Genomic DNA, 55,125 nt, shown 5'->3' on the forward strand with positions numbered 1-55,125 from the left:
GTATTGAACGAATCAATACATAATTCCCTTGTACTACTCTTTATTGTTTATTGTTATCATTTAGTCAAAGATCGCTTCTTTTTTTATCAACTTCATGCGCTGCGTTCAGCGGTGAAGCGGGTGCAAAGATAAGTATTAATTATACGGAACTCCAAACATTTCAAGAAGTTTTTTTCAAATAAAAACAAAATAATTACAAGTCTCCTAGTTTTAAGCAACTTACAAAAGCTCTTTTTTTCCTATTTTCAAGAAATATTTGCAGCACATAGTTAAACCGCATTCTTCACATTTTGGTTTACGAGCCAAACAAATATATCTTCCATGCAAAATAAGCCAATGATGTGCTTTTGGCAATAGCCGTTTTGGGATGTATTTCACTAATTCTTTTTCGGTCTCTAGTGGTGTTTTAGAGTTATCGGTAAGTCCAATTCTATTAGATACTCTAAACACATGTGTATCGACTGGCATTGCCGGCTTCCCAAAAGCTACTATAAGCATTACATTCGCAGTTTTACGACCAACCCCAGGTAATGACTCCAACTCTTCAAGATTCTGTGGCACCTCGCCCCCAAAATCGGCCATCAATTTACGAGCCATACCGATTAAGTTCTTAGCCTTATTATTGGGATAAGAAATACTTTTGATATACTCATAAACAACTTCAGGCGAAGATACAGCCATTACTTCTGGCGTAGGGTATGCCTCAAACAATGCCGGTGTAACCATATTTACTCGTTTGTCGGTACATTGAGCCGACAAAATCACAGCTATCAGTAAATGGAATGGCGAATTATAATGCAGCTCTGTTTCGGCCACTGCCATATTTTGCTCAAACCAATTAAGGACTTTTGTATAGCGCTCTTTCTTTGTCATTACAAATATTAAAAACACAAAATCCCTTATAGACAAACTACAAGGGATTTTATGGGTTATTATAATAATTCCAGTATTACCAGAATTTAACTCTGTTATCTTTCACGTCCATTTTACCTTGAAGTGCTTGCAATGCTCCAGACATTAGCTGATAATAGCTATTTTGACGTAGAAATTGTTTAATCTGAGTAGAATTATACTCTGTTGGACTTTCAGTTTTTTCCACAACATTGATTGCATAAACACCTGCACGCCCTTTAACCGGACCTTCTAATTTACCTGTTTGCCCTATTTTTGAATATATATTCAAAACAGGTTCGTAACCCGGTCCTGCAATATCTCCGGTTTGGAAAGTAACAAACTTAACAGTATCGACCTTGCCTGCAACAGCATCTGCATAGGCGTCTAAAGACGTTAGATTTTTAGCCTTCAAATCTGCAATTATTTTTTCAGCTTTCTTATCTCTGATAAGTTCTGCTTCCAATCCTTTTCTCAATTCAGACAGAGGTAAATAATCGTCATTTATCTCTCCTGCAATTATTGCAATTATTCGCTTGTCAGACATATCGAATTTCTTCACTGTTCCTACTTTTTCATTGAAAGCCCAGTGAATAACCTGACGTGTACCTGCTGTTTGATTCAAAGCTATCTCTGATGGAGAAATTAGAGCATCTGGTACAATACTGTATCCTTTTGCTTGAGCTGCTTTGTTGAAATTCTCCAAGTTTCCATTTTCACTAATAAATTGATTCAATTCATTATCAATAGCACTTTGTGTTTTATCACTAACAACTACCGGTAATTGAACCACAGCCAATTTCACTTTCGGAACGGGATTAGATTTACCTGCAACGCGTACCAATTGAGTCTCTCCATTTATAGCGATCTTCAACACCTCACCTTTTGCTGCTTCAAAGCATTCTTTAGGAACACCAGCTCTGGCTAAGCTCATCTCGTCTATCATAGGCAATTCTCCGCCATTTGAACCCGGCATAATCTCATTTGCCACAACGGCAAATTCTTTTCCACCTTTTATTACATTCAAAAGGCTATCTGCAATTGCATTAGCTGCATTAAACTCCAGTCCTTGAGGCAATGGTATTATTTGCAATTTTATAGAATCCGGAGCAATTGTTTTATCAACTAATTTATACATTATAAATGATTGATTATCACGAACCGGTCCATAAATCTGACCAATAGATGCTGATTCTACAAAAGCTTTTGCCTCCGCAGGAAGAGCTGAAACTGCTATATATGTATCGATATATTGATTACCCGAAAAGCCTGCAACAACTAATGCCGGATTATCTGTAGTAGCCAATTTTTCTGCACCTTCATCCATTTCAGCTTTTACAGCAGCATAATCATCTTCACTTGGGATCATATCTTTTATAAAGTATGATATCTTACGAAGTTCGCTATCTATTTTAAAGCTATTCTTACGTAAATCGTAAAGAGCTTTTAATTCTGCATCAGATACGGTTACCGAAGAATCTGAAAGAGATGTATATTTTTCAACAACATAAGCGATACTCGCTACATTTTTAGAATCTGTATATGCAGCTTTCGCTTCTGCATCATTTACGAGAACTGTTCCTGCAACAAGCGATGCGTATTTTTCTTCAAGGCGTTGATATTTCAACATGCCTTCTATAGTCGCCCATAATTTTTTGCGGGTTAACAGGTCTTGTTGTTGCTGCGGTGATAAAGCCGACGGATCTTTATTTATATCTGTTAAAAACTCAACTAAATAAGCTTTTTCAAATCTTCCGGTTTGAGGGTCAACAAATATAGGTAATCTCGCAAGCATCGGAGAAACATTTTCTCCATAAACCATGTCCGACAATTCTTCGGGAGTTACAGCTAAGCCCAAAGCTTCCGATTGCTCATCAAGCATCATCTCTTTAACCATTTGCTGATAAACCACTTCTCTTATCTGAGACATAGTAGCTTCGTCTAAATTACTTTTATTAGACATTACTTTTTCGAAGAATTCTCTTTCTTCAACTCTATCGGTATATTTACCAGTAGATACAACATCTCCGTTTACTGCAAATGCATTGTCCTTAAATTTATTAAAAAAAGCATTTCCTGAAGTGAAGAAATCTGACAAAATAAATGCCAGTAATGCCACTCCTAAAACACCGATAAGCAAGCCAGCCCTGCCTCTAATTACCTGTAATGCAGCCATCTAAATTTTTATTATTGTTATTTTATTACTATTCTATTTTACGAATAATTTACATTCAGCACGCGAAGATAATAAATTGAGATTAAATTCCACTCAAAATTAGCAGACTATTCTATTTTTTCTTCGTCCGCCTCATTATCTTCATTTACATATATCTCCGAATTTCGGACTTTTGCGAATTTATATTCTGTCATTTGCTGATTCGCCTCAAAACCGCCACTTCCTCTCAAAATACCTTTTTCGGGTCTGTTGATTTCTACAAATTGGTTTGAATATATTTTTTGGTCGCGTTGGTCCCAAAACAATTCTTCACTGGCAAAGGTTTCCCCAACACTATTTCGAATAAATACATTACCTCGTAACTGCCATAACTTACGTTTTTCGAAATTCCAAACGGAATCGGCTTTCACTGTTAATATTATATTGAATAAAGAGTCAAATTGCTCTCCATAAAAGCCATCTGGAAATAACCAATAAGGATCTTTAGCTTCGCTAAATACCAACCAAGTCTTCGCTAACATTTTATAGCGAATAAGACCAGAGTCCGATATAAGCATCGTTACGCTGTCGGTATTCAACATAGGTATAGAGTCTGGATTATAAACCAAATCGACAGGCTCATCCGTTTCCTTCTTTTCTCCGAACATAGAATAGGCTACAAGTACTATTATTGCTAATATCACTACTATACTAATCACCTTCTTCGATTTGAACTTTGACATCACCCTATAAACTATAATTCGTAGAAAAGAACGAGCCCCAATAATTTATTGAGGCTACCATCTATCTATTATTTATTTAATATACTTTCTTTTTGAAGAACCACAGCTCATTCATATTTACATTGACTGATATTCCAAAATATTGCTCGTCAATCATACTGCTTACTTCCGGTTTTATTTTCTTATACTCCAAATTTATATTCAAATAAGAAGTTCTGCTACCAAACGACTCTCTGTCTCGTAGTGGTATCCCAAATCCGATAGTAGCACCATACTCATTAAAACCATTTATTTCACCTGCCGAGTTCATAACATTCAGATACGAATTACTATAATTAGCCCCTGCTCTAAATTTAACTCTTTGAATAAAACTTCTTGATAGCGGATCCGGCGTAAATTCTCCTCCGACACTATATTTCCATCTATCATTGAAACGATCTGACGCTTTAAGTCCATCGCCCATCAGCGATGAATATTTAACTTTAGTCCAACTCTGGTACAGAACATCAGCTCCTACTACTAATTTATTTTTATGAACGAGAGTAAAACCGAGCCCCACAGTAGAAGGCATACCTGCATTTACACCATTTACGGCTAAAGTATCGATAGATATTGTAGATCCAGCCGCTGTAAACTCACGATGTAAGTTCTGAAAATTGGCTGTAGTATTCATAGAAGGAGAAAATACAGCTCCAAGAATCAACTTATTATTTTTGTTTAATTGTGTTTCATATTGCGCTCCAATATCAAATTTAAACGTTTTCATGGTCAACTCACTAATTTCAGTGGATAGGTTACCATAAGTACTCAAATAAGAAAGGCTACGTGTATGACTTAGTGTACCAAATAAGAACGACGCATTTGCTCCAACCGATAATCCTTTCACAAAAGGTGTTTTATATCCCACTCCAGCATATATTTGGCTAAAACCACCTGATCCATTAAAAGTACGAATATAGTTCACCGAACCTTCTGTGCCCGAAGCTCCAAAGTCGTACCCAACACTACTGAATGGTAATATACCTGCACTGACACCGATTCCCTTGCCTACCGGCATTAATATTGTAATATAATCGAGTCCACCGTTATAGTCGGAACGCGATCCCGAATTATCACTCAATTTTGCTTTATTTGCAAAAACACCCACATCAAAAAGGAATGTAAGCGAGTCAACTCCCGAATACGAAGCCGGATTCGATGGGTTAGCACTTAAACTATTGCGAAGTCCATAACCAATTCCACCCATACCTTTGGATGGTCCTACGACCTGATCCCTTAAGACTCCATAACCATATCTACTATAAGGAGAATTTGTCTGTGCTCCTACAGAGCAAAAGAAACAAGCCATAATGGCTATGAGCAAAAGTTTTTTATTCTTTAACATTATAATTCAATATTCTGTTTAATCCTTTCAATACTAAGTCTATATCAACAAATACAGGCTCTTTCAATTGCGATTCTATATATTTTGTATGCCCTCCGGTAAGAACAACTTCTATATCCGGATATTTTGTAGAAAAACGTTCTATGTAAGAGCGAATCTCATAAATTACACCATTTATCACTCCTGCTCTGATCGCCGTTTCAGTATCATATCCCATATTTGTGAGTTCTCCATAGCGGTCTATCAAAGGAAGCTTCCCTGTATATTTATCTAAAGCTTTAAATCTCATACTTATACCGGGCGATATATTTCCTCCATAATAATTAGACAGGCTATCAATAAATTCGTAAGTAATAGCAGTCCCTATATCTACAACCAATATATTCTTTCCCGGAAAAATTTCATTTGCTCCTACAACTGCAGCTAAACGATCTTTTCCTAATGTTTTAGGTGTTTTATACCTATTGTTTATCGGCAAAAGCGTATTCTCATCTATAAACATAAAATTAGGCAAATTATTATTCAAATATGCCAAAATTTCGGGTGAAGCGTGTATCACACTACAGAATATACATCTTTCGACAGTATAATGGGCTAATAATGAAGAACAAACATTTACGTCAAAAATATCGTAAAGAAATGTCTCGATAAGTACACCAGCTTCGAAAAAAGCGACTTTGGTTACAGTATTACCCTGATCTATTACTAAGTTCACCTAAAAACAGTATGAAATTTGTGCAAAGTAAATTAAAAAAACTTAGTTAACAGACTTTTTAGATAAAATGTCATATTTTTTTTATCTTAAAAATATTAATTATACTTATTCTTAATATCTTCGCATAGCAATCAAACTACGCGATGGATATAACAGCAAAGTTAAGTTCGAACAAATATTTCAAAATAATAGAGCCATTTAAGGATATTATATGGTTTCTCTTCTTATTTATTTTATTCGACCTGATCTGGAAGCTATGTGTCCACCAAGGTGTAGACGAAAGAGTATTACTTGTTTTGGGTAACGATCTTACATCTTATACTGACGGGATATGCCTCTGGACTGCTAAAGCTGTGTATTGGACTGTGCATACTTTATTCGGATACTCTGATTTCAAAATAGAAGGCAGTACCATTTTCTTCGACGGTTCATTACGCGTTGACATCATTTGGGGTTGTACAGGGCTGAAACAATTATTTATGTTTCTGTTTATCATGGTGTTTTATTTTGGCCCGATAAAAAAGAAACTATGGTTTATACCGCTATCACTTTTTATCCTTCTTATAATAAATATACTTCGCTTAGCGATTATATGTATAATCATAAAAGATCCTTACCCTCTGTGGTTCATTCCTGTTAACGAGTGGTACAATGGTCGCACCTGGGAAAATACAAGAGCAAGCTATTGGGTATTTTACGTGGATTGGTTCAATGTTTTTCACCGTGATGTATTCACTTGGCTATATTACGATGGTGTAATGTTTGTATTATGGCTGATATGGGAAGAAAAGATCAACAAACCATTCCAAAGACTAAAGGCTAAAAGTGCAATAAACACTCAAGAAGTAGCTGAATAAATATCAGCGTTTAAATCTGCGCTGACGACTCCTGTATTTCAGATTATAGATGGGTTGAAATACATCTGCTACCAACAAAGAAAAGTGGAATTTACCTGAACAAAAATAACTGGCTGACTTATTGAGTACAACCAATTGTAATATCAGCCGCAGTAAAAAGATAAAAAGAACTATCCCTAATAACGCCCAGTTTTGAAATACAGCAGAATAAGCAACTAATCCAACCAAAGCAAGATAAAAAACATAGCGCGAAAAATATTCTAAAGCAAATATTTTCACTGCCTTACCTTTAAAATGAGGTTTCGCCGACGAATAAGATTTCTTTATTTGTTTCCACAGAGACGAATTATCCATGTTAGTTTCTATAAAGCTGTCTTGCGACGCTACTACCACGGTATTTTCTCTTGTCAAAATCTGATTAAGAAAGACCACTTCTCCACTTTCCAGTCCAAGAAACGATGCAAAACCCTTATTATCGAAAAACAAGCTTTTACGAAAGGCAACATTTCTGTATACACCTATAAATGGTTTATTTCTGATAGCCATAGATAAATATTGCATACTGAATAAATGATTATCGAAGCGAGCTATGCGATTAAAGAAACTCTTCGATTTTCTATAATATGAATAACCTAAGGCAACTTCTTTATCATCTTTTAGATTCTTCACCATCAACGATATCCACTGATCAGAAACAGGTTGCGAATAAGGTTCGGTAAACAATAATACATCTCCTTTTGCAGCTTTTATACCCAATGTGAGTGCTAATTTTCGACGACCGAAAGATCTATCGCTAGAGTTAGGCACATAAGTATGATACAAGTTCGGATATTTAAGTCGGAGCGATTGTAGTAGATCGTAACTCTCATCGGTAGATCCGTTATTTACTACTATAACTTCAAAATCGGGGTAATCCTGCTCTAAAATCAAGGGCAAACTTTTCTCCAAGCGGTAAGCTTCATTCTCCGATTCTATTATAACAGAAACCTTAGGCTTATTTTCTAAAAATCGTCCTTCTCTATTAGCTTCTTCCTGCTTACGCGCATATATTAAAGGCTTTCTATAATATATTACGTAATAAAAGATTTGTAATAAGAAAAACAGGAAGAAAAACGATAACCCGATAATTTCTATCTTGTCAAATATAAAGTAGGATAAGATTTGCTCCATTTTAGTTTACTTGTTCAAAAAAAAACGTGTTTCGCAAAAAAGCGCAAGAGCCATATCTTTTCATACGACCCTTGCACATTATTAAATATGTCTTTAATTATATTTTGTCCGAAAAATATGCTTTAGGAATCTCTCTGCAATTATATTGCGAAGCCATTATCTCTCCATAAGCACCCGCTGAACGAAGTGCAATGAGATCTCCCCTTTTTGTTTCGTTCAATTCGTAATCTTTAGCAAAGGTATCCGACGATTCGCAAATAGGCCCTACTACATCATATTTCTGTACTGGCAGATCCGATGATATATTTTCTATTTTATGATATGCCTGATACAACGCTGGACGAATAAGATCGGTCATACCGGCGTCTAAGATAGCAAATTTTTTATTCTCGCCTTCTTTCACATAAGTAACTTTTGTCATTAATGCACCACATTGAGCAACAATACAACGACCTAGTTCGAAATGAGCAGTTTGTCCTTCACGCAATTGCAAGTTCTTATGAAATAACTCGAAGTACGCTACGAAATCAGAAATCGGATTAGCTGTTGGATCTTCATAATCGATACCCAAACCACCACCAAGGTTAATATGTGGCAATTGAATACCTCTTTCTTCGAAGAACTTTTGCAATTCATTTACACGTGCGCAAAGCGGTGCAAATGTAGTTACATCTTCTATTTGAGAGCCAATATGAAAATGGATTCCTATCAGACTTATATTCTTTAATGTTCCAATTTTCTCAATAACCTTATCCAAGTGATTCATATTGAATCCAAATTTATTCTCACTCAGTCCGGTAGTGATATATTCATGCGTATGTGCATCCACATTCGGATTGATACGCAGTGCGACTTGCGCTAATTTACCTTTTTTAGCAGCCAGTTCATTTATAACTTCCAATTCGGGTAACGACTCAACATTGAAACAAAAGATATTATAATCTAATGCTACATTAATTTCCTTATCAGTTTTACCAACACCTGCAAAAACTATTTTAGAAGCAGGAAAACCTGCAGCCATAGCTGCTTTTACTTCGTTTCCGCTAACACAGTCCGCACCAAAACCTTCGGTTGCTATTACTTCCAGGATGCGACGGTTTGCATTTGCTTTTACTGCATAATGCTGAATAAAACCATATTTTTTAGTCTCTTCTTTTACAATCTTAAGCGTTTTTTTCAAAAGCTCCATATCGTAATAATAGAAAGGCGTCTCTATACCTTTAAGTTTGTCAATAGGAAATGTTCCTTTTGTCATTATTGTTATAATTAAGAATTAAAATTTAATTAAATAGCTTGTCATTCAATATTTGTAATGTTTTCTCTTTATCCTTTCGTTGTATAAGGAAAGAGAAATTGTATTTACTTCCGCCATACGAAACCATACGAACAGAAATATCCTTAACAGCATCGAGTATTTTTGCTGCAAGCTGAGCATCTTCGAAATTCAGATCACCGACAACCGATATAATCACCATATTGCTATCGGTAGACACTGTTCCATACTTCTTGAGATCATCTAAAATATGTTGAAGATTTCTATCATTATCAATAGTCAGCGACACACCTATCTCAGATGTTGTCAACATGTCGATAGAGGTCTGATAGTTCTCAAAAACTTCAAATACACGACGAAGGAAACCATGAGCAAGAAGCATTCTCCCCGATTTTATTTTTATTGCTGTAATATTTTCTTTTGCAGCTATTGCCTTTATTGTATGAGGCTCTATTGCATTCGATATAACAGTTCCCGGAGCTTCCGGTTTCTGCATGTTCTTTAAACGTACAGGTATATTAGAAAGTTTAGCCGGAGATATACATGTAGGATGAAGTATCTTAGCCCCAAAGTATGCTAATTCGGCAGCCTCATCGAAGTTTAGCTGACGAACGGGAGTAGTATCCTTTACATAACGGGGATCGTTATTTTGCATAACATCTACATCAGCCCATATCTGTATTTCTTCTGCGCTGACAGCCGCACCAATCAATGATGCTGTATAATCGCTACCTCCTCGGTGAAGATCATCGATCTCACCGTATGCATTACGGCAAATATATCCTTGCGTAATGTAAATATCCGCACCTTCGGATGCATTGAGCAAAGCGCTTAGTTTGTCTTTTATATAAACAGGGTCGGGAGTAGAGTTTTTGTCTGTACGCATAAAATCGAGTGCAGGCAGCAAAACTACATTTAATCCTTTTTGTTTTAGATATATATAAAATAACTCCGAGCTGATAAGTTCGCCCTGAGCCATCACAACCCGTTCTTCGAACAGTGTGAAAAGATCTTTTGTGAAAGATCGGATATGATTGAATTTGTCTTCAATAAATTGATCGGCCTGACTTTTCGCATCTTGATTTACGAAAAGTTCAGAAACTAAATTCTGAAAATGAGATTGAAGCCTATTAATGATTTCAATAGCACCTTCTTGATTCTTTTTATATAAATAATCCGATATTTCGGCCAAAGCTTCTGCTGTACCACGCATCGAAGATAGAACAATTATATTACCTCGCTCTTGCGTTGCTATTGTGGCAACATGCCCTATTTTTTCTGCTGTAGCTATAGATGCACTACCAAACTTTAGAACCTTCATCTTTAATTCATTTAGATATTTTCGTCATGCAAAAATACAAAAATTTCGAGCATTTATTTCACAATAAACACTATATTTGATAAGATTAATCAAATTAAACACATTTTTCTAACATTCTGAGCCATGTACAAATACTTTACATCTATCATTTTTACTATTTTAATCATATCATGTGTTCAGGACAAAGATTTCAGACTAGCAGACTACAATGTCGTTCCTTTACCACAAGAAATAAAATTAACAGAAGGCGATCCATTCATATTGAATAAATCGACCAAAATTGTTTATCAAAAAGAGAATAATAGTCACCGAATACTAGCCGAATTTCTTGCCAAAGACCTATCTGACATAACCGGTTATACAATAAATATTGGAGAAAGCGCAAGCACATTAACCAACAATATATTCCTCAAAAACACTCTCGAAAACGAAAATAAGGAAAGCTACACTCTCTCAATAAATAAAGACAATATGACAATCGATGGTAGTAGCGAGGCTGGCATTTTCTATGCCATACAAACACTACGCAAATCGATACCAACAAGTGCCAAAGACTATATTGAATTCCCTGCCGGAGAAATAAAAGACTTTCCATACTATAAACATCGTGGTGCTTCGCTCGATGTATCACGACACTTTTTTTCAGCGGATTTTGTCAAAAAGTATATCGATGTATTAGCATTGTGCAATATGAATGTTTTTCATTGGCATTTAACCGATGATCAAGGATGGCGCATCGAAATAAAGAAATACCCTAAATTAACTGAAATAGGCTCGCAACGAGATTCAACAATTATAGGCAGGCATACAGCCACATTCGACCACACTCCTCATGGCGGATATTATACTCAAGACGAAATAAAAGATATAGTTGCCTATGCTGCTCAACGACATATAACTGTTATTCCGGAAATCGATCTTCCCGGACACATGTTGGCTGCACTAGCTTCCTATCCCGAATTGGGCTGTACAGGAGGACCATACACTGTAGGTTCTGAGTGGGGAATATATGAAGACGCACTATGTGCAGGAAACGAAGATGTATTCTCTTTCCTCGATAATGTATTCAGCGAAGTGGCAGAGCTATTCCCATCTCAATATATACACATAGGCGGCGATGAATGCCTGAAAAACAGGTGGATGGAATGTCCTAAATGTAAGAGCAGAATGAAAGAACTGAGATTGCATGAAACAAAAGAACATTCTTTAGGTGAGCAACTCCAAAGTTATTTTATTGCTCGTATAGAAAAGATGATAAACACAAAGGGAAAACAAATAATCGGTTGGGATGAGATACTTGAAGGTGGGATTGCACCCAATGCAACGATAATGTCGTGGCGAGGAACAGAAGGCGGAATTTATGCTGCCAATAAAGGGCATGATGTAATAATGACTCCCGAAGCATACCTCTATCTCGATTATTACCAATCGCCTGATGTCGATAAAGAGCCGTTTACGTTTGGCTGGCTGACCGATCTAAAGAAAGTGTATTCATACAACCCTATGCCAGCAGGATTAAATATTAATAGCAAAAAACACATACAGGGTGCACAAGTAAATATATGGTCAGAATACATGCCTACAAGTAAAAATGTAGAATATATGTTACTACCCCGCATGGCTGCATTAGCTGAAACACTTTGGACAAATCCGGAGAAGAAAGATTATAACAATTTCGTTTCACGCCTTTACAATCTATCGGAACACTTCGATAGATTAGGTTATGAAAATTGCAAACAAGCCTATGGAGTCCAAGATTCTATTGTTATAGATACAACCATGAACGAGATAAGGATATATTTGTCAACATTTGACAACAGCCCCATTTATTATACTACAAACGGAGAAGAACCGACGAATAAATCGACACTATACAACACCCCTATTACTATAAATAATGATATGACCATAAAAGCTATATCAGGAAAGAACAAAGGGAATCCATATACGAAAAAATTTGTATCGCATAAAGCAATAGCAAAACCCATACAACTTAAACATGAGCCAGCCAGCCGTTATTCATTCAATGGAGCAACAACTCTTGTTGACGGACAGCTAGGCGCGATAACCAGTTACCGAACAGGCACACGGATAGGATTCTTAGGCACAGACATGGAAGCTATTATAGACATGAAAAACGAAACTGAAATATCTTCAGTCGTTATAAATTGCTTTGTAAACACAAGAGGCGACCTGTTCAAGATGAAAAGACTTACAATATTAACTTCGGATAATGGTAAAGATTATAAACAAATATATAATGATACTTACCCTATTCCCGGTAAAGATGTTTCTCCTATGATCGTAAGTATAGATGCGAAATTCACTCCAATAAAGACAAGATATGTAAAAGTTATAGCCGAATCGATCAAGACCTTACCCGACTGGCATAAGAAAAAAGGCCAGAAGGCATATCTTATGATCGACGAGATAAAAGTTTACTAAAAATACAAAGTCCAATATTCGATTTAGAATATTGGGCTTTGTATTTTTATAGTAGTTTTTTCTTAACCGAAAAAACCACCTATTGTATCTAAAAGACCACCTTTCTTATTTGCCTTTTCGCCTATAAATGCACCAATAACAGACTCTACACAGAAATCTTTCTCATTCGGATCATTCACTTTATTCGAAATAGCTTTTATAATAGGAGGAACAACTGAAGTCGAGATACTATTGGCTATTTCGGTACTTAATCCCACTTTTTCAGTAAGAGTATCACTAACGGCCTTCTTTAGACTGTCTACAATAGAATGGCCTTTCCCTGAAAAAAGATCGGTAAGTCCTGAAATATTATCTGACGTAAAATGTTCCCTGAATCCATTAATTACAGCAGCAGTTGTAGCCTCACTGGCCAGGTCTTTTTTATCACTTGGCACTGCGGAGTTTTCGTCCACAGCATTTGCCACGAACTCTTTTACATAACCGATTATACTATATAACATTTTTTCTTTTTTTACGAGATTAATAGGATATTCCCTGAATACTAAAACAATGGAAAACAAAATTAGTTTTCAGAAAATATAGATTAAAACTGATGTATATATATTTTTATATATTAATAAGATTTTGTTAGAAAAAGCAACTAAAAAAGGTCATAACCTGCATATACAGAACATTGCCAATATTACTCTATTGCCTACTTTATCGGGGAAGAGGCACAACAACCAAATTATTTTTCAAATATTACGATTAAGGGTTGGTTTAATTTGTTTTTTATTTTTACCTTTGTGCTTTAGATATTCATGTACATAATTATACCCTTGGATATTTGAAAAAATGATAAAGAAGAAAATACATTCAATTATAATAAAGACTAAAGGAACAGATATGTTAGATATCTCGTTCCTTTTTTTTTAACTTTGTAAATAGCTTATTACTCACAATTTATATTTGTAACAAAAAATGCAGTCAGACAAACCAATTCAATTAATTCTTGACGACGGAACAGTCTTCGAAGGAAGATCTTTTGGATCAGAGAAAGCCAGTGCCGGCGAAGTGGTATTCAGCACAGCCATGGTGGGCTACCCTGAAAGCCTTACAGACCCCTCTTATCTGGGACAAATTCTTGTTGTCACTTTTCCTCTTGTAGGTAACTATGGTGTTCCGGACAATACATTTACAAATGGAATCTCAGATTTTTTCGAATCTGAAAAAATACAGGTAAGTGGATTAATTGTTTCTAACTATTCTCCCGAATATTCACACTGGAATGCAAAGAAAAGCCTTGGCGATTGGTTGAAAGAACATGATGTACCCGGTATATATGATATCGATACACGTGAGCTGACAAAGATCATCCGCGAAAAAGGTGCGATGAAAGGCAAAATTGTTTTCAAAGATGCAAACGAGATAGACTTTATCGACCCGAATATCGAAAACCAAGTAGCGAAAGCAAGCTGCAAAGAGGTTATTGAATATGGTAGCGGAGCTAAGACAATAGTACTTGTAGATTGCGGGGTAAAACATAATATCATCCGCTGCTTACTAAAGAAGAACATTAAAATAGTACGTGTGCCTTGGGATTACGACTTCAACCAATTGGAGTGGGACGGTCTGTTTATTTCAAATGGTCCCGGAAATCCTGACTTCTGCGAAGCAACAGTACAAAATATCCGCAAAGCAATGGAAGGTACAAAACCTATTTGTGGAATCTGCATGGGTAACCAACTGCTATCGAAAGCAGGTGGTGCAACCATCTATAAACTGAAATACGGACATCGTAGCCACAATCAACCAGTAAGAATGGTTAACACGACACGATGCTTCATCACTTCTCAAAATCACGGATTCGCTGTATCAAACACCTCGTTGGGTAGCGAATGGGAACCATTCTTTATCAACCTGAATGACGGAACAAACGAAGGTATCAAACATAAAACGAAACCTTTCTTCTCGGCTCAATTTCATCCTGAAGCTGCGAGTGGTCCTACTGATACAGACTTCTTATTCGATATGTTTATAGATAAATTATAATCCACAAAAAATAAAGATAATATAAAATGGATATAGATGTAAAAAAAGTATTAGTCCTCGGTTCGGGAGCTTTAAAGATCGGAGAAGCCGGAGAGTTCGACTATTCTGGTTCGCAAGCGCTGAAAGCTCTTAAGGAAGAAGGAATAGAGACAGTACTTATCAACCCCAATATTGCAACTGTACAAACATCGGAAGGCAGTGCCGACAAGATATATTTCTTACCAATCACTCCCTACTTTGTTGAAAAGGTCATCAAAAGAGAAAAACCAGACGGAATATTACTTGCATTTGGCGGACAAACAGCATTAAACTGCGGTGTACAACTTTTCGAAGCAGGTACGCTGGAAAAATATAATGTACGTGTTCTCGGAACACCTGTACAAGCGATCATGGACACCGAAGATCGTGAGCTTTTCGTGAAGAAACTCGATCAGATCGATGTAAAAACGATCAAGAGCATGGCAGTCGGAACTATAGAAGATGCGGTAAAAGCTGCTGCCGACTTAGGTTATCCGATTATTGTACGTGCTGCTTATGCACTTGGAGGGCTAGGCTCGGGATTCTGTGACAACGAACAAGAACTACGTGCACTCGCAGAAAAAGCTCTCGCCTACTCTACTCAACTTTTGGTGGAAAAATCGCTAAAAGGCTGGAAAGAAATTGAGTACGAAGTAGTACGTGACAAGTATGGTAACTGTATGACAGTGTGCAATATGGAAAACTTCGACCCTCTTGGTATCCACACCGGAGAGAGTATCGTTGTTGCACCATCGCAAACACTGACCAACTCAGAATTTCACAAATTACGCGAACTGGCTATCCGTATCGTAAAACATATCGGAATAGTTGGAGAATGTAACGTACAATATGCATTCGACCCCGAATCGGAAGACTACCGTGTGATAGAGGTTAACGCCCGCCTAAGCCGCTCGTCTGCGCTGGCATCGAAAGCAACAGGATATCCACTTGCTTTTGTAGCTGCAAAACTAGGACTAGGTTATGGATTGTTCGAACTGAAAAATTCGGTAACAAAATCGACCTGCGCATTCTTCGAACCTGCACTCGACTATGTAGTAGTTAAGATTCCTCGTTGGGATTTAGGTAAATTCCACGGAGTATCTAAAGAAATCGGTTCGAGTATGAAGTCGGTAGGTGAAATTATGGCTATTGGTCGTACCTTCGAAGAAGCCATCCAAAAAGGACTTCGTATGATCAATATCGGCATGCACGGATTTGCTGCTAACAAACCACTCGAAATAGACGATTTGGATGAAAGTCTGAAGAATCCGACAGATAAACGTATCTTCTGCATAGAACAAGCATTTATTAAAGGATATACAGTAGATCAAATACATGACCTGACTAAGATAGATCGCTGGTTCTTACAAAAACTGCAATATATCTATAGTTGCTCTAAAGAGATAGAGAAGTTTGACGATATCCAATCGTTACCTCTTAATCTGCTACTTGCTTCTAAGAAAATGGGATTCTCTGACTTCCAGATAGCAAAATTAGTATGCAAAGAACCGACCTTGATTGAAGCTATAACACACGAAGTACGCCGCATACGTAAGGAAAACGGTATCGTACCATGTGTAAAACAAATAGATACACTGGCAGCAGAATATCCTGCTCAAACCAACTACCTCTACATCACCTATAATGGTAAAGAAAACGATGTGAAGTATCTGGGAGACAAAAAATCGGTAATTGTATTGGGATCGGGAGCATACCGCATCGGATCATCGGTAGAATTTGACTGGTGTTCGGTTAACGCATTGCAAAGTATCCGCAAAGAAGGCTACCGATCGGTAATGATAAATTACAATCCTGAGACAGTTTCGACTGACTACGATATGTGTGACCGCCTATACTTCGACGAGTTGACTTACGAGCGTGTAATGGATATCATCGAACTGGAAAATCCTCACGGAGTAATCCTTTCGGTAGGTGGACAGATACCAAACAACTTAGCTATCCGTCTGGATGAAGCAAAAGTAAATATACTTGGAACTACTGCTAAAAGTATCGACAATGCAGAAGACCGTCACAAATTCTCGAGCATGCTCGACAGAATAGGTGTAGATCAACCACGCTGGAAAGAATTATCATCGCTTGACGACATCAAAGTATTTGTGGAAGAAGTAGGTTATCCGGTACTGATTCGTCCATCTTATGTACTCTCGGGTGCTGCGATGAACGTATGTTCTAACGATCAGGAACTAGAAAACTTCTTAGGACTAGCTGCCGAGGTTTCTAAAAAACATCCGGTAGTAGTTAGTGAGTTCCTGGAAAATGCGAAAGAGGTTGAATTTGATGCTGTGGCAAACAAAGGAGATGTGGTAATGTATGCCATATCGGAACACGTAGAGTTTGCAGGAGTACACTCGGGTGATGCTACAATACAATTCCCTGCACAACGCTTATATGTGGAAACAATACGCCGAGTGAAGAAGGTTGCAAAACAAATAGCACACGAACTGCAAATAACAGGACCTTTCAATATTCAATTCTTAGCGAAAGACAACGATATAAAAGTAATCGAGTGTAACTTACGCGCATCACGATCATTCCCATTCGTATCGAAAGTGTTGAAGATAAACTTCATCGACCTTGCTACTCAGGTAATGCTTGGCAAAGAGGTTGAAAAGCCGAATAAGAATGCATTCGATCTTGACTATGTAGGTATCAAAGCATCGCAATTCTCATTCTCACGCTTGCAGAAAGCCGACCCTGTACTGGGTGTAGATATGGCTTCGACAGGAGAAGTAGGCTGTATTGGCCATAACTTCTACGACGCAATGCTAAAATCGATGCTATCGGTAGGTCACCGTATTCCTAAGAAGTCTGTATTATTCTCAACCGGTCCGGCTAAATCGAAAGTAGATATGCTGGAAGCTGCTAGATTGCTACATCTGAAAGGATATGATCTATATGCAACAGGTGGTTCTCAAAAATTCCTTGAGGATAACGGAGTACCTTCGACACAAGTATACTGGCCTAGCGAAGATCAAAAACCAAGTGCATTGGAAATGATACAAAACAAAGAGATAGACATGGTGGTGAATATTCCGAAGAACTTCTCATCTAGTGAGCTGAACAACGGATATAAAATACGACGCGCATCTATCGACTACAATGTGCCATTATTAACCAACTCACGCTTAGCATCCGCATATATCCAAGCATTCTGTAAAATGGATGTAGACGATATCGAGATCAAGCATTGGGATGAATACGAATAAATAACTTCCTGATAATAAAAATAAGAATCATCCTTCCCGGATGGTTCTTATTTTTTCACTATTTTTAGCACAAAGAAGCTTCAAATCATTACATTTTTTTATTCTTTAAATAATAAAAACTTAAATACGCTGTTATCTGTTATTATAAGTAATTATTTATACAAAATCATATTACTCTTATTACACCTATATGAAGAAATTATTAATCATTGTTGCCATCCTTTTAACTACATGCAGTTTAAATGCCCAGGTTAAAAAGCTAGTACATAGAATCAATTCTACTGTGGAAAGCGAAACAATCGAGTTCAGGTATAACGCTAAAAATCAGCTGGTCTTTTTTTCAGAGATGGGTATAGCATTTTATCGTGAATACTCTTTGAAATACGATAAAAGTGACCGACTGATAGAACGCAATATGAACCGCGACAGAGGGGATATAATTACGAATATCAGATATACGTACACAAGCCCCGATTATGTAACAGAAAATGTATCTATGAGAGGGAAATTGCAAGGTAGAGCAACCGAGAGCAACCGCATACATATCGATAGCTTAGGGCGTTTAACTAAAACAACTTTTGCAGACGAAGTTCTTTGGGAAGAGTTCAATTATGATAACAATAATAACCTTACCAGATATATTTTTCACTTCGTAGCTGATGGTGGTCAACGCGATATCGATTATACATACGGAAATGACATTTCGCCTTTTGCCAACATTCAAAATTTGCCCGAATGGTTTTGGGCTTATCACATGAATAATTTGAAGTGGTGTGCCGAATTTATGGGTAAAAACAGTGCTACATCGTTCGATATAGATGATACCAGAGTAAACGATTCTGAAGCTGTCATTACTTATGAATACGATCAGGACGGATATCCTGTTAAACAATTTTATAACGGAGAAATAGCTCGCGAATTTGTATATAGAAAAGCTCAATAATTTAAATTATCAATTAACGAAAAAGGACTGCTTATTATTTAAGCAGTCCTTTTTCTATCTGTACTATTACTAAAATGTTAATCTTTCAGCAATTGTGCGTCAAACATACACATATCTCATTTTTTATCTTTTTATTTCCTATATAAACTTATCTTTGCACCTCCAAATTTTAATAAACTTACAAATGAAACTTAGATTAATTGTACTCGCTTTGATAAGCCTTGTCGCAACAAGCACATTTGCTCAAAAAAAACCTACAAAAGCTGAATTAGATGCGTCTAATATCATACGCTTCAGTAACACTGTAATTGCTCTTGGAAATTCGTATAACGAAACACTAAAGAATTACAAAAGCTCATTCGATAATGCTGAAAATAATTTGAATAGAATAAAAAGGAATCCCAATATGCAGCCTTTTGCTATAAGATGCGATGTGGTTTCTGTTCAGCCACGCCAGCAACAAGAATACACGACTGCCCTAACAGGTGTTCAAAGTTTCCCGGAAAAAGATGCTATCAAAAAAGCAGTTACTGAAGGTGAAAACAATATGAAATCCATTAGTCAATGGTGTGGTAATCTTAGCGCTTATTTTTCAAACAAGGAGTATATAGCAGATACGGAATATACCAAATATGCATCAATAAAAGACAGTCTAGCCCTATATGTAAATAAGGCGAAACAATCATGGGCTGAAGCATCTAAGGAAGCATCCGTTGCAGGAAGCAAGGCTGAACTTATATTATTGGAAAGTAGTCCAATTGCTAGTTTTGTTATTCCAATGAAAAAAGATCTTATTGATCTGGACGGAATTCTCAACAATCTTAACAGAGAAGATGTCGATATCACTTCTATAAAAAGTGAATTAAGCACATTATCTGCTACATTAGAAAAAAATAAAGATATCTCCACTAAAGATGTCTCGAAATTAAGTGATGTGTACTATAAAGAGGTTTATCAAAACTATTACCGTCATTTTATCTCTTGTGTGTCTTACTTAACTAAACTTGCTGATAAAATAGAAAGTCAAACAGGTACTAGTGATGAGATGAACCAATTATACAATTATTCGATGTCTGATTACAACAAAATAATCGAAACTTATAACACATTCATCAAACAGTAAATTATTCTGACAAAGAATATAATTATAAAGAAAGGCGATCCGTTATGGACCGCCTTTCTTATTTTCAAAATACTATGTCAATAATAATGAATGATGCTCAAGACATCAGACCGAGACATTGCTCCGGGATTGATACCCATTTCGCCTTCGGGAACAGGTACATCTAACCGATCAAAATAATCGATCCATTCTTTTGTAAACTCTCCTGTTTCTGATGATTTGAAAGTCATGACATTCAAAGGAAATACAGGCAGACCATTGTTTGCCTTCAGCAGAATATCATAAACCAATTCGGAACAATAATACTGATCATTATTTAATATATAGCCATAATCATAATCTTTCCCTATCAAATTCATCCCCTCTTTTAATGCTTTAGGAATGCAATATTGATATTCATTTTTGAGACGACCAACAACCGATTTAGGATAATAATCTTTATACTCTTGAGGATATAGATACTCGTTCAGCGGCGTTAATGTTACCTTCGGATGAGTGGCTTCCAACACAAAAACATTCTCATTTTCATCGATGTAAACAATACCGACATGTGTAAATTGATTGCCATCTGAACTTTTAGTTACGTCTTTTATAGCTGTAGCTACATCGCCCGAACACGCCTCCTGAAATATCAGATCGCCATTCTGCAATTTGAAATCATCTGCATTCGGCTGCAATAAAGCGAACAGTGATATTAATAATAGTTTCATATTGTGCTATTATTTAAATGTATAACTAATTCCACCCATCAGCCAGAATCCGGGTTGGGGAATATTACCCCGGTCAAAATAATCAGTGTTATAAAGATTATTCAGATTCAGATTAAAGTTCAGATTATCATACGTATAATTCAATTTAAGATCTAGTGTCGAAAAAGCAGGGTATCGTTCATTACCTACTTTCACCTGATTCTCATATTTTTCGTAAGAGCCCATACGCTTTTGATAGCGAAAGAACCATCCGGCTGATAATCCGTCATATATTTCGTGACTGAACTGTGTTGTAAATTTATCTCTCAAATAGTTAAGCGAGAATATAGATTGAAGACCATCTGTATTGCAATCCTGATGCAATCTTGCATAATCGAATGCCAGATAAGATTTTCGTCCTAATGCCGGTAAATAGCTACCCAATTGAAATTTAACACCGGCTTCTATACCTTGTGTATTTAATTCAGTGTGATTCCATGATGCCCATTTTTTATCTTCGGGATTGATTTTCACCCAATCGATTATATCACGTCCCCACATCAGGAAACCTGTAAGATAGGCACTCACAAATGAATCATTGTATTTAAACCCAAGATCTAACGATTCCGATTTCTCGGGCTTTAAACCATCGTTGCCATTATGTGTCTCGGTTGTATAATATAGGTCTGTAAATGTAGGCATACGTGTAGATTTACTCCACGACGTATATATCTTGAACTCATCTATAGGCCGATAACCGATATCAACAGAAGGGAAAAACTTATACTCCCCATCCAATAACGTATTATGATTTACCAATACTCCTGCCGATACTATAAATTTATTCAGATTCAAGGTATGCTCCAATACCACACTGGCATTGGTACGGTCGTCATACATCTTATATTTACGGTGTGGCTCTACCATTGGCTTACCTAAATTGCTACTCATGATATCCTCTCTACGCAATTCCCCTCCTAGACTTGTACTTCCTAGCTTAGAACGGTACATGAAGATTAGGTTAGCGCCATAAGTATCGTTCCGATGATAATTACGACCGTAATCAGTATCTTTTACCAAATCGAATTGGTCGTGATGCCTGTCCCAATAGAGGATAGGGATTATTTTGAGAGCAGAGCCAAACTCACCTTTCAGCGAACCCATATAGGTGCTGGTTCGCTCGTACTGATTAGAAAATGCAGGAGAATAAAAAGTATTAGCTCCATACTTTTTATCGTTATAACCCAATTGTAGATCTAATTTAGATTCTCCTTTAAATTTTAATCGTGTTTGCCATAGCATATTGTAGATGTCGTAGTCGCTGTTGGCAATATAACCCTCGGACGAATTATAACCGACTGATAAACTATTGCTCGTAGCACCGATCTGAGTAGCACCCCTCACTTCTATTCCCCGAAGTTTGTGCATACCCGATTCTACATTTGCAAACGCTTTAGAATCTAGTGCTTTCTTAGTAATGATATTGACACCACCCGAAAATGCACTTGATCCATAAACCAAGGCTGATGGTCCATGAAGAATTTCGATACGTTCGATGTCTGAAAGATTAATGGGAATGTCGAAGCTATAATGTCCCGTGTGTGAATTGGATAGGTTAACTCCGTTTAATAGTATTGCATTTTGGTCGAATGATCCTCCACGGATCGAAATATCGGCTTGTACACCATGTCCTCCACGCTGGATGACATCAATGTTAGCCACATACACTAACAGGTCTTGAATACTCTGGACGGGCGCCTGCGCAATCTGCTCTTTAGAGATTACTGTTACGAGTTTGGCTGTTTGATTTATCGGCATCTCTATACGCGAGGCCGTGACCATCACCTCATCCAACTCTTTCTCCATCACTTTTTGTTGTTCTTCTCCTCCTGCGGACTGGGCAGAAGTTGTTGCCGAAGGTACAATCGTCAGTACGCAACCTACTACAACACCAATGTTAACTAGCCTATGCATGCTGTTGAAAGCACCATAACCTTTCCTGACAAACCGCTTGAAACGATATGCCCGCTGATCACTAAAACTTTTCTGTTTTTGTTTCATTTCATTAATAAAATTAAAATTATCGGCACAAAGGTAAAAACATTCTTAAGAACAGCTTTAAGCTTTAACAAATAAAAAAAGCGTATATCCGGTGAGATATACGCTTCGATTATAAATTATATTTATTACTGGAGACGGCTTTTCAGTATAGTTTCTCTTTTTAACAATCTGATAGTACGTATCAAAGAATCTCGGTTTCCCGCCTTATCAACACAGCACACTTTCAAGGAGTAATCTCCTTCTCTTACGGGATAATCTTTGGCGACTGTATCGCCAGCCTTCATTTCTTCAATGGTCTCGGTGGTTATTATATTGTTTTGCTTCACAATAGTAGTATCCTTTTTTACAGATTCCAACCCTTGTCCAAACAATGTCCACCCTCTACTTACATAAAAGATTGCATCCTCTCCTTCATTTCCTTCATTTGCAGGATCGACATCTATGACAACCTTGTAAGATGATAAGGCTTCATTATCTGTAAATCTAGCAGAAAAAAGAATACGATGTCCTAATACAATTGTATCTATTCTTGCAATATTCAGTGAGTCTGTGTTTAAAAACAGAGAATCGCCAAGGTCTGTTACTACAGCATCTTTTATATTTGTTTTCACATCCATAATCTTAGGCGGTTCCGTGTCACTTGACTCGGTGCTCTTTTCGCAAGAAAAAAAGATAATAATAGTACACAAGACAGATATAACTATCAGCAGAAAACGTTTATTCATATATTTTATATGTTAATACATAATGCAAGCGCAAATATAACAAAAAGAGGCTGTAAAGCTAAAGCTTACAACCTCTTTTATATATTTCACAGATTTATTAGTGGCTATGCCCAAGATCGTCGTCGTGCTCTCCTCCGGGTTCTGTATATGACAATATAACATTACGGGATAAAACAGATTCATTTCCTACCTCGTCTAAACAGTAAATTACAAAATGATATTTACCTTCGCGAACTGGTCTTAACTTACCGTCGCTTGCCATCATTTCTTTTGGTATCTCTATCTGGTGATGATGAACATGTGCGTTTTTTTGTCCATGAATATCCGTCCATGTCTTAACAAACGAAAATGCGATGCTATCACTTGAACTAGCTTTCGAATGTTCATGGTTATCAAAATTGTTGTGAATATCGATTTTGTAGGATGCCAATTCTTCGTTATCACTCAAATCCATTTCTAAATGAACCTTCTCTCCTATCACCAAAATGTCACCATCCGCAGGTTCAACATTCGATATAACCGGTTTTTCAGTATCGTTATCATCACTACTACATGATGCAAATCCTAAAATTACAAATAAAGACAATACAAATAAAAAATTCTTTTTCATCTTGGCTATTTTATATTTAACAATCAACTACTAAATGGTATTCTTACAAATACTTGTATGTTTCGTCCCGGTTCGGGGATATTCAGTTTTCTGTAGAAACTCAGATGATTCATATAACGCGTATCGAATATATTCTGCGCTTGCACATTCAGCCTTATGGTACATTTCTTACTTAGCTTATAATCTATTCCGGCTGTTAGATTAAACAGATTCGTTCCTGGAGTTTTCTCTTCACCCTGAGCAATACGATTCTGATCGGCAAACCATTGGTGAGAAAGAGAGATTTCGTAATGACTTAATTTGGATTTATTATTTCCATAGTATCTATATTTTCCGTACGAAATTTCATTTTTCATTGTGAAAGGAGGTGTGAAAGGTAATGGATAATTATTATCCAGATTTTTATTCACAACATATTCACCTTGCGTAGCCAGCTTTATATTATTTGAGGCAAGCCACGAAATTCGATATTCGCCTCCGCCAAATAAGGCTTCTGCCTGCTGATAGTTATATAATTGTCCGGCATGAGGTAAAACAGACCATTGCTTCGATGGTTCCAGATAAATAAAATTAGAAAAGTAATTGGTAAATAAATTCAATTCAACTTGATATGTGGAAGATTTATCCCAAGTAAGATCGAGATTAAACGAATATCCTTGTTCAGCATCCAAATCGGGATTTCCTTTCTCGTGACGGAATGCTCCGTGATGAACACCATTAGATGCTAATTCGTTGGCAGTAGGAAAGCGATAGCTCTTACCAATATTAGCTTTGATGGTATAATATCCATTGTAATAATCTTTCATGTTATAATTCACACCTACAGATCCTGAAAAACTATTAAAGCGACGATCTACATCAAGGGCTCTTTGGGCATATTGTTGTACTTCTTCCGGCGAATAGCCTTGATTTTTCAGATATTCAGCCAACTCATTATCATAAAATCCGCTTATATCGATTTTACCCATATCGTAACGGATACCGCCGGTAAAATTCAATTGAGAAGACATGGAATAATCATTTATAAAAAATACTCCACCAGTTGTTTGATTAAAACGTGGCAGAAAGAAATCATACCCTCCTATCTCGTTATTTTGATGTTCGAGAGCCATCCCTATTGTTTTTTTCCATTTTTGGTTCTCATCTAAGAACAAACGCGCATTAGTAGAATAAGTCTTTAATCTGAAATCAAATTCCAGACTAGAATGACCATGATCGTCTTCATCCTCATGATCGTGCTCATCTTCTCCATAATGCGAATGAAATGAAGAACGTTCCGTGCGGTGATTATCCTGATATCCTGTATTGATTAGCAGTCTTAACGACGATGTCTTCCATTCAGTGTTATTCGTCAATGTAAAATGATTAGCTGTATTGTATGGCATCTCAATATTACGAACAGATCCGTCAGGTATAAGATTAGCAGCATCGGGAATACCATGTGCACCCGAAAAAAATCCGTTTTTTTGATAATTATCACTTACACTGAATATAGTACGAACATTTTTAAGAATATATCCGGCAGAAAATGATATATTTCGCTCTCTGCCTGCTGTATTTTTCAGTCGTCTATCGTAAATAGGAAAATTATATGATAAATAATTAAATTCATCAGCAGGTACTCTATAATCGGCAAAGTCCTGATAGGAATAAACACCTCGGATAAAATATTTATCTTTTTGCCACTCCCCTTTAAAAGCACCTCCATACAAGTCGTTATTAGAAGCACCCCAGACAATCGCTTCCCCATTAAATAAACCCTTATCGCTCTTATCTTGAGATTGTCTTCTAAATCCTGCAGGTGTAATGTCGATTGCTCCGGACATGGCATCCGAGCCATACATTAACGAACTAGCTCCTTTATGCACACTTATATACTCAAAATCGAACTGGCTTATTTCCATGCCATGATCGGCTCCCCATTGTTGATTCTGCTGTGTAATACCTTTATTTATAACAGCTATGCGATTAAAACCCAGCCCCCTGATAACAGGTTTAGAGACACCTGCCCCAATATCCATAGTTGCTACACCAGGAACAGTAGTCAACATCTTGGACAGGTTCGTTATTGGCATATTATATATGGAACTATAGTTAACGGTTGTAGTACCTAAAGATGGGTGCCCGTCACCACGGCCGTAAGCCTCTACCACTATCTCTTTTAATGCATTAGATGATCGCTGCAGTTGAATATCAACTACAATATCTTTATTCAAATCTATATTTACAGTATCGGTCATGTGCCCCATATGGCGCACTAATAAACTATAGTGTCCTTGAGCAATATCACAAAAACTATATCTACCTTCTGTATCTGTAAATGCTCCTACACTTGTAGATTGGAGCGACACTGCAGCATTCTCGATGATAACTCCTGTTTCCCTGTCTCTTACTATTCCCGCTACGCTATAATAATTCTGAGCAGACAGAGAGAAGCTACAAACCAAGAATAAAATGAGGGACAATATTTTCTTCATCCAATATAATATATTTATATTATTTCTTTTTACACGAAGGGCATGTCCCTTCCAGTAGAATCTGTGTCGATTCGAGAGAGAAACCCGTAGGTAAATTTGAAGGTATTTCTACTTCCGTTTCCAAGCATGTCACACCATCGCATTTCACACAATGAAAATGGGCGTGATCTTCTTTTGGCATAGCTTCTTTATTCAAAGCATATTTTATAGTTGCATCGTGTAGAATGATGCGGTGTATTATCTTCTTCTCTTCTAAGGTTTTTAGGGAACGATAGAATGTAACACGGTCGAAAAGATCAGGCAATGCTTGTTTTATCTCATTTTCCGACAAAGCAAGATTATTACACAACAACTCGCTGATTATAAACTTACGACAACCTGTATTCTTCAGATTGTGGTGCTTTAATATTTGTTCTGCATCCATAATGAAACATATATACAAATGAAACAATGTTGCAAATGTAACACTTTTCATTTCAATTCTCGTTATATACAACATATTTTTTCTTAAAAAGTTGTAGCCCTCTGCATTATAAAGACTACCTTTGCGCCACGTTTTACAAATGAATACCTCTATATTGCTGATAATATAAGATTTATTCGAATGTTTGAAAAATGTGAGTTCATCCCAGAAATATTTTTACCATAGAAGTATTTCTGATAATATTCACCTCAAATTAAGACATAATGGATGAAAGCGAATGTGGAACTACTAGCGAAAGAAACAGAACTCCTAATAGAATCAGGAGATCTTAATCAACTACAAGAATTTCTAGACAATCTCAACATCTCTGATGTAGAAGATCTTATCGACGAATTACCCGATTATGCTCCTTTGGTTATCAATACCATGAGCCTCAACAGATCGGTCAATGTATTTAGAATTCTCGATGTTCCGACGCAGGAACGTGTAATAAAGAAATTATCAGGAAATAAAATATCGGAGATTATCAATAGTCTCCCTCCCGATGACAGGGTATCCTTCTTTGGTGAGATGAAAGACCAGGATCTCCTTCACAGGCTGATATCGCTCTTATCTCCGGCCGACAGGAAAGAAGTACTTATGCTCCTTTCTTATCCCGAAGATAGTGTAGGACGTCTGATGACTCCTGATTTTATGGCAATAGACAAGGACTATACCGTAGAACAGGCTTTAGCCTATATACGCCGCAATGGGAAAGCATCAGAAACGATTGATGTAATTTATATCCTCGATGACAACGGAGTGCTCATTGATGACCTTCGAATACGTGATTTATTAATCGCTGATCCGCAATCAACTCTATCAGAGCTTATTGATGGACGGCTTATATATCTTAGAGCACATACCCCTGCTGAAGATGCTATCAAAATATTCAAAATGAATAATAGGGTAGCTCTCCCTGTTATAGATGCCCAAGGAGTCATTTTAGGTATCGTTACTATCGACGATATACTTTGGGTTGCAGACGAAGAATATTCTGAGGACATGCAACGAATGGGGGGTACAGCCGCACTCGAAGAACCATATCTCGATTTGCCTATACACAAACTGGTATGGAAAAGAGCTGGTTGGCTTATTGTATTATTCATCGGCGAATTACTGACGGCTTCGGTTATGCAGTATTACGAAGATCAGTTGGCACAGGTCATTGTCTTGGCAATGTTTCTGCCGCTAATGATTTCGAGCGGAGGAAATAGCGGATCGCAGGCTTCGACTCTTATAATTCAAGCCATGGCGACCGGCGAAGTAAAACTGAAAGACTGGACAACTGTATTCCGACGCGAAATAATATCCGGGCTTTCTCTTGGTATTATACTGGGATCGATAGGTTTCTTCAGAATATATGTATGGCACTTCATTTTCCCGAATCTATATGGTGATCATTGGATTATGGTAGCCTCTACCGTATCACTGGCTCTGGTGGGAATCGTATTGTGGGGTTCACTCATTGGCTCGATGCTTCCTTTTATTCTCCGCAGATTGGGAGCCGACCCTGCTACATCTTCAGCTCCATTTGTAGCTACGATTGTCGATGTAACAGGACTTATTATTTATCTGACTATTGCAAGCTGGATATTCGGCCCGATAATGCACGGATAATTCCTTACACTAAAAATAGAATGATTTAAAAGTCTTTTTCATATATTTGATTATTAATCAGTAGAAAGAGACAATATGAAAACTGAAAAAGAAAAAATGTTAGCCGGCGAATTATATTTTGCCGGTGATACAGAATTAGTTCAGGAAAGAATCCAGACAAAAGATTTACTTCATACATACAATCATTCCATACCACAAGATGATAATCTACGAACGGATATTCTCAACAGGTTATTTGGAAAGAAAGGAAAATCTATTACTGTCGAACCAACTTTCAAATGTGACTATGGGTATAATATACATGTAGGAGAAAACTTTTATGCCAATTTCGACTGCGTAATGCTCGATGTATGCCGAATAAAGATTGGGGATAATTGTCTGCTTGCTCCTAGCGTACATATCTACACAGCTACACGCCCGACAGATGCAAAAATGCGTCTTACGGGCTTAGAGTATGGTGAACCCATAACAATTGGCGATAACGTTTGGATAGGCGGAGGTGCAATTATAAATCCGGGCGTAACTATCGGAAATAATGTAGTTATAGCATCGGGTGCCGTTGTAATAAAAGATATACCCGATAATGTATTAGTAGGTGGTAATCCGGCGAAAGTAATCAAAGAACTAGATTAAGCCTACTACTATATAACTGATATAATTTAACAATACATGTCGAGATAATTATATATCAAAATCAAAACACTACTTTTGGAATTCTATTTCAAAAAATATTATGATGAAGATAAAATTAATACTTCTGCTCTCTATTTTATTCCTATCTATCAGCTGTAAAGATTCTGACGAAGAAAAAGATCAGCCACAAATTGTTGTCACAGATGATTATCATTACGAAATACCTATAATTTTCCATGTACTATACCAGAATCAGAATGATCCCTATCAATATGTAGATAAAGGTCGTTTAAGTCAGATCGTAGCTGCTTGCAACAAGCTTTATCAAAGTAAACTAAATGAAAATGGCACAGATATCAATATCGAATTTGTGATGGCAACTGTAGATCCGAAGGGTAATACCTTATCAGAACCGGGAGTTGAACGCATTCTATGGCAAACTCCGGTAATGGATTGCGACAAATTTATGGAAACTGAAAGCGCGACAAATGCTAAATTGCTCTGGAATGTAGACCAATATATTAATATAATGCTATATACATTCACTGACGAAAATGCATTAGGCATTTCTCACCTACCCTTTACTCTTACATCTAATTCTTTAGAAGGACTTAATCAGACAGATCGCATCCTCAATCATTCCAATCTCAATTTTCCTTATTGTGTATCAATCAACAATTCATACCTATATGATCAGAGTGACGATAGAATTTATCGACCAACAGATATCACAGTTACTCTAGCGCATGAATTAGGGCATTACCTAGGTCTGCTACATGCTTTTTCCGAAGGAGATGACGAAAATACTAATCTATGCCAAGATACAGACTATTGCACCGATACTCCTACGTATAATCGCAGCGAATATAATATATGGCGCAATGGGCTATCTGAAAATGAATATAATTACAACAATCTGATAACAAGAACAAACTGTAGCGGAACTAAGTTTATTTCGTACAATATAATGGATTATGAAGTCTCAAAATCAAACCAATTTACTCAAAACCAAAAAGAACGGATTCGCCATGTGCTAGCCTATAGCCCACTGATACCGGGACCTAAAAAGGATAGAACAAAAGCATATTCACAAGATGGTCCTATGGATCTACCAATACGTACAATGAAATGAATAAAGAAGCCCTGCAAATAATGAATTTGCAGGGCTTCTTTATTATTCTTCAAAAGCAAAAGTACATTATCAAATTTCTTTCATTTTAGCTGCTAAGGCTTCTGCACATCGCTCCCCATCCATAGCAGCAGAAACGATACCTCCGGCATAACCGGCACCTTCACCGCAGGGATAAAGCCCTTGTATTTCGACATGCTGCATAGTTTCCCTATCGCGAACCACACGAACAGGCGACGAAGTTCGGCTTTCTACCGCTAATAGTAAGGCTTCGTTAGTCAAATAACCTTTACTATTATTTCCTACTTTTTTGAACGCTTCCTGCAATCGTGACGATACAAATTTGGGCATCCACTCGTGCATAGGCGACGAAACAATACCCGGAGCATACGATGAATCGGGTAAAGATGAACTTATCTTATTATTTACAAAATCGAGCATACGTTGAGCCGGAGCAACCTGAGTTTTTCCTCCGTGCACCCATGCCAATTCTTCCAGATCTTCCTGAAACTTCAATAAAGCCAATTCATTATATTTAGCATATTCGGGAAAATCTTCGGGATGAATCTCTACAACAACACCCGAATTAGACCAACGGGAACCACGATTAGACGGTGACATACCATTCACAACCACTTGTTTTGGCCCACTCGCCGAAGGAACAACCGTTCCTCCGGGGCACATGCAGAATGAATATACACCTCGATCGCCCGCCTGAACAACAAAACTATATTCGGCAGCAGGAAGATATTCTCCCCGTCCTTCCACACAATGATATTGTATCTGATCTATCAGATGTGCAGGGTGTTCGATACGAAAACCAACTGCCAAACCTTTAGCTTCAATCTTTATTTTCTGATCATAGAGCATATAATATACATCGCGGGCCGAATGCCCTGTAGCCAATATTACTTGCCCTAAGAATGTTTTGCCTGTATTTGTTTCAATACCTTTTATCTCATTATTTTCGATAATAAGCTTACTCATTCGTGTCTGGAAATGAACTTCTCCTCCAGATGAAATAATCTGCACACGCATTTTTTCGATAATTCCCGATAATTTATCCGTACCTATATGAGGATGGGCATCTACAAGGATAGAAGGATGAGCACCATGCTGACAGAAAACATTCAGAATTTTTTCTACATTACCTCTTTTCTTGCTTCGGGTATAGAGTTTACCATCCGAATACGCTCCTGCTCCACCTTCGCCAAAGCAATAATTAGATTCGGGGTTTACGACATGTTCACGATTCATCAGAGCCGTATCACGTTTACGATCACGCACATTTTTTCCTCTTTCGACAACAATAGGACGAACACCCAATTCGATCAACCGCAAAGCGGCAAATAGACCTGCCGGACCTGCACCAACAACAATAGCCTGCGGACACTCCGAAACATTCGGATAATAAGTACTCTCGAATTGAGCACCATTTTCCACTTCATCAATATATCCTCTTACTTTCAGGTTGATAAATATATTGCGTTGACGGGCATCTATCGAACGGCGAAGAATACGTACTGAGCTGATATTTTGGAGCGGAATATCTGCCTGCGAAGCAAATATTTGTTTAACCATTTCGATATCGGCAGCCTCTTTGGGCGAGATACGTAAATCTATATCTTTTTGCATAAATAATTTAATGTTTTTTCTTTACCCTTACTACATCTCCGGCATCGGGCGCAAGTTTAGTATATCCAAATAAGGATATAAATCCGAGGATGGCTACAAAGATAAATGATAAACGGAAATCGGCAACACTATATCCATTTGTACCTCCATTTATCATATTCGAGAAACGCAAGAACACAGCTCCCATAGCAATACCCATACCTGTCGACATCTGCTGAACGGTACTATAAAGTGTATTTGCTGTTGTCATACGCTCTTGTGGTATATCTACAAAAGCAAGGGTTGTAATACTACTGAACTGCATAGAACGAAACATTCCCGATAAGAACATAACAGCTACGATAAGCACCTTGGGTGTAGTAGGTAAGAGAATAGCTGTCAGCAACGTAAATACAACAATCATAAAACCATTGATAATTAAGACAGCACTAAAGCTGAAACGGTGCATCACCCATACGGTAATCGGTTTCATAACTAAATTGCCTGCCATTGTAGAGAGGAATAGAAGCCCCGATTCGAAAGGACTTAATCCAAATGCTTCCTGAAACATCAGCGGAACAAGAAATGGGGCGACTCCTATAACCATACGCGAAAGCGAACCTGTAAATATGGTAACCCGATATGTTGGAATCTTCACAACGGTATAGTCAATCAACGGATTAGAAATATGTTTTGAATACCTCACATTGAAAACCAACAGAAGAACCCCCATCACAATGATAGCCATTGAAACATAATAGGGCACTTCGGGTCTACTCAACAATTCTACCCCATACATAAATCCTGCAAGAGCTAAGCCACTTAATACAAATCCAACTAGATCAAAGCGTTTTTTAGGTTCTTCGGTTGCTTCCTCTTTTGGTATAAAATGCCATGCCAAAGCCACACAAATAACACCAAATGGAATATTCAAGAAAAATATCCAGTGCCATGTCCAGTAAGTAGTAAGATAACCTCCAACTAATGGACCTAATATCGGTGCGACTAATGCAGGCCATGTGATATAAGCCATAGCCACAACCAGATTCTCTTTCGGCGTAGCTTTCAATACAGCCAAGCGTCCGACAGGGGTCATCATCGCTCCTGCCATACCCTGCATTATGCGAAATATAACAAACTGAGTTAAGTTTTGAGAACTGCCACACAGTATAGAAGCTATAATAAATAAGACTATTGCAGTACAAAACACCCTACGGGTACCAAAGCGATCGGCAATCCATCCGCTGACCGGGATGAAAATAGCTAAAGCGATAAGATAAGATGTCACTCCCGAACTAAGGTGAACGACATCTGTTCCAAACGATCGCGCCATAGCGGGAATAGCCGTATTAACAGCAGTCGTATCAAGGCCTTGCATAAAGAATGCAATAGCTACAATAAGCGACACTGTTATAGATCTATCTAACTTCATTTACAAATGTTAATAATCGGGTGCAAAGGTAGGAACATTTTTAGAATGAAACAGAAAGATACAGCATCAATAAGTCATAAGAAATAACTATAAGGGTTAAAACATTAAACCTCTATTTCAATTATATAAGAACTCTTAAATACTTCTCCGGCTGCAAGCGAATTCATCCAGTCTTTATCTTTAAACTCTCCGCTATATCCCACCCTATCGCAGCGTCCATACCACGGTTCGATACATATAAACGGAGCATTTTTGCGGGGAGGCGACCACAGTCCGAGAACAGGGGCATCAAAATGCAGAGTTATATAAGGATCTTTACTATTATCCAAAAGAGATACACGAGTCAATTGACTATCTTCAAAAATCAATGTATCAATATCGAAAGTATGGACATTAATAGGTAGCAAGCCATCTTGTGTATCAAGATTATATTTGGCTGGTAGCGCACAGCCCTTTTCGCCTAACAGGCTATACTCTAACCCCTCTGATTTATCAAAAGAAAAATATCCCCTTTCATCCGTTGAGCCATCAAAATCGGGATAATTAAATGCCGGATGAGCACCTATCTGAAAATACATCGTTGAATCGCCTATATTCTTTACTTTCCAAATCACTTCGATACGATTATCCTCTAATCGATAACCTATTTCCAATTGAAATGGGAATGGATATTTTGCCAATGTTTCCCTATGGCTTACCAGTTGGTAAAAGACTTCAGTAGAAGTAGCCGATAATAACTCAAAATACTCATCACGGGCAAATCCATGCTGAGACATATTAAAAGTATTACCATCATTTCTCAATTCATTATTCCATAAACTACCTACGATCGGAAAAAGAACAGGAGAATGGCGTTTCCAAAATGTAGGGTCTGCATGCCAGAGATACTCTACGCCTGTCTTATTGTTTCTTATACTTGTTAACTCTGCTCCTTCCGGTTTTACTTTTACTGTTAAATGATCATTTTCAAGTGTTTTCATATTACCAATTTATTCTTCCGTATGAATATTTTGAGGTCACAGACCTATTGATTAGCCATCCAAATATAACAATGATTGATAGTTATAGTTTTAAAACATGACATTAAATAGGTTATTTTACTTAATAGATTAAAAGTAGTTATTTCAATTTGATAATTGCAAAAAAATTACAGCTATAGCGTATTATTTTAATATCTTTGGTTTAAATAAAAAAATATAATAATGAATTGGCAACAACTCCTCTCTTCTAAACGATTCGGCATGGAAGAGTTTCATGATGAGAGACGGCATGACCGAACTGACTTCCAACGAGATTATGACAGACTGATTTTCTCATCACCATTTCGCCGATTACAAAATAAGACACAAGTTTTCCCACTTCCCGGCAGCGTATTTGTACATAACAGACTAACACATAGCATAGAGGTTTCGTGTGTCGGACGCTCACTTGGAGTAATTGTAGGAAAAGAATTGAGAAAAAGATACCCAAATGCAACAACCGACTTTGAGGAAATAAGCTCGATTGTCGCTGCTGCTTGTTTAGCCCACGACTTAGGGAACCCCCCTTTCGGTCATTCGGGCGAGACAGCCATTACCAGCTATTTTAAAGAAGGTAACGGACAATCGCTTGAAGCGAAAGTAAGAGACGGAGGAGGAAGATGGGAAGACCTGACCAACTTTGAAGGAAATGCCAACTCAATCCGCTTACTAATCCACCAATTTAATGGTCGTCGTCGTGGAGGCTTCGTTATGACCTATTCTACGCTGGCATCTATAGCGAAATATCCTTATTCTGCTGTTGCTGCTAATGGAAAAGGTAAATTCGGATTTTTCCAATCAGAAGAAGAGGATTTCAAAAAAATAGCGGAAGAACTTGGTATGATTTGCATACAGGAAAACCCACTTAAATTTGCTCGTCACCCCCTAGTCTATCTTGTGGAAGCAGCAGACGATATTTGTTACAAAATAATGGATATTGAAGATGCACACAAACTTGGGATACTTTCGAGAGAAGAAACAATCAATCTTTTCTTACAGTATTTCTCGGAAGAAAGACAAGCAAAGATGCAGAAAACGATGCTATTAGTAAATGACACCAACGAACAGATCGCCTATTTGCGATCTAGCGTAATAGGTTTATTAGTAGACGAATGTACCCAAGTATTTCTCGAAAACGAAGAAACTATATTAGATGGTACTTTTGAGGGTGCACTCATCAAGAGAATATCATCATTACCCAATCAGGCTTATAAAGTATGCACAGATGTGAGTGTAAAAAGAATATATAAGACGAAAGATGTAGTAGATATAGAATTGGCAGGACATCGCATTATAGGTTTCCTTCTCGATACATTCATCAGTGCTATACAATCGCCTGAAGCAAAATACTCAGAACTCATTCTTAGCAGAGTTCCTGAACAGTACGATATACATGCATCAAGCCTTTACGATCGTATTCTTGCTATACTCGATTTTGTTTCGGGAATGACAGATGTATATGCTCTCGATCTGTATCGTAAAATAACAGGTATGAGTTTGCCGACTGTATAAATAGCCCCGAAAATATAGGAAATTGACCGACTTTAGGTTCTAAAATGATTCATAGACAATTTTTTAGGTGGTTTCTTCATATTTTCACTTTTTTTATTAGACTTATCGGTCTGTTAAATTTCGAGATACATAAAAAAGTATTTCCTTTGTTGTTAAAATTTGAAACAAAAAAAATAATATATAATTTAGAGTCAATGAAAAATAAATTAATCGTTCTATTTGTCCTCTCTATAATTGGCACATCAGCAATAAATGCTCAAAATACACAACCTCAAAACCAAGATCAACAACGTTACTTCGATATAAATAAAAACATAGATATTTACAACTCGATACTTCGTGAGCTAGATCTATTCTATGTAGATAGTTTAGATATAACCAAGACTGTGAGAACCGGAATCGACAATATGCTCGGAAGCTTAGACCCTTATACCGAGTATTTCGATGAAAATAATATGAAAGATTTTACTTTCATGACCACCGGCGAATATGCAGGAATTGGAGCCGGAATTATATACAAAGACGGAAAAATATCTATCACAGAACCATTTGAAGGCAAACCCGCAGCAAAAGCCGGACTAAAAGCCGGTGATTACATCCTCGAAATAGATGGAAAAGACATGACTAAGTGTGAGAAAAAAGAAGGAGAAGCCTATGCAAGCACACTAAGCAACTTTGTTAGTTCTAATCTGAAAGGACAACCGGGAACAGCTATTACGATAAAAGTAGAACGCCCGGGAGAAAAAAAGCCTATAACCGTAAAGTTCAACCGTGAAAAAATACTTGTAGATGTTATTCCTTACCACGGTTTAGTAAGTCCTACAACAGGTTATATTACATGGGGTACTTTTACAGTTAAAAGTGCGGCAGAAGTAAAAAAAGCATTTCTTGATCTTAAAAAACAAGGTATAACATCGTTAGTATTAGACCTCCGTCAAAATGGTGGCGGTATTATGGAAGAAGCTGTACAAATAGTAAATATGTTTGTGCCGAAAGGAAAAGTAGTTTTGTCTACTAAAGGGAAATTAAAACAAGGAGATAGAACATATCGTACAACTTTAGAACCGATAGACAACGAAATCCCGATAGCAATACTAGTAGATAGAGGCACGGCATCCGCAGCCGAGATTGTGGCAGGAGCATTTCAAGACATGGACAGAGCGATACTTGTTGGTGAACGTACATTCGGGAAAGGTCTGGTTCAGACTCCACGCGAAATGCCTTTTGGCGGAAGCCTGAAAGTTACTACATCAAAATATTTTATACCAAGTGGTAGATGTGTACAAGCTATCGACTACTCACATCGCAACCCTGATGGCAGTGCCGGACGCATTCCTGACAGCTTAACCACTGTATTCTATACGGAAGTAGGACGCCCTGTGAGAGATGGTGGTGGTGTTTCTCCCGACATCGAACTGAAAGAGGACAAGGTACCTACCATCACTTACTACCTTTCTAATCAATTCATTGTATTCGATTGGGTTACAAACTGGGCTTTAAATCATAAATCGATAGAGTCTCCTAAAACTTTCAGTATTACGGACGAAGATTATGAGAATTTTAAAGAATTCGTTAAATCGAAGGATTTCCAATACGACCGTATGAGCGAAAAATCGATGGCCTCGCTTAAAGAAGTTATGGAATTTGAAGGATATATGAAATCAGCCGATGAAGAATTTAAGGCTCTGGAAGCGAAATTAGTACCTAACCTTAACCGTGACTTGGATACATTCAAAGAAGAGATCATGCAACAGATAAATACAGAGGTTGTAAAACGTTATTTTCACGAAAGAGGCGAATATATGTTTACTTTGCAGAGAGATAAAACATTAGCTAAAGCACTGGAGGTATTAAACGATCCTAAACTGTATAAAGAAACTTTGTCTGTTCCGACAGAAACAGACAAATAAATATTATCTTTGTAGGCTTAGGGTACAAAACATCTCTATTGCCCCAATAAAGTAAAGACTAACAACTTATTACAATCAAAAAACACAAGGCGATAAGCAATTAACATTACTTAACCTACTTGTCTTATAATATTTTACAAATGGAATATAATACGCAGCTAGAAAAACTAGCGCTTCCCGAATATGGAAGAAATATTCAAAACATGGTCGATTATTGCCTGACGATTGAAGATCGTTCGGAACGCAAACGTTGCGCAAACTCAATAATCAATATAATGGGAAATTTATTTCCACATCTTCGTGACGTTAACGACTTCAAACATATACTTTGGGATCATTTGGCTATTATGTCAGATTTCAAATTAGACATTGATTATCCTTACGAGATTATCAAAAAAGAGGATCTATATAGCAAACCGGGAAAGCTTGAATACAGCCGCCCTGATATGGAATACAGACATTACGGAAAAACGCTGGAAAAGATGATTCGAATAGCTACAACTATCGAAGATCCTGAAGAAAAAGAGCAATTCGTAATACTTATTGCTACACACATGAAGAAGTCTTATATCCAATGGAATAAAGAAGTCGAAGATCCGAAAATATTTTTCGATTTATATGATCTGTCTGATAAGAAAATAGATATCAGAGATTCCAATATCAAGTTACCGGAGATGAAAGACTTGGGCCAACGTAACAATAATAACAATAACGGAGGCAAGAAAAACAACTCCCAACAACGTAAAAAATAAGACTACATCACTTTTAAGGCACACAACAACATCGAATAATGATTAAGGAAAGCGAAGTATTTAAGATCGGAAAGTTCATTAAACCTCACGGCATAAAGGGAGAAATCGCTTTTGCTTTCGAGAATGATGTTTTCGAAAGGGTAGATTGTCCTTATCTTATTTGTCGTATTGATGGCATATTTGTACCTTTTATTATTAAAGAATACCGCTCCAAAGGAAAAGAAGTTGTATTAATGACTTTCGAAGACGTGGACAACGAAGATAAAGCCCAACGCTTATCAGGTTTGGATGTATATTTTCCGCGGTCATATCACGAAGAGGAAGAAAATGAGGATATTGAATATTCTTGGAACTTCTTCATCGGATTTACGGTTATAAATAAAGTAGCCGGAGAATTAGGCGTGATTGAAGCAATTGACGATAAAACATTAAACACACTATTTCTTGTAAAAAATAGCGAAAGAGAATATATTATACCTGCTACCGAGGACTTTATAGTAGGAATCGACGCAAAGAAAAAGATATTGCATCTCGAACTTGCCGAAGGTTTAATTGATACCCAATAATAGAATACCCCCCTCTATTTACAATTAACTTGTCTCCCATCTTAATAAGATTTATTCAAATAAAATTCTAACTTTGTTTTTCTTACAATCATTCTCAAATGAAAGAACGCATCGTTGTAAAAATAGGAAGCAATGTATTGACACGCAAAGACGGTACACTAGATGTAACGCGCATGTCTGCTTTGGTGGATCAGGTAGCTGAACTTCACAAAGAGGGCATTGAGGTCATTTTAGTATCATCCGGAGCTGTGGCATCTGGTAAAACTGAACTGAAAATAAAAGATAAGCTCGATACAATTTCTGCTCGTCAATTATACTCGGCTGTTGGACAGGCTAAGCTGATCAACCGTTACTACGATCTATTCCATCAGCATCGTATTTTCTGCGGGCAAGTGCTTGCCACTAAGGAAGACTTTGCCACACGCCGTCATTATTTGAACCAACGGAACTGTATGACTGTTATGTTAGATAATAACGTTATACCCATTGTAAACGAAAACGATACAATATCTGTCAACGAACTTATGTTTACAGATAATGATGAACTGTCGGGACTGGTTGCAGCAATGATGGGAAGCCATAAACTAATTATTCTAAGTAATATAGACGGTATTTTCGATGGAGACCCAAACAAATCGCAGTCTAAAGTTATAAGAGAAATCGATACACAAAAAGATCAGATAGAAGAGTTTATACAATCTTCTAAATCGACCGCCGGACGTGGTGGAATGCAGACTAAATATAACATTGCCCGCAAGGTTGCCGAAGAAGGTATTGAAGTGATTATAGCCAATGGGCGTAAAGATAATATACTGATACATCTGTTGAAAGATAAGGAGACACTTTGCACCCGTTTTATCCCTTCAACCAAGGGTGTATCGAGTGTCAAAAAATGGATCGCTCACTCTGAAGGATTTACCAAAGGGGAAATCCATATCAACGAAGGAGCTAAAGACGCTTTACTCGGAGAAAAAGCAATCAGCCTGCTTCCCGTTGGCGTAACAAAAGTAACAGGCAACTTCGAAACAGACGATATAGTAAGAATTATCGACGAATCCGGAAAACAGATCGGAATAGGCCGAACATCTTACAACAGCCAAAAAGCCAATGAGATAATTGGCAAAAACAATAAGAAAGCAATTATACATTACGACTATCTATATATAGAAAAATAAAATGGACGACTATCATCAGAATATGTTTCAATTAGTAGCAGAGGCTAGCAGAAGTCTTAATCTATTAGAAGAAAAAGAAATAAATGCAATATTAGAAGCTATTGCAAAAGAAACAGAGTCTAAAATGCATTATATCCTTTCGGAAAATCTAAAAGATTTGCAACGGATGGATATTTCTAATCCTAAATACGACAGATTGTTACTTAATGAGCAACGTATTTCGGATATTGTAAAAGATATTCGCAATGTTATTTCTCTACCCTCTCCCATTGGCAAGCAGCTAATGGAAAAGACTTTACCAAACGGATTGAATATAACAAAAAAAACTGTTCCGTTCGGGGTTGTTGGAATCATTTACGAAGCACGTCCGAATGTTAGCTTCGATGTATTTTCACTATGCTTCAAATCAGGCAATGCCTGTATACTAAAAGGTGGATCAGATGCCCGATTTTCGAATGAGGCTATCATCGATATTATTAGAAATGTACTGGATGAACATGATGTAAATCCGAATGTATGTACCCTATTACCCAATGATAGAGGGGCTACAGACGAGTTACTCAAAGCCCGTGATTACGTAGATTTAATTATTCCTCGTGGAGGAAAAGAACTCATAAACTTCGTTCGTGACAATTCGAGAATCCCGGTTATAGAAACAGGAGCCGGAGTATGTCACACTTATTTTCATAAAGAGGGAGATGTAAAAAAAGGTAAGGACATAATCACTAATGCAAAAACGCGTAAAGTTAGTGTCTGCAACTCCTTAGATTGTCTTGTTATTGACAAAGACAGACTGGAAGATCTGCCTATGCTATGCGAAGATCTTGAGAAAAAGAATGTTATTATTTATGCCGATAAATATTCGTTCGACGCTCTTTTCCAATTCTATTCGTTCGATCTGCTAAAGAAAGCAGATGACGATAGCTTTGGTACGGAGTTTCTTGATTATAAGATGGCAATAAAAACTGTATCGGGAATAGAAGATGCTATTAAGCATATCACGGCCTACAGTTCGAAACATAGCGAAGCAATTGTCAGTGAGGATAAAAATGCAATTAAGCTATTCGAGGCTATGATCGACGCAGCTTGCATTTATGCTAATGCCTCTACGGCTTTCACTGATGGCTCTCAGCTTGGCCTTGGCGCCGAGATAGGCATCAGCACACAGAAAATGCATGCACGTGGCCCAATGGCGCTAGATGAGCTCTGCACTTATAAATGGATTATTGAAGGAGACGGACAAATAAGATAATGAAAAAGAAGAAAAAGCAGGTAGGCAAAATATCTATAGAAGATTACATTAAGGCTGTCAAAAAAGCCGACAGAGAAATTCAACTAGAACAATCGGCCGGATGGAAAAGAATTACCAGCATACATCCCAGTAAAAAAACATATAATCGCAAGGCTGATAAGAATAATTATCTCAACGAATAAATGGAACGTAATCTCAGACTTGACTATTTCAAACTCATTCTGAGTATTCTAATTATTACAATACATACTCAGCCTCTATTCGATAATAGCTCTATTGCCGGATGGCTTATTTCTAATGGCATTTCCCGTATTGCTGTTCCCTGCTTCTTTATCGCTAGTGGATATTTTATACGCTCTAAACTAGAAGATTATGGGACGATGAAGAAATATATGCTTCACCTCATTATTGTATATCTAATATGGTCGTTGATATATCTACCTACATATATATCAGAAATAGAACCCCGTTCATTAATTACATTTACATTTATAGGATACTACCATTTGTGGTTTCTGCCAGCTCTTATATCAGGCAGCATACTATTGTTTGTACTTAAAAGACACATTAAGAATGACAATATATTGATGAGTATTGCAATCATTCTTTTCATTGTTGGATATATACTCGGATATGTACAAGCTGATTACCGCCTGGTTTGTAATGGCCTGATCTTTGGTTTTCCATTTATTACAATAGGCTATTATCTCAGAAATCGAAAAATAGCAGAAAAAGTAAATACCTACCAACTGTATAGCTTAGTTGCCATTAGCATTATATTTCTGTTGATAGAATCGTATATAGCATACAGATCGCAATCGTATTATAATTTATTTTTATCACTAATTGTTCTTTGCCCTGCCTTGTTCTTATCTGTAATCAAAGGCTCTAAAGATAAGTTAGCAACAGATAGTATAGGGAAGCTTTCTGCAGGAATATTTTATATTCATATTTTAGTTATAACCCAGCTAATTCCACTTTCCACAACAAATAATTTCTATAAGCTACCTTTTATTGTGGCAATCTCAATACTTATTTCTACCTTTATTCTCCTTATAAATAAACGCTTAAAAATATTCTTATAATGAAAAATTATACCAACGTTAAAGACCTGGGTGATTTGAATCTCGCAGTAAAAGAAGCTCTTGAAATTAAAAAGAATCGCTTTGCTTATAAACATTTGGGTGAAAACAAAACCCTGTTAATGGTATTCTTTAACTCTAGCTTGCGAACACGCCTAAGCACACAAAAAGCAGGAATGAATCTGGGTATGAATACAATGGTACTGGATATAAATCAAGGTGCATGGAAACTGGAAACTGAACGTGGCGTAATAATGGATGGAGATAAAACAGAGCATCTTCTTGAGGCAATCCCTGTAATGGGAAACTATTGCGATATTATTGGAGTACGCGCTTTTGCTCAATTTGAGAATAAAGAAGATGACTATCAAGAAAAAATACTAAATCAGTTCATAAAATATTCAGGTAAACCAGTATTTAGCATGGAGGCTGCAACAGGTCACCCTCTGCAAGGATTTGCCGATCTGATCACGATAGAGGAATATAAAAAGAAAGACCGTCCAAAAGTTGTTCTGACATGGGCTCCTCACCCAAAAGCGTTACCACAGGCTGTTCCTAATTCATTTGCTGACTTTATGAATGAAGCTGACGTAGATTTCGTGATTACACATCCCGAAGGATATGAGCTTGACGATAAATTTGTTCGTGGAGCAAAAATAGAATATAACCAAGATAAGGCATTTGCTGATGCAGACTTTATTTATGCAAAAAACTGGGCTGCATACGCCGATCCTAATTATGGAAAGATATTAAGTAAAGATATGTCGTGGACAGTAACTACCGAAAAAATGGCTCTCACCAATAATGCTTATTTCATGCACTGCTTACCTGTAAGACGTAATATGATAGTGAGCGACGATGTGATAGATAGTCCTCAATCAATAGTAATACAAGAAGCAGCTAATCGCGAAATATCGGCACAAACTGTTATAAAACGTATTCTGGAAAGCCTATAACAAAACATATTTTCATCTATATACAAAAAGAGTATTTCCGTAGTGGAAATACTCTTTTTATTTATCTTAATTTTTTCTTTTTCTTAGAATCTATAACCAAGAGTCAAAAGACCTTGGAAACGATTTGTCTTAAGAGAAATTCTATCAGGAGTAACAATATCGTTACCCGAATTATCCAGAACTCTTGAGAATGTATACAAATCATCTTTTTGAGAAGTCATTACAAAAGCAACATCTGTATAGAAGTGGCTTGTTAGTCTATACCCCAAACCATAAGTTATATAATGAGTATCTCCATCTAATGTATAATGAGGAACAGAACCAACAGTGAATACTTCAAAGTCATTGTTCCTAAACTCTGCTACTAATGGACTTTGCACCCATGAATAACCTACACGACCCGAGAATAAAGGAGTGATACGAATCTCTGCACCTATACGCAGTGTCGATGAATTCCTGAAATCTTGTTCTATAAGATTATTCGGATCTGCATCGCCACTAGCTAATGCACGACCATTATTGTCATGTAATCTCATATTATTACGATAATTAGTCAATTCATAATCAGCACTAATAATAGCTCTTTGGCCAATTACTCCTGTTATATTGAATGACCATTTGTCTGGTGTACGAAGACGATAATCAGTTATGCCATCTCCATTTCCATCGAAACTTTCTACTCGTCCCGGTTGATAATCAGTTGGTATATTAGTAGCTGTACCTCTTAGCGCCGATATGTCATGCTGTATATCTGCAGCATAATAGTCTGTCATATGGTACCATGTAGGTGAATGATAAGCTACACCTATGCGTAATTGGTGAATAGGCTTAAATACAAGACCTGTCTTAACCTGCCATCCCGTACCATCTGTTCTCAACCAGTTTTCAAGATCAAAAAATCCCTGGTTATTTCCATTAGCAAAATCTTCCGAATATATGGAATACATGCGGTAATTAATATCGGTCATACTTACAGTAAATCCGAAACTCACCATATCGGAAAATGTTGTCCCTAAATTAAAATCGTATGTATTTATAGAACCTCTTTCTTGATTGAATAATTGGCTATACGGAGTCAAAACTCTATTACCCCCAGAATTTCTGGTAGTTGACACATAACGATCTGTTGAATTATTCCGATTTGTAATTAATCCCGAATTAAAACCTAATACAGGTAGCCAGTCTGTGTTACGCCAAGCCTGCGGATTAGAGTTCAACGATAGATCGCTGGTTTGCCATCCATCGGCTCTGGTCACCATATAGTCACTAAGCGAGTTTCTTGTATTTCCTCCCATTGAGTATTGGCGATCGAAAGTTTTCAGACGATTATACGAGAAACCAAAGTTAAGGAAAGGAGCAACATCACTCTGTAATGGAAATGTAGAAACAAAAGCAAGATTATCAAATCTCACTTTAAATTTATTTTCAGTTTGTGTATTTCCACCCAGATTAGACTCCATCCGTGTATTCATAAAGTTCAAGGTTGTTACAACCTCCGATCTGTTATACTCACCTATCGCAGCCGGATTGATTGCAATAGCAGATATATCTCCTCCAACATAAGAGCCAAATGCCCCTCCCATAGATAAAGAACGAGCTGTACCTGTCAGATCATTGCGAGAAAATTTATAAGCATCCATCTCTCCTTGAGCATACGATGCTCCCAGAGAAAGGCTAAATGCTAATGCTAGTAAATATTTACGTTTCATAACTATTTTATTTTTGTTTAAAAAAGCTCCTTCAATTTGCATTCTGAAACAGCTCTTATGCATTATTTATTATAAATTAATTATCTCTTATCTGCCACGACCGCCACTGCTTCTTCCACCACCGCCGCCGGATGAACGACCTCCCGATGATGCAGGAGAAGAACTACGTCCGCCACTAGGCGAACCGAAAGACGATGATGATCTGGAATTAGAAGGACTACTGCTAGGTCTACTCACGCTCGGCGATGATGATCCACGGTTACCACCAGATGTGGATGTATTAGCCGGACGTGTAGTTGCAGGTCTGCTAGTTGTTCCTGTTGAACCACCACGATTACCACTTGTCGATGTATTATAACTCGGACGTGTACTTGTTGGTCTTGAAGTAGTTCCCGTTGAAGAATTACCACGATTACCACTTGTTGATGTATTATAGCTCGGACGTGTAGTTGTAGGTCTGGTATTTGCTCCTGTTGAAGAATTACCTCTACCTCCACTTGCCGATGTATTATAACTTGGACGTGTGTTTGTATTGCTATTTGGTCTTGTACCTGCATTCGGTCTTGTTGATGATCCTGGACGACCTCCGGTATTGTAGGTTGGACGTGTGTTAGATGTGTTGCCTCGTCCGGCACTAGAAGAATTGTTTCTTCCACCTGACGTATTTCTCATCGAAGAGTTATTTCTTCCACTTCTTCCTGTTGCTCCGAAGTAGCCTGAACGACCACGGCCTGACATACTGACGTTGCCTCTACGACCACCGCCCCAGCCGCCGCCCCAGCCCCAACCAGGACCCCACATGCCGCCGCCCCAGCCCCAACCGGGACCCCACATGCCGCCGCCCCACATACCGCCGCCCCAGCCCATGCCCCAGCCGCCGCCCCAGCCCATGTTCCAGCCGCCACCCCAGCCCATGCCCCAGCGAGGACCCCACATGCCGCCCCAACCGGGACCCCACATGCCGCCGCCCCAGCCCATGCCCCAACCGCCGTTCCAACCCATACCCCAATTGGCATTCATATTTAAATCCCAACCACGATTGGTGTAGTAATTATTATATAAATCATTTACTACAAAAACATTGATCTGGTCATCACTGGATATCCTGACGCTATTAGCCGGATCATGAAACTTAACGATACGATCGGTATATTTATAATCGGTATATTCTTCTTCGAATTCTTCGTTGGCATCCATATTATTAGATGGAGCAACATTTCCTCCACGACGATTATAGGCATCAACATCCATTTCTAGAGGCCTGCGTTGTGCTGTTTCTAGCGTTACATCACCATTATCGCCTACCACAATTACTTGATTTGGATTAACTGTTTGTCCCTGAGTATTATTTGTTTGTCTGGGAGGGACTGTATTCGTGGGTGTCGGATTGGCTTTAGTATTCGTTTTTTTAGTTCTGGTTCTAGGAGTACCATAGAGGTCATCCCAACCATTTTGCGCAGACATAGAGAATGGCAACATTGTCATTAGAACCACTAATAATAATTTGATTGTCTTCATAAACTGATCTCCTATTATTTTTTTTATAATTAAGTACTATTTAAGATGTTTCTTCCACTTTTAGACGTTATCTCCTGTAAAAGGTTTAATGAATCAAAGAAACACTATAGAACAAATGTACATTTTTTTTCTTACTCTACTTGAAGAGACGCCAATAAATATAGGGTGCTGCGCTCAATTATGTTAATAAAAACAAACGAAATACGCCTTTAAGTTAATCAACTAATATTATTGCTTTTTATTGTATAATTTCAAATCTAGCAAACTTTAGCAATAGCTGTTTTATACCCGAATTTTCAAATTCTACAGTTGCTTTCCGGCTGTCCGGATCACCACTTACTGATGTCACCTTACCCACTCCAAATCGCTCATGTTTAATCACATCACCTTCTTTTACTTCCGACATTCCATTCGTCGTGGAAGGCTTATGTATTGCATCTTTTAATTTAACGAAATTAGAGCGAATTTGTTCAGGCTGCTCCCTGATAACTTTATCTCTTCTTATCGGTTCATCATCCGTAGTTTTATCTTTATATGAATTATAAACCGATGATTGAAAACCACCTTGAAAAGATCCGAAACCACCGTCTAGTACACCTTTGTTTACATTAAGATATACAACATCGATATCTTTCAAAAAACGGCTCGGATTACATGCATTGACCTGACCATTCCGAAAACGGCTCTTCGCGTAAGTCATCATACAAAAATCTTTAGCACGAGTCAGTGCCACATAAAAAAGGCGTCGTTCTTCTTCTAATCCTTTAAACTCATTCTTCGCCATTGCCGAAGGAAAAAGATCTTCTTCGAGCCCAACGATAAATACATTTTTAAATTCCAATCCTTTAGAAGCATGAATAGTCATCATCGTAACTTTCTCTCTGTCTGCCTCTTTATCAGTATCTTGATCACTCAAAAGCGAAACTTCTGAGAGAAAATCCATCAACCCTATATTTTCTGCACCCTCCTCTTGTCGTGTTTCGCAAAACTCGTGAATACCACCAAGCAACTCCTGAAGATTTTCCTGACGGCTCATACCCTCAGGAGTCTGATCCTGACAGGCATCGCTGAAAATACCACTTTGCTTAACAACATGCGTAGCCAGTTCGTAAGCCGAAAGAGCCGGTAATTGCCCGATAAAGCCTTCTATTAACTGACGAAAATCATTCAGTTTTTTAGCTGTTCCCGAATTTACATTCAGATTGTACGCCAAAGGATCTCCGATTACCTCCCATAGACTCACATCGTGCAATCGGGCGGCGGCTGTCACTTTTCCCACGGTCGTATTACCAATGCCACGAGTAGGAAAATTGATAATACGCTTAAATGCTTCCTCATCATAAGGATTGACTATCATGCGGAAGTATGCTATAACATCCTTAATCTCTTTACGTTGATAAAAAGAAAGTCCACCATAGATTCGATATGGAATATTCTTTTTCCGCAGCGACTCTTCAAACACACGCGATTGTGCATTTGTACGATATAGTATAACAAAATCGCTATAAGAGGCATCCTTATCACGCCGCAAGTCCCATATTTTATTGGAAACAATTACACCCTCTTCAAAATCGGAGAATGCACTCACCACCTCAATGCGCTCGCCTTCGTCATTCTCTGAAAAAACCTTTTTCTGTATCTGATCTCTATTCTGACTGATCAGACTATTGGCAGCGTTTACTATATTTTTTGTAGAACGGTAATTTTGTTCGAGTTTAAATAGTTTCGATTCAGGATATACTTCCTTAAATTTTAAGATATTATCGATATTTGCTCCCCGAAATGAATAAATACTTTGCGCATCGTCGCCAACCACACACACTCTGTGATGGGCATCTGCGAGTTGCTTAACAACCAGATATTGAGCAAAGTTAGTATCCTGATACTCATCTACTAATATAAATTGGAAACGCTCTTGATAGGTTTTCAAAACATCGGGATGGTCGCGAAACAAACGGTTGGTAAAAAACAATAAGTCATCAAAATCCATTGTATTCGATGCTTTCAACCTATTACAATAATCACGATAAATATCTTTAATCATCGGTACTTTCGCACGCTGATCGTATTCGATAAGATCTTTATTCTGAGCATACATTTGGGGCGAAATCAAGGCATTCTTTGCATTAGAGATTGTACCCTGCACACGAGCCGGCTTATACACCTTATCATCGAGTTGATATTCTTTGATAATGGTCTTTATCAAGTTGCGTGAATCGGCCGAATCGGATATAGTAAAAGTAGATGTAAAACCGATTTTCTCTGCTTCGGTTCTCAATATACGGGAGAATACCGAATGAAATGTTCCCATCCACAGATAACGGGCATGCTGCCATCCGATAATCTGAGCGATACGCTCCTTCATCTCTCTTGCCGCCTTATTGGTAAAGGTTAAAGAGAGAATACTTTGAGGATGTAATCCCTGATGTAATAAATAAGCTATTTTGTATGTCAGCACGCGCGTTTTTCCCGAACCTGCACCTGCAATAATAAGAGATGGTCCATCATTATATTCTACAGCTTCGCGCTGCTGCTGATTCAATTCGTCTAGTAAATTATTCATATAACATAAGAGTGAGAAACAAAGATACATAAATAAAAAAACTCTTTGCTCTAATCAACCAAATATAGAGTAAAGAGTTTCATTAACTTTCTGTATATCCTCAATAATCGAGGAATTCTACTTGTCCGTTTTCTATATGATAAATAGCCCCAATTATCTGCACTTTACCTTCCTTGTACAAATGAGCCAAAATAGGATCGGATTTCCTTAATTGATTAACACCATTTATAACATTGGCTTCAATCGATTTTTCATAATGATCTCCAGGTTGTTCCAAAACTGCCTTTTGCTCATCTTCGCTACTCATTTTCTCAATAATAGAATTGATATGACTTGCTACTTCAGCATGATCTTCATGCTCTTCTTTATGTTCTGCATAATTAAGAAAAGCTTTCACTGCGCCACATCCATGATGCCCCATCACGACGACTAGGCTCGTACCCAAATGTTCAACTGCATATTCTACGCTACCCTCTTCGTAGTCGCTCATTACATTTCCGGCAGTGCGGATCGAAAATATATCTCCTAATCCTTGGTCGAACAAAATCTCAGGAGTTACCCTCGAGTCGGAACAGCTAATAATTACCGCCTTCGGGTTCTGCCCTCCGGCAAGTTCTTTTACTCTATCTAAACTCTGATGCTCATGCAACAATTGACCGGCATAGAATCGTTTATTCCCTTCTTTCAAAACAGACAGGGCATCAATCCTCTCTTCTTGAGAAAAACCTGATAAAGAAAACAGTAAAAGTGCAGCGAATAATCCTGCTCGTTTTGAAAAATTAAAAGTTAACATAGGTATCATTTTTTATAAAAATTGGGCAAAAGTATATAAATATCTGGTTCGATATTTTTTTTAGACTACTTTTTTTCACAAAAAAAATTATTGTGACTTTTTGGTGAAGGGTGCTGTAAGAATAATATTACTTTCGTATGACAATAATTCAAATATGTATATAATAACTCAAAAACGATGAAAAAAATAACAATTACACTTTTGCTAACGTTGTTTGCAGGCGTACTATCTGTAAATGCACAAAGCGTTATAGGCAAATGGAAAACATTCGACGACGCAACAGGTGATGCCAAATCTATTGTAGAAATCACCGAAAAAGACGGTAAAATATACGGCAAAGTAGTAGAGATATTGAATCCTGCCAAAAAAGATTCGAAATGTGTTGATTGCTCAGATGCCGATAAGGACAAACCTGTTTTGGGCTTGGTAATTATTAAAGGTCTCAAAAAAGACGGCGAAGAATATAGTGGAGGCAAAATACTTGATCCAACATCGGGTAAGCTTTATAAATGTAATGTTTCGCTTGATGGAGCCGACAAGCTAAAAGTACGTGGTTATGTGGGTATATCTGCATTTGGCAGAACGCAAACATGGACAAGAGTCAAATAAAAATTCTATTCCATAGCACATCTTGTTGGTTTAATTAATGTGGTTCGATATAGGGAAAGGAGTAATAACTAATAAAATATTTAGCTAAACCTGTCATCCCGATACGCAGTGAGGGATCTATAATATTCTGAAATGAGGAGTAGTACAGATCCCTCACTGCGTATCGGGATGACTCTTATATTTGTTTTATAATTTACTATTCAAAAAGCAAGGTTAATTTTACCCATTTATATACTTTGATGTACTAAATATAATCTTATTAAATTATTCGTATCTTTATTCTATACATAATATGATAAATCCATGCATGACATTAATTTACATGAATTAGACAGAAAGATACAACAAACTAAACATGAACTAACAATTGCAGAGGCTAAATTAGCAACTAAAAGACACATAACAATATGTATACTTACTGTTATTGGCATTATCGTTGCTATTATTGGTGTCGTTATTGCTTACTTAGTAATGCGATAATTGTCATTACTAGCGTTATAATATTAATGCACCATGTTGTGCATAACATTAATAATATCATCTTTTCTTGTTTAGTCCAATAATTTGAATCTTTCATAAGTATTATTCTTTAATTAATGTATATAGATGTTCTAACTGATCAATTCTTGGTTCAAGTATCTTACCAATAGATTTAAGCCTTGTCATCGATAATAGATATGCTATATCATTAAGTTCTATTGTCTTATTAAATAGCATATCAGCTATTTCAGAATCAGAAGATTCCGACACTAAAGTTTTAAGATGTTTATCGTCCTTGCTAAAAACTTCCTGTAACCATTCTGAAAATGTCATATTTTCCATTTTAGTAAATTTTAACCTTATTTAATATTACTAAATAATACTCATGTATTCATTTTAACATGCTGATTTTTAACATGTTAAATCTTTTTGTTATATTTATATAATAAAAATAAAATGAACAAGGAATGGCGATTTCTGTATTACCCAATTTTTAACGAAATGGGCTACATATAATGCAACCAATAAAGTCACTTTTAGACCTGCTAAAATATTTCCATGATACAAAATCATGTAGAGAATATTTAGAAAAGGTTAGGTGGCAAGGCATTCCTAAGTGTCCGAATTGTAATTGTCAATGTGAAAATCATTATAAACTAAAGAATAGAGGTGAATTTAATGGACTCTATAAATGCATAGAGTGTAAAAAGAGGTTTACTGTAACAATAGGTACTATGTTTGAAGGTAGCAATGTTCCCTTAGAAAAATGGTTCTATGCAATATATGTATTTCTGTCACATAAGAAAGGCATAAGTAGTATACAATTATCTAAAGACATCGGAGTTACACAAAAGACAGCTTGGTTTATGCTTACTAAACTAAGACATAATCTTAATGAAACAGATAGATTTATAGCTAACAAATTTGACAGTGAAGTACAAATAGATGAAACCTATGTAGGTGGTAAACCAAAAGGACGCATTTGGCAAAATCAAGGACGAAGTCTTAAACAAAAGATTCCAGTGGTTGGTATACTATCACATGATAGAGTCTATGCAGTTGTTGTTCCTAATACAAGTGGTAGAACACTGAAAACGATAATTTATGGACTAATTAAACCAGGCACTACTGTTGTAACAGATGGATGGAAAGGTTATCATGGAATATCACCTGAATACATACATCAAGTAGTATATCATAAGAAAGGTAGCTATAAAAACAAAGATGGTTTCCATACTAATGGAATTGAAGGCTTTTGGTCTCATTTAAAACGAGGAATCGTAGGTATTTACCATTCCGTTAGCCCTAAATATTTACAATTCTATTGCAATGAGTTTACATATAGGTATAATACGCTAAAGCTTCTTGATGGAGAACGATTTACTGAGTTTATAATGTCAAGTCATAAGCGGTTAAAATATCATGATTTAGCATATGCATAAGTTCAATTTAATAAAGTTTAGTATATTTGTAATGTCCAAAAGGACAACATAATTATAGGAAGCGTTTAGTGCTTTTCTCAAGTGTGAATCTGGACAATTCAAACTGTGTTGAGAAAATAGACAAAGACGTTCTCCTTTGGTTTGCAATGTGTATAACTACATATAATAACCAAAGGCGTGAGCTGCTTTTCTTATTCAACACAGGGGTCGTCCAGAACCTACATTTGATATAAGTCTATCAGTCTCACGCCTTCTTTCGTTATATGAATTTTCTTAGAGACTAAGAAAAGCAAACCTAAATTACTTATGAAACGATTAACAATTCTACTTATGGTTGTTATACTATCTTCGGTAGCATACAGCCAGAAAAAATTCAAAGTAACAATTCCTTATGATGCTGAATTACAACTTACTTATTATCCATCTAATGAGTTACAAACCTTTAATAGGCAACATTGGCATGAATCACCAATAATTAAGTATGCCTATGCTAAGGATGAGCAATTTGAGTATGCCTTAACTGATACTATTTATGGCACAATTACTTGTATAGTTACACCTAAAAATGTAATAAACGCTGGCCGAAGATTAGCATCTATTGGTGATACATTGGTTGTAAAGTCGGTATCTGGTAAACAATATGATACTGTATATGAAATAATGACACTAGACAATTATCGTTATTCTATACCATTTGGAAATAAGTTAGCAAGTATAAAACAAAGCATAGAACAATTTCAACGTAATAAAGAAAGCTATCTGGCGTGGTCAGTATGGAAGCTAGAGCAAAAAATATTAGTTGAACAAAAACGGTTACAAGATTCTATCAAGGTTGCTAAACAAGATATTATTTTAGCCGAAAAACAAGCAGAAATTAAAAGGTCCAATTCTGAACGTGCCAATAGGCTTATTACTGAACAAATTAGGGATTATGTTACTATCAAGTACTATTTAGATGACAATGGTGAATATCATGGAACCTATATAGCCGAATTTAATCAACCTAAGGTCCAGTATGGCTGGCAAGGAACAGCCAAGTTAACACTAACTTATGTGCATGGCATAATATCAGGTGACGCCACTTATGTATCTAACCGTAGGTACTATGATAACAACTTAGTTAATGTATCAACTATGAAATCTATCAGAATTATGCGCCCAACCGAGAAGATATATGTTCAATATTCTGACAATGTGCCATTAACTAAGTTTAAAATTGCAAACAATAGATTATCTGGTAAAGTTGACTTAATAGTAGATAATATCAGATACGTAGGTACATGCAATGATGATGGTTATGTCATAGGTAAATTTGAAATATATAATGCACTAGCTAAAGACGATAATAAATGGCTGTGCACTAATGGTGGTACTACTGAAACCAATGCTGATGGCTATGATAAAGATGATATAAAACGATTAAATGAATGGAATACTTGGACTGAACGGAATCCAGAGACTTACAAGTCAATAACAACAGGTAGATATGAAAATAAAAACCAAGTAGATTATCGTGATAGTGACGTAGGTTATCAATCTGCATATATTACGTTCTTTGATAATTCAAGTTTATATCTGCCTAAATACAAAACTATATATGTACCAGCTATACCGAAATACTAATTACTTTAGCATAGTAGTTCTGATAAACAAAGTGTAAACACAAATAAATTATAAATACCTTGCTATAAATTCTGTATATTTACATAAAAATACTAAGGATAATCAACGAACAAAACTTTTTCTTTAAATATCTGCCCGCTTTCCTAATGGCATAAATTATATCTTAGAAGTTATGGATATTGCAATAGGATGCAATATTTTGATTATCCTTAGTTTATTATAATACTAAAAAACATTGATTTTATATTATTACATAGCTAAGCTGGTACATTAAAGTATATAGATGGGTAATTTTATTCTTTTGTTGTAAAAAAGTAGAGATTAACCGATTATCAAAAGTAAACTATGGGATGACATAAAGTTGAAACTTTATTTCTTGAATTAGACTTTTGATAATCAAGCTGAAGATACCATA

At 37.0% G+C, this 55,125-nt stretch carries 44 protein-coding genes; 21 read left to right on the forward strand and 23 right to left on the reverse strand.

Features of this window, described 5'->3' with window-relative positions:
• Nucleotides 1–219: 219 nt before the first annotated feature.
• From nth to G7Y56_RS14405, 5 genes are all read right to left on the reverse strand, one after another.
• On the reverse strand, nucleotides 220–873 hold the full coding sequence (nth, locus tag G7Y56_RS14385) for an endonuclease III (protein WP_165044508.1): 654 nt from the start codon (nucleotides 871–873) through the stop codon (nucleotides 220–222).
• Nucleotides 874–949: 76 nt separating this feature from the next.
• Nucleotides 950–3,067, reverse strand: coding sequence for a peptidylprolyl isomerase (locus G7Y56_RS14390; protein ID WP_165044510.1), 2,118 nt, complete (start codon nucleotides 3,065–3,067; stop codon nucleotides 950–952).
• Between the two features lie 107 nt (nucleotides 3,068–3,174).
• On the reverse strand, nucleotides 3,175–3,789 hold the full coding sequence (lptC, locus tag G7Y56_RS14395; protein WP_165044512.1) for an LPS export ABC transporter periplasmic protein LptC: 615 nt from the start codon (nucleotides 3,787–3,789) through the stop codon (nucleotides 3,175–3,177).
• Nucleotides 3,790–3,865: 76 nt separating this feature from the next.
• The gene (locus G7Y56_RS14400; RefSeq protein ID WP_165044514.1) at nucleotides 3,866–5,173 is read right to left on the reverse strand and encodes a hypothetical protein; all 1,308 of its coding nucleotides are present in this window, start codon (nucleotides 5,171–5,173) and stop codon (nucleotides 3,866–3,868) included.
• A complete protein-coding gene (locus tag G7Y56_RS14405) occupies nucleotides 5,160–5,888 on the reverse strand; it encodes a type III pantothenate kinase (protein ID WP_165044516.1) in 729 nt (242 codons plus the stop codon). The genes G7Y56_RS14400 and G7Y56_RS14405 overlap by 14 nt, the downstream gene beginning before the upstream one ends.
• Before the next feature lie 143 nt (nucleotides 5,889–6,031).
• Between G7Y56_RS14405 and G7Y56_RS14410 the strand changes: the two genes are divergently transcribed.
• Nucleotides 6,032–6,745 (forward strand): archaeosortase/exosortase family protein, encoded by a 714-nt coding sequence (locus tag G7Y56_RS14410; RefSeq protein ID WP_165044518.1) that lies wholly within the window; start codon nucleotides 6,032–6,034, stop codon nucleotides 6,743–6,745.
• A gap of 3 nt (nucleotides 6,746–6,748) precedes the next feature.
• Here the strand turns inward: G7Y56_RS14410 and G7Y56_RS14415 are convergent, their stop codons facing one another.
• The 3 genes from G7Y56_RS14415 to G7Y56_RS14425 all read right to left on the reverse strand — a co-directional run bounded on the left by G7Y56_RS14415 (nucleotide 6,749) and on the right by G7Y56_RS14425 (nucleotide 10,509).
• Entirely contained in the window at nucleotides 6,749–7,915 is a 1,167-nt protein-coding gene (locus G7Y56_RS14415; RefSeq protein ID WP_165044520.1) for a glycosyltransferase, read from the reverse strand.
• A gap of 97 nt (nucleotides 7,916–8,012) precedes the next feature.
• Complete coding sequence (lysA, locus tag G7Y56_RS14420) at nucleotides 8,013–9,170, reverse strand: diaminopimelate decarboxylase (RefSeq protein WP_165044522.1); 1,158 nt, start codon at nucleotides 9,168–9,170, stop codon at nucleotides 8,013–8,015.
• A 25-nt stretch (nucleotides 9,171–9,195) separates the two neighbouring features.
• Complete coding sequence (locus G7Y56_RS14425; protein WP_165044524.1) at nucleotides 9,196–10,509, reverse strand: aspartate kinase; 1,314 nt, start codon at nucleotides 10,507–10,509, stop codon at nucleotides 9,196–9,198.
• Nucleotides 10,510–10,632: 123 nt separating this feature from the next.
• Between G7Y56_RS14425 and G7Y56_RS14430 the strand changes: the two genes are divergently transcribed.
• A complete protein-coding gene (locus tag G7Y56_RS14430) occupies nucleotides 10,633–12,954 on the forward strand; it encodes a family 20 glycosylhydrolase (protein ID WP_165044526.1) in 2,322 nt (773 codons plus the stop codon).
• Nucleotides 12,955–13,016: 62 nt separating this feature from the next.
• Here G7Y56_RS14430 and G7Y56_RS14435 read toward each other — a convergent pair whose 3' ends face one another.
• Nucleotides 13,017–13,454 carry a hypothetical protein gene (locus tag G7Y56_RS14435; protein WP_165020838.1) on the reverse strand — a complete coding sequence of 146 codons (438 nt, stop codon included), beginning with the start codon at nucleotides 13,452–13,454 and terminating at the stop codon, nucleotides 13,017–13,019.
• Nucleotides 13,455–13,914: 460 nt separating this feature from the next.
• On the opposite strand from G7Y56_RS14435, the gene carA reads away from it, so the two are divergent.
• The 4 genes from carA (at nucleotide 13,915) to G7Y56_RS14455 (ending at nucleotide 20,296) form a co-directional block, all read left to right on the forward strand.
• Complete coding sequence (carA, locus tag G7Y56_RS14440) at nucleotides 13,915–14,985, forward strand: glutamine-hydrolyzing carbamoyl-phosphate synthase small subunit (protein ID WP_165020837.1); 1,071 nt, start codon at nucleotides 13,915–13,917, stop codon at nucleotides 14,983–14,985.
• Between the two features lie 26 nt (nucleotides 14,986–15,011).
• Nucleotides 15,012–18,230: a carbamoyl-phosphate synthase (glutamine-hydrolyzing) large subunit gene (carB, locus tag G7Y56_RS14445; protein ID WP_165020836.1), complete on the forward strand. Its 3,219-nt coding sequence runs from the start codon at nucleotides 15,012–15,014 to the stop codon at nucleotides 18,228–18,230.
• Between the two features lie 190 nt (nucleotides 18,231–18,420).
• Nucleotides 18,421–19,173 carry a hypothetical protein gene (locus G7Y56_RS14450; RefSeq protein ID WP_165044528.1) on the forward strand — a complete coding sequence of 251 codons (753 nt, stop codon included), beginning with the start codon at nucleotides 18,421–18,423 and terminating at the stop codon, nucleotides 19,171–19,173.
• A 184-nt stretch (nucleotides 19,174–19,357) separates the two neighbouring features.
• Nucleotides 19,358–20,296: a hypothetical protein gene (locus G7Y56_RS14455; protein WP_165020834.1), complete on the forward strand. Its 939-nt coding sequence runs from the start codon at nucleotides 19,358–19,360 to the stop codon at nucleotides 20,294–20,296.
• A gap of 77 nt (nucleotides 20,297–20,373) precedes the next feature.
• Here G7Y56_RS14455 and G7Y56_RS14460 read toward each other — a convergent pair whose 3' ends face one another.
• From G7Y56_RS14460 to G7Y56_RS14485, 6 genes are all read right to left on the reverse strand, one after another.
• Nucleotides 20,374–21,006 (reverse strand): YiiX/YebB-like N1pC/P60 family cysteine hydrolase, encoded by a 633-nt coding sequence (locus G7Y56_RS14460; RefSeq protein ID WP_165044530.1) that lies wholly within the window; start codon nucleotides 21,004–21,006, stop codon nucleotides 20,374–20,376.
• A gap of 9 nt (nucleotides 21,007–21,015) precedes the next feature.
• On the reverse strand, nucleotides 21,016–23,046 hold the full coding sequence (locus tag G7Y56_RS14465) for a TonB-dependent siderophore receptor (RefSeq protein WP_165044532.1): 2,031 nt from the start codon (nucleotides 23,044–23,046) through the stop codon (nucleotides 21,016–21,018).
• Nucleotides 23,047–23,171: 125 nt separating this feature from the next.
• Nucleotides 23,172–23,771: a DUF4625 domain-containing protein gene (locus G7Y56_RS14470; protein ID WP_165044534.1), complete on the reverse strand. Its 600-nt coding sequence runs from the start codon at nucleotides 23,769–23,771 to the stop codon at nucleotides 23,172–23,174.
• Nucleotides 23,772–23,868: 97 nt separating this feature from the next.
• Nucleotides 23,869–24,381, reverse strand: a complete 513-nt coding sequence (locus tag G7Y56_RS14475; protein ID WP_165044536.1) for a DUF4625 domain-containing protein — start codon at nucleotides 24,379–24,381, stop codon at nucleotides 23,869–23,871.
• Nucleotides 24,382–24,404: 23 nt separating this feature from the next.
• On the reverse strand, nucleotides 24,405–26,858 hold the full coding sequence (locus G7Y56_RS14480) for a TonB-dependent receptor (RefSeq protein ID WP_165044538.1): 2,454 nt from the start codon (nucleotides 26,856–26,858) through the stop codon (nucleotides 24,405–24,407).
• Between the two features lie 19 nt (nucleotides 26,859–26,877).
• Nucleotides 26,878–27,282, reverse strand: coding sequence for a Fur family transcriptional regulator (locus tag G7Y56_RS14485; protein ID WP_165020829.1), 405 nt, complete (start codon nucleotides 27,280–27,282; stop codon nucleotides 26,878–26,880).
• A gap of 267 nt (nucleotides 27,283–27,549) precedes the next feature.
• Here G7Y56_RS14485 and mgtE point away from each other — a divergent pair, with 267 nt between their 5' ends.
• The 3 genes from mgtE to G7Y56_RS14500 all read left to right on the forward strand — a co-directional run bounded on the left by mgtE (nucleotide 27,550) and on the right by G7Y56_RS14500 (nucleotide 30,706).
• On the forward strand, nucleotides 27,550–28,941 hold the full coding sequence (gene mgtE, locus G7Y56_RS14490; protein WP_165020828.1) for a magnesium transporter: 1,392 nt from the start codon (nucleotides 27,550–27,552) through the stop codon (nucleotides 28,939–28,941).
• Nucleotides 28,942–29,016: 75 nt separating this feature from the next.
• Nucleotides 29,017–29,574, forward strand: coding sequence for a maltose acetyltransferase domain-containing protein (locus tag G7Y56_RS14495; protein ID WP_165044540.1), 558 nt, complete (start codon nucleotides 29,017–29,019; stop codon nucleotides 29,572–29,574).
• 103 nt (nucleotides 29,575–29,677) lie between these two features.
• Nucleotides 29,678–30,706 (forward strand): zinc-dependent metalloproteinase lipoprotein, encoded by a 1,029-nt coding sequence (locus tag G7Y56_RS14500; protein WP_165044542.1) that lies wholly within the window; start codon nucleotides 29,678–29,680, stop codon nucleotides 30,704–30,706.
• Between the two features lie 69 nt (nucleotides 30,707–30,775).
• Here the strand turns inward: G7Y56_RS14500 and G7Y56_RS14505 are convergent, their stop codons facing one another.
• The 3 genes from G7Y56_RS14505 to G7Y56_RS14515 form a co-directional block, all read right to left on the reverse strand.
• A complete protein-coding gene (locus tag G7Y56_RS14505; protein WP_165044544.1) occupies nucleotides 30,776–32,338 on the reverse strand; it encodes an NAD(P)/FAD-dependent oxidoreductase in 1,563 nt (520 codons plus the stop codon).
• Nucleotides 32,339–32,345: 7 nt separating this feature from the next.
• Complete coding sequence (locus G7Y56_RS14510) at nucleotides 32,346–33,749, reverse strand: DHA2 family efflux MFS transporter permease subunit (protein ID WP_165044546.1); 1,404 nt, start codon at nucleotides 33,747–33,749, stop codon at nucleotides 32,346–32,348.
• A 104-nt stretch (nucleotides 33,750–33,853) separates the two neighbouring features.
• A complete protein-coding gene (locus G7Y56_RS14515) occupies nucleotides 33,854–34,729 on the reverse strand; it encodes an aldose 1-epimerase family protein (RefSeq protein ID WP_165044548.1) in 876 nt (291 codons plus the stop codon).
• A 222-nt stretch (nucleotides 34,730–34,951) separates the two neighbouring features.
• On the opposite strand from G7Y56_RS14515, the gene G7Y56_RS14520 reads away from it, so the two are divergent.
• From G7Y56_RS14520 to G7Y56_RS14560, 9 genes are all read left to right on the forward strand, one after another.
• Nucleotides 34,952–36,280 (forward strand): deoxyguanosinetriphosphate triphosphohydrolase, encoded by a 1,329-nt coding sequence (locus G7Y56_RS14520; protein WP_165044550.1) that lies wholly within the window; start codon nucleotides 34,952–34,954, stop codon nucleotides 36,278–36,280.
• Between the two features lie 194 nt (nucleotides 36,281–36,474).
• On the forward strand, nucleotides 36,475–38,190 hold the full coding sequence (locus tag G7Y56_RS14525; RefSeq protein WP_165044552.1) for a S41 family peptidase: 1,716 nt from the start codon (nucleotides 36,475–36,477) through the stop codon (nucleotides 38,188–38,190).
• A 140-nt stretch (nucleotides 38,191–38,330) separates the two neighbouring features.
• Entirely contained in the window at nucleotides 38,331–38,942 is a 612-nt protein-coding gene (locus tag G7Y56_RS14530) for a DUF4290 domain-containing protein (protein ID WP_165020821.1), read from the forward strand.
• 38 nt (nucleotides 38,943–38,980) lie between these two features.
• Nucleotides 38,981–39,508, forward strand: coding sequence for a ribosome maturation factor RimM (gene rimM / locus G7Y56_RS14535; RefSeq protein ID WP_165044554.1), 528 nt, complete (start codon nucleotides 38,981–38,983; stop codon nucleotides 39,506–39,508).
• 98 nt (nucleotides 39,509–39,606) lie between these two features.
• The gene (gene proB, locus G7Y56_RS14540; RefSeq protein ID WP_165044556.1) at nucleotides 39,607–40,683 is read left to right on the forward strand and encodes a glutamate 5-kinase; all 1,077 of its coding nucleotides are present in this window, start codon (nucleotides 39,607–39,609) and stop codon (nucleotides 40,681–40,683) included.
• 1 nt (nucleotide 40,684) lies between these two features.
• Nucleotides 40,685–41,935 (forward strand): glutamate-5-semialdehyde dehydrogenase, encoded by a 1,251-nt coding sequence (locus G7Y56_RS14545; RefSeq protein ID WP_165044558.1) that lies wholly within the window; start codon nucleotides 40,685–40,687, stop codon nucleotides 41,933–41,935.
• Entirely contained in the window at nucleotides 41,935–42,117 is a 183-nt protein-coding gene (locus G7Y56_RS14550) for a hypothetical protein (RefSeq protein WP_165044560.1), read from the forward strand. The genes G7Y56_RS14545 and G7Y56_RS14550 overlap by 1 nt, the downstream gene beginning before the upstream one ends.
• On the forward strand, nucleotides 42,118–43,020 hold the full coding sequence (locus tag G7Y56_RS14555; RefSeq protein WP_165044562.1) for an acyltransferase: 903 nt from the start codon (nucleotides 42,118–42,120) through the stop codon (nucleotides 43,018–43,020). It abuts the gene before it with no gap.
• Nucleotides 43,020–43,973 carry an N-acetylornithine carbamoyltransferase gene (locus G7Y56_RS14560; RefSeq protein WP_165044563.1) on the forward strand — a complete coding sequence of 318 codons (954 nt, stop codon included), beginning with the start codon at nucleotides 43,020–43,022 and terminating at the stop codon, nucleotides 43,971–43,973. Before G7Y56_RS14555 ends, G7Y56_RS14560 begins: the two co-directional genes overlap by 1 nt.
• Nucleotides 43,974–44,056: 83 nt before the next feature.
• Here G7Y56_RS14560 and G7Y56_RS14565 read toward each other — a convergent pair whose 3' ends face one another.
• From G7Y56_RS14565 to G7Y56_RS14580, 4 genes are all read right to left on the reverse strand, one after another.
• The gene (locus G7Y56_RS14565) at nucleotides 44,057–45,682 is read right to left on the reverse strand and encodes an OmpP1/FadL family transporter (protein WP_165044565.1); all 1,626 of its coding nucleotides are present in this window, start codon (nucleotides 45,680–45,682) and stop codon (nucleotides 44,057–44,059) included.
• 87 nt (nucleotides 45,683–45,769) lie between these two features.
• Complete coding sequence (locus G7Y56_RS14570; protein ID WP_165044567.1) at nucleotides 45,770–47,200, reverse strand: hypothetical protein; 1,431 nt, start codon at nucleotides 47,198–47,200, stop codon at nucleotides 45,770–45,772.
• Between the two features lie 238 nt (nucleotides 47,201–47,438).
• A complete protein-coding gene (locus G7Y56_RS14575) occupies nucleotides 47,439–49,763 on the reverse strand; it encodes an ATP-dependent helicase (RefSeq protein WP_165044569.1) in 2,325 nt (774 codons plus the stop codon).
• Between the two features lie 100 nt (nucleotides 49,764–49,863).
• Nucleotides 49,864–50,556: a carbonic anhydrase gene (locus G7Y56_RS14580; protein WP_165044571.1), complete on the reverse strand. Its 693-nt coding sequence runs from the start codon at nucleotides 50,554–50,556 to the stop codon at nucleotides 49,864–49,866.
• A 177-nt stretch (nucleotides 50,557–50,733) separates the two neighbouring features.
• Between G7Y56_RS14580 and G7Y56_RS14585 the strand changes: the two genes are divergently transcribed.
• A complete protein-coding gene (locus G7Y56_RS14585) occupies nucleotides 50,734–51,165 on the forward strand; it encodes a DUF2147 domain-containing protein (protein ID WP_165044573.1) in 432 nt (143 codons plus the stop codon).
• A gap of 582 nt (nucleotides 51,166–51,747) precedes the next feature.
• Here the strand turns inward: G7Y56_RS14585 and G7Y56_RS14590 are convergent.
• Nucleotides 51,748–51,987 (reverse strand): hypothetical protein, encoded by a 240-nt coding sequence (locus tag G7Y56_RS14590; protein WP_165044575.1) that lies wholly within the window; start codon nucleotides 51,985–51,987, stop codon nucleotides 51,748–51,750.
• Between the two features lie 173 nt (nucleotides 51,988–52,160).
• On the opposite strand from G7Y56_RS14590, the gene G7Y56_RS14595 reads away from it, so the two are divergent.
• Both G7Y56_RS14595 and G7Y56_RS14600 read left to right on the forward strand, forming a co-directional pair.
• On the forward strand, nucleotides 52,161–53,087 hold the full coding sequence (locus tag G7Y56_RS14595; protein WP_165044577.1) for an IS1595 family transposase: 927 nt from the start codon (nucleotides 52,161–52,163) through the stop codon (nucleotides 53,085–53,087).
• Nucleotides 53,088–53,393: 306 nt separating this feature from the next.
• Nucleotides 53,394–54,710 (forward strand): hypothetical protein, encoded by a 1,317-nt coding sequence (locus G7Y56_RS14600; protein ID WP_165044579.1) that lies wholly within the window; start codon nucleotides 53,394–53,396, stop codon nucleotides 54,708–54,710.
• Nucleotides 54,711–55,125: the final 415 nt, after the last annotated feature.

This window comes from Dysgonomonas sp. ZJ709 (assembly GCF_011039195.1).
GTDB lineage: Bacteria > Bacteroidota > Bacteroidia > Bacteroidales > Dysgonomonadaceae > Dysgonomonas.

Bases quoted from the DNA above. Each gene is read 5' to 3' on its own strand.
- G7Y56_RS14460 (WP_165044530.1), bottom strand. From the start codon at position 21,006: ATGAAACTATTATTAATATCACTGTTCGCTTTATTGCAGCCGAATGCA.
- G7Y56_RS14575 (WP_165044569.1), bottom strand. From the start codon at position 49,763: ATGAATAATTTACTAGACGAATTGAATCAGCAGCAGCGCGAAGCTGTA.
- rimM (WP_165044554.1), top strand. From the start codon at position 38,981: ATGATTAAGGAAAGCGAAGTATTTAAGATCGGAAAGTTCATTAAACCT.
- G7Y56_RS14435 (WP_165020838.1), bottom strand. From the start codon at position 13,454: ATGTTATATAGTATAATCGGTTATGTAAAAGAGTTCGTGGCAAATGCT.
- G7Y56_RS14410 (WP_165044518.1), top strand. From the start codon at position 6,032: ATGGATATAACAGCAAAGTTAAGTTCGAACAAATATTTCAAAATAATA.
- G7Y56_RS14520 (WP_165044550.1), top strand. From the start codon at position 34,952: ATGAATTGGCAACAACTCCTCTCTTCTAAACGATTCGGCATGGAAGAG.
- mgtE (WP_165020828.1), top strand. From the start codon at position 27,550: ATGAAAGCGAATGTGGAACTACTAGCGAAAGAAACAGAACTCCTAATA.
- G7Y56_RS14515 (WP_165044548.1), bottom strand. From the start codon at position 34,729: ATGAAAACACTTGAAAATGATCATTTAACAGTAAAAGTAAAACCGGAA.
- carA (WP_165020837.1), top strand. From the start codon at position 13,915: ATGCAGTCAGACAAACCAATTCAATTAATTCTTGACGACGGAACAGTC.
- G7Y56_RS14505 (WP_165044544.1), bottom strand. From the start codon at position 32,338: ATGCAAAAAGATATAGATTTACGTATCTCGCCCAAAGAGGCTGCCGAT.
- lptC (WP_165044512.1), bottom strand. From the start codon at position 3,789: ATGTCAAAGTTCAAATCGAAGAAGGTGATTAGTATAGTAGTGATATTA.
- G7Y56_RS14450 (WP_165044528.1), top strand. From the start codon at position 18,421: ATGAAGAAATTATTAATCATTGTTGCCATCCTTTTAACTACATGCAGT.
- G7Y56_RS14455 (WP_165020834.1), top strand. From the start codon at position 19,358: ATGAAACTTAGATTAATTGTACTCGCTTTGATAAGCCTTGTCGCAACA.
- G7Y56_RS14580 (WP_165044571.1), bottom strand. From the start codon at position 50,556: ATGTTAACTTTTAATTTTTCAAAACGAGCAGGATTATTCGCTGCACTT.
- G7Y56_RS14600 (WP_165044579.1), top strand. From the start codon at position 53,394: ATGAAACGATTAACAATTCTACTTATGGTTGTTATACTATCTTCGGTA.
- G7Y56_RS14555 (WP_165044562.1), top strand. From the start codon at position 42,118: ATGGAACGTAATCTCAGACTTGACTATTTCAAACTCATTCTGAGTATT.
- carB (WP_165020836.1), top strand. From the start codon at position 15,012: ATGGATATAGATGTAAAAAAAGTATTAGTCCTCGGTTCGGGAGCTTTA.
- G7Y56_RS14530 (WP_165020821.1), top strand. From the start codon at position 38,331: ATGGAATATAATACGCAGCTAGAAAAACTAGCGCTTCCCGAATATGGA.
- nth (WP_165044508.1), bottom strand. From the start codon at position 873: ATGACAAAGAAAGAGCGCTATACAAAAGTCCTTAATTGGTTTGAGCAA.
- proB (WP_165044556.1), top strand. From the start codon at position 39,607: ATGAAAGAACGCATCGTTGTAAAAATAGGAAGCAATGTATTGACACGC.
- G7Y56_RS14470 (WP_165044534.1), bottom strand. From the start codon at position 23,771: ATGAATAAACGTTTTCTGCTGATAGTTATATCTGTCTTGTGTACTATT.
- G7Y56_RS14565 (WP_165044565.1), bottom strand. From the start codon at position 45,682: ATGAAACGTAAATATTTACTAGCATTAGCATTTAGCCTTTCTCTGGGA.
- lysA (WP_165044522.1), bottom strand. From the start codon at position 9,170: ATGACAAAAGGAACATTTCCTATTGACAAACTTAAAGGTATAGAGACG.
- G7Y56_RS14500 (WP_165044542.1), top strand. From the start codon at position 29,678: ATGAAGATAAAATTAATACTTCTGCTCTCTATTTTATTCCTATCTATC.
- G7Y56_RS14465 (WP_165044532.1), bottom strand. From the start codon at position 23,046: ATGAAACAAAAACAGAAAAGTTTTAGTGATCAGCGGGCATATCGTTTC.
- G7Y56_RS14425 (WP_165044524.1), bottom strand. From the start codon at position 10,509: ATGAAGGTTCTAAAGTTTGGTAGTGCATCTATAGCTACAGCAGAAAAA.
- G7Y56_RS14415 (WP_165044520.1), bottom strand. From the start codon at position 7,915: ATGGAGCAAATCTTATCCTACTTTATATTTGACAAGATAGAAATTATC.
- G7Y56_RS14525 (WP_165044552.1), top strand. From the start codon at position 36,475: ATGAAAAATAAATTAATCGTTCTATTTGTCCTCTCTATAATTGGCACA.
- G7Y56_RS14550 (WP_165044560.1), top strand. From the start codon at position 41,935: ATGAAAAAGAAGAAAAAGCAGGTAGGCAAAATATCTATAGAAGATTAC.
- G7Y56_RS14485 (WP_165020829.1), bottom strand. From the start codon at position 27,282: ATGGATGCAGAACAAATATTAAAGCACCACAATCTGAAGAATACAGGT.
- G7Y56_RS14545 (WP_165044558.1), top strand. From the start codon at position 40,685: ATGGACGACTATCATCAGAATATGTTTCAATTAGTAGCAGAGGCTAGC.
- G7Y56_RS14430 (WP_165044526.1), top strand. From the start codon at position 10,633: ATGTACAAATACTTTACATCTATCATTTTTACTATTTTAATCATATCA.
- G7Y56_RS14475 (WP_165044536.1), bottom strand. From the start codon at position 24,381: ATGAAAAAGAATTTTTTATTTGTATTGTCTTTATTTGTAATTTTAGGA.
- G7Y56_RS14585 (WP_165044573.1), top strand. From the start codon at position 50,734: ATGAAAAAAATAACAATTACACTTTTGCTAACGTTGTTTGCAGGCGTA.
- G7Y56_RS14480 (WP_165044538.1), bottom strand. From the start codon at position 26,858: ATGAAGAAAATATTGTCCCTCATTTTATTCTTGGTTTGTAGCTTCTCT.
- G7Y56_RS14400 (WP_165044514.1), bottom strand. From the start codon at position 5,173: ATGTTAAAGAATAAAAAACTTTTGCTCATAGCCATTATGGCTTGTTTC.
- G7Y56_RS14510 (WP_165044546.1), bottom strand. From the start codon at position 33,749: ATGAAGTTAGATAGATCTATAACAGTGTCGCTTATTGTAGCTATTGCA.
- G7Y56_RS14570 (WP_165044567.1), bottom strand. From the start codon at position 47,200: ATGAAGACAATCAAATTATTATTAGTGGTTCTAATGACAATGTTGCCA.
- G7Y56_RS14595 (WP_165044577.1), top strand. From the start codon at position 52,161: ATGCAACCAATAAAGTCACTTTTAGACCTGCTAAAATATTTCCATGAT.
- G7Y56_RS14590 (WP_165044575.1), bottom strand. From the start codon at position 51,987: ATGGAAAATATGACATTTTCAGAATGGTTACAGGAAGTTTTTAGCAAG.
- G7Y56_RS14390 (WP_165044510.1), bottom strand. From the start codon at position 3,067: ATGGCTGCATTACAGGTAATTAGAGGCAGGGCTGGCTTGCTTATCGGT.
- G7Y56_RS14560 (WP_165044563.1), top strand. From the start codon at position 43,020: ATGAAAAATTATACCAACGTTAAAGACCTGGGTGATTTGAATCTCGCA.
- G7Y56_RS14495 (WP_165044540.1), top strand. From the start codon at position 29,017: ATGAAAACTGAAAAAGAAAAAATGTTAGCCGGCGAATTATATTTTGCC.